This window comes from Herbiconiux moechotypicola, from assembly GCF_024979255.1.
Classification (GTDB): domain Bacteria; phylum Actinomycetota; class Actinomycetes; order Actinomycetales; family Microbacteriaceae; genus Herbiconiux; species Herbiconiux moechotypicola.
Map to the genome: position 1 here is coordinate 1 of NZ_JANLCN010000012.1, position 57,671 is coordinate 57,671.

46 protein-coding genes (1 of these 46 running past the window's edge) are annotated in these 57,671 nt (G+C 71.4%); 27 read left to right on the forward strand and 19 right to left on the reverse strand.

Annotated features, from left to right (window positions below):
• On the forward strand, positions 1–385 hold a 385-nt coding region (locus N1031_RS16700), incomplete at its 5' end, for an HNH endonuclease signature motif containing protein (RefSeq protein ID WP_259480897.1).
• A 220-nt stretch (positions 386–605) separates the two neighbouring features.
• Here N1031_RS16700 and N1031_RS16705 read toward each other — a convergent pair.
• A complete protein-coding gene (locus N1031_RS16705; RefSeq protein ID WP_259480898.1) occupies positions 606–2,222 on the reverse strand; it encodes an ATP-binding cassette domain-containing protein in 1,617 nt (538 codons plus the stop codon).
• Positions 2,223–2,472: 250 nt separating this feature from the next.
• Between N1031_RS16705 and N1031_RS16710 the strand changes: the two genes are divergently transcribed.
• Both N1031_RS16710 and N1031_RS16715 read left to right on the forward strand, forming a co-directional pair.
• Positions 2,473–4,707, forward strand: a complete 2,235-nt coding sequence (locus N1031_RS16710) for a S8 family serine peptidase (protein ID WP_259480899.1) — start codon at positions 2,473–2,475, stop codon at positions 4,705–4,707.
• A 42-nt stretch (positions 4,708–4,749) separates the two neighbouring features.
• On the forward strand, positions 4,750–5,916 hold the full coding sequence (locus N1031_RS16715; protein ID WP_259480901.1) for a glycerate kinase: 1,167 nt from the start codon (positions 4,750–4,752) through the stop codon (positions 5,914–5,916).
• Positions 5,917–5,961: 45 nt separating this feature from the next.
• On the opposite strand, the gene xylB is transcribed toward N1031_RS16715, so the two are convergent.
• Positions 5,962–7,416, reverse strand: coding sequence for a xylulokinase (xylB, locus tag N1031_RS16720; protein ID WP_259480902.1), 1,455 nt, complete (start codon positions 7,414–7,416; stop codon positions 5,962–5,964).
• A 366-nt stretch (positions 7,417–7,782) separates the two neighbouring features.
• Here xylB and N1031_RS16725 point away from each other — a divergent pair, with 366 nt between their 5' ends.
• The 7 genes from N1031_RS16725 (at position 7,783) to N1031_RS16755 (ending at position 16,528) form a co-directional block, all read left to right on the forward strand.
• The gene (locus N1031_RS16725; protein WP_259480903.1) at positions 7,783–8,355 is read left to right on the forward strand and encodes a hypothetical protein; all 573 of its coding nucleotides are present in this window, start codon (positions 7,783–7,785) and stop codon (positions 8,353–8,355) included.
• Positions 8,356–8,469: 114 nt separating this feature from the next.
• Positions 8,470–9,795, forward strand: a complete 1,326-nt coding sequence (locus tag N1031_RS16730; protein WP_259480904.1) for a LacI family DNA-binding transcriptional regulator — start codon at positions 8,470–8,472, stop codon at positions 9,793–9,795.
• 268 nt (positions 9,796–10,063) lie between these two features.
• Positions 10,064–10,843 carry an L-ribulose-5-phosphate 4-epimerase gene (locus N1031_RS16735; protein ID WP_259480905.1) on the forward strand — a complete coding sequence of 260 codons (780 nt, stop codon included), beginning with the start codon at positions 10,064–10,066 and terminating at the stop codon, positions 10,841–10,843.
• Positions 10,840–11,967 carry a multiple monosaccharide ABC transporter substrate-binding protein gene (gene chvE / locus N1031_RS16740; protein ID WP_259480906.1) on the forward strand — a complete coding sequence of 376 codons (1,128 nt, stop codon included), beginning with the start codon at positions 10,840–10,842 and terminating at the stop codon, positions 11,965–11,967. Before N1031_RS16735 ends, chvE begins: the two co-directional genes overlap by 4 nt.
• Positions 11,968–12,102: 135 nt before the next feature.
• Positions 12,103–13,641 (forward strand): multiple monosaccharide ABC transporter ATP-binding protein, encoded by a 1,539-nt coding sequence (gene mmsA, locus N1031_RS16745; RefSeq protein WP_259480907.1) that lies wholly within the window; start codon positions 12,103–12,105, stop codon positions 13,639–13,641.
• 31 nt (positions 13,642–13,672) lie between these two features.
• On the forward strand, positions 13,673–14,914 hold the full coding sequence (gene mmsB, locus N1031_RS16750; RefSeq protein WP_259480908.1) for a multiple monosaccharide ABC transporter permease: 1,242 nt from the start codon (positions 13,673–13,675) through the stop codon (positions 14,912–14,914).
• A gap of 108 nt (positions 14,915–15,022) precedes the next feature.
• A complete protein-coding gene (locus N1031_RS16755) occupies positions 15,023–16,528 on the forward strand; it encodes a sugar ABC transporter ATP-binding protein (protein WP_259480909.1) in 1,506 nt (501 codons plus the stop codon).
• A 143-nt stretch (positions 16,529–16,671) separates the two neighbouring features.
• On the opposite strand, the gene galK is transcribed toward N1031_RS16755, so the two are convergent.
• Both galK and galT read right to left on the reverse strand, forming a co-directional pair.
• Positions 16,672–17,877 carry a galactokinase gene (gene galK, locus N1031_RS16760; protein ID WP_259480910.1) on the reverse strand — a complete coding sequence of 402 codons (1,206 nt, stop codon included), beginning with the start codon at positions 17,875–17,877 and terminating at the stop codon, positions 16,672–16,674.
• Between the two features lie 103 nt (positions 17,878–17,980).
• Positions 17,981–19,111 (reverse strand): galactose-1-phosphate uridylyltransferase, encoded by a 1,131-nt coding sequence (galT, locus tag N1031_RS16765; protein ID WP_259480911.1) that lies wholly within the window; start codon positions 19,109–19,111, stop codon positions 17,981–17,983.
• A gap of 89 nt (positions 19,112–19,200) precedes the next feature.
• Here galT and N1031_RS16770 point away from each other — a divergent pair, with 89 nt between their 5' ends.
• The 5 genes from N1031_RS16770 (at position 19,201) to N1031_RS16790 (ending at position 23,964) form a co-directional block, all read left to right on the forward strand.
• Positions 19,201–20,004 carry a DeoR/GlpR family DNA-binding transcription regulator gene (locus N1031_RS16770; protein ID WP_259480912.1) on the forward strand — a complete coding sequence of 268 codons (804 nt, stop codon included), beginning with the start codon at positions 19,201–19,203 and terminating at the stop codon, positions 20,002–20,004.
• Positions 20,005–20,101: 97 nt separating this feature from the next.
• Positions 20,102–21,331: a multidrug effflux MFS transporter gene (locus N1031_RS16775; RefSeq protein WP_375163647.1), complete on the forward strand. Its 1,230-nt coding sequence runs from the start codon at positions 20,102–20,104 to the stop codon at positions 21,329–21,331.
• Between the two features lie 24 nt (positions 21,332–21,355).
• Positions 21,356–22,081: a phosphatase PAP2 family protein gene (locus tag N1031_RS16780; RefSeq protein ID WP_259480913.1), complete on the forward strand. Its 726-nt coding sequence runs from the start codon at positions 21,356–21,358 to the stop codon at positions 22,079–22,081.
• Positions 22,082–22,156: 75 nt separating this feature from the next.
• Entirely contained in the window at positions 22,157–23,281 is a 1,125-nt protein-coding gene (gene menC / locus N1031_RS16785) for an o-succinylbenzoate synthase (protein ID WP_259480914.1), read from the forward strand.
• Complete coding sequence (locus N1031_RS16790; protein WP_259480915.1) at positions 23,278–23,964, forward strand: GNAT family N-acetyltransferase; 687 nt, start codon at positions 23,278–23,280, stop codon at positions 23,962–23,964. Before menC ends, N1031_RS16790 begins: the two co-directional genes overlap by 4 nt.
• Here the strand turns inward: N1031_RS16790 and N1031_RS16795 are convergent.
• The 3 genes from N1031_RS16795 to N1031_RS16805 form a co-directional block, all read right to left on the reverse strand.
• The gene (locus N1031_RS16795) at positions 23,933–24,646 is read right to left on the reverse strand and encodes a hypothetical protein (protein ID WP_259480916.1); all 714 of its coding nucleotides are present in this window, start codon (positions 24,644–24,646) and stop codon (positions 23,933–23,935) included. The genes N1031_RS16790 and N1031_RS16795 overlap by 32 nt on opposite strands.
• Before the next feature lie 130 nt (positions 24,647–24,776).
• Positions 24,777–26,315, reverse strand: coding sequence for an FGGY-family carbohydrate kinase (locus N1031_RS16800; protein ID WP_259480918.1), 1,539 nt, complete (start codon positions 26,313–26,315; stop codon positions 24,777–24,779).
• Positions 26,316–26,374: 59 nt separating this feature from the next.
• Positions 26,375–28,093 carry a fucose isomerase gene (locus N1031_RS16805; RefSeq protein ID WP_259480919.1) on the reverse strand — a complete coding sequence of 573 codons (1,719 nt, stop codon included), beginning with the start codon at positions 28,091–28,093 and terminating at the stop codon, positions 26,375–26,377.
• Positions 28,094–28,156: 63 nt separating this feature from the next.
• Between N1031_RS16805 and N1031_RS16810 the strand changes: the two genes are divergently transcribed.
• The 7 genes from N1031_RS16810 (at position 28,157) to N1031_RS16840 (ending at position 35,684) form a co-directional block, all read left to right on the forward strand.
• Entirely contained in the window at positions 28,157–29,215 is a 1,059-nt protein-coding gene (locus N1031_RS16810; RefSeq protein WP_259480920.1) for a LacI family DNA-binding transcriptional regulator, read from the forward strand.
• A gap of 132 nt (positions 29,216–29,347) precedes the next feature.
• Entirely contained in the window at positions 29,348–30,088 is a 741-nt protein-coding gene (locus tag N1031_RS16815) for a GntR family transcriptional regulator (RefSeq protein WP_259480921.1), read from the forward strand.
• Positions 30,085–30,969: a dihydrodipicolinate synthase family protein gene (locus N1031_RS16820; RefSeq protein ID WP_259480922.1), complete on the forward strand. Its 885-nt coding sequence runs from the start codon at positions 30,085–30,087 to the stop codon at positions 30,967–30,969. The genes N1031_RS16815 and N1031_RS16820 overlap by 4 nt, the downstream gene beginning before the upstream one ends.
• Before the next feature lie 23 nt (positions 30,970–30,992).
• Positions 30,993–32,003 carry a carbohydrate ABC transporter permease gene (locus tag N1031_RS16825; RefSeq protein WP_259480923.1) on the forward strand — a complete coding sequence of 337 codons (1,011 nt, stop codon included), beginning with the start codon at positions 30,993–30,995 and terminating at the stop codon, positions 32,001–32,003.
• Entirely contained in the window at positions 31,996–32,832 is an 837-nt protein-coding gene (locus N1031_RS16830) for a carbohydrate ABC transporter permease (protein ID WP_259480924.1), read from the forward strand. The genes N1031_RS16825 and N1031_RS16830 overlap by 8 nt, the downstream gene beginning before the upstream one ends.
• 40 nt (positions 32,833–32,872) lie before the next feature.
• On the forward strand, positions 32,873–34,165 hold the full coding sequence (locus N1031_RS16835) for an ABC transporter substrate-binding protein (RefSeq protein ID WP_259480926.1): 1,293 nt from the start codon (positions 32,873–32,875) through the stop codon (positions 34,163–34,165).
• A gap of 16 nt (positions 34,166–34,181) precedes the next feature.
• The gene (locus N1031_RS16840; protein ID WP_259480928.1) at positions 34,182–35,684 is read left to right on the forward strand and encodes an FAD-dependent oxidoreductase; all 1,503 of its coding nucleotides are present in this window, start codon (positions 34,182–34,184) and stop codon (positions 35,682–35,684) included.
• Positions 35,685–35,837: 153 nt separating this feature from the next.
• Here N1031_RS16840 and mgrA read toward each other — a convergent pair whose 3' ends face one another.
• From mgrA to N1031_RS16870, 6 genes are all read right to left on the reverse strand, one after another.
• Positions 35,838–36,863 carry an L-glyceraldehyde 3-phosphate reductase gene (mgrA, locus tag N1031_RS16845; protein ID WP_259480929.1) on the reverse strand — a complete coding sequence of 342 codons (1,026 nt, stop codon included), beginning with the start codon at positions 36,861–36,863 and terminating at the stop codon, positions 35,838–35,840.
• A 53-nt stretch (positions 36,864–36,916) separates the two neighbouring features.
• Entirely contained in the window at positions 36,917–38,290 is a 1,374-nt protein-coding gene (locus tag N1031_RS16850) for an NtaA/DmoA family FMN-dependent monooxygenase (RefSeq protein WP_259480930.1), read from the reverse strand.
• Between the two features lie 69 nt (positions 38,291–38,359).
• A complete protein-coding gene (locus N1031_RS16855; protein ID WP_259480931.1) occupies positions 38,360–39,388 on the reverse strand; it encodes an adenosine deaminase family protein in 1,029 nt (342 codons plus the stop codon).
• Positions 39,385–40,917, reverse strand: a complete 1,533-nt coding sequence (locus N1031_RS16860) for an ABC transporter permease (protein WP_259480932.1) — start codon at positions 40,915–40,917, stop codon at positions 39,385–39,387. The genes N1031_RS16855 and N1031_RS16860 overlap by 4 nt, the downstream gene beginning before the upstream one ends.
• Complete coding sequence (locus tag N1031_RS16865; protein ID WP_259480933.1) at positions 40,914–41,726, reverse strand: ABC transporter ATP-binding protein; 813 nt, start codon at positions 41,724–41,726, stop codon at positions 40,914–40,916. Before N1031_RS16865 ends, N1031_RS16860 begins: the two co-directional genes overlap by 4 nt.
• A gap of 42 nt (positions 41,727–41,768) precedes the next feature.
• Entirely contained in the window at positions 41,769–42,824 is a 1,056-nt protein-coding gene (locus N1031_RS16870; protein ID WP_259480934.1) for an ABC transporter substrate-binding protein, read from the reverse strand.
• Positions 42,825–43,078: 254 nt separating this feature from the next.
• On the opposite strand from N1031_RS16870, the gene N1031_RS16875 reads away from it, so the two are divergent.
• Complete coding sequence (locus N1031_RS16875; protein WP_259480935.1) at positions 43,079–44,068, forward strand: LysR family transcriptional regulator; 990 nt, start codon at positions 43,079–43,081, stop codon at positions 44,066–44,068.
• Here the strand turns inward: N1031_RS16875 and N1031_RS16880 are convergent.
• The 5 genes from N1031_RS16880 to N1031_RS16900 form a co-directional block, all read right to left on the reverse strand.
• Complete coding sequence (locus N1031_RS16880) at positions 44,053–45,816, reverse strand: glycoside hydrolase family 35 protein (RefSeq protein ID WP_259480936.1); 1,764 nt, start codon at positions 45,814–45,816, stop codon at positions 44,053–44,055. The two genes, N1031_RS16875 and N1031_RS16880, sit on opposite strands and share 16 nt — an antisense overlap.
• Positions 45,809–47,353, reverse strand: coding sequence for an arabinosylfuranosidase ArfA (gene arfA / locus N1031_RS16885; protein ID WP_259480938.1), 1,545 nt, complete (start codon positions 47,351–47,353; stop codon positions 45,809–45,811). Before arfA ends, N1031_RS16880 begins: the two co-directional genes overlap by 8 nt.
• 106 nt (positions 47,354–47,459) lie before the next feature.
• Entirely contained in the window at positions 47,460–48,809 is a 1,350-nt protein-coding gene (locus N1031_RS16890; RefSeq protein ID WP_259480940.1) for an ABC transporter substrate-binding protein, read from the reverse strand.
• A 41-nt stretch (positions 48,810–48,850) separates the two neighbouring features.
• Entirely contained in the window at positions 48,851–49,660 is an 810-nt protein-coding gene (locus tag N1031_RS16895; RefSeq protein WP_259481018.1) for a carbohydrate ABC transporter permease, read from the reverse strand.
• Between the two features lie 100 nt (positions 49,661–49,760).
• Positions 49,761–50,687, reverse strand: a complete 927-nt coding sequence (locus N1031_RS16900; RefSeq protein ID WP_259480941.1) for a carbohydrate ABC transporter permease — start codon at positions 50,685–50,687, stop codon at positions 49,761–49,763.
• Positions 50,688–50,887: 200 nt separating this feature from the next.
• On the opposite strand from N1031_RS16900, the gene N1031_RS16905 reads away from it, so the two are divergent.
• Positions 50,888–51,871, forward strand: coding sequence for a LacI family DNA-binding transcriptional regulator (locus N1031_RS16905; RefSeq protein ID WP_259481020.1), 984 nt, complete (start codon positions 50,888–50,890; stop codon positions 51,869–51,871).
• On the opposite strand, the gene N1031_RS16910 is transcribed toward N1031_RS16905, so the two are convergent.
• On the reverse strand, positions 51,868–53,229 hold the full coding sequence (locus tag N1031_RS16910) for an ion channel protein (RefSeq protein ID WP_259480942.1): 1,362 nt from the start codon (positions 53,227–53,229) through the stop codon (positions 51,868–51,870). The genes N1031_RS16905 and N1031_RS16910 overlap by 4 nt on opposite strands.
• Positions 53,230–53,329: 100 nt before the next feature.
• On the opposite strand from N1031_RS16910, the gene N1031_RS16915 reads away from it, so the two are divergent.
• From N1031_RS16915 to N1031_RS16925, 3 genes are all read left to right on the forward strand, one after another.
• Positions 53,330–55,771, forward strand: coding sequence for a phosphoketolase family protein (locus tag N1031_RS16915; RefSeq protein ID WP_259480944.1), 2,442 nt, complete (start codon positions 53,330–53,332; stop codon positions 55,769–55,771).
• Between the two features lie 249 nt (positions 55,772–56,020).
• Entirely contained in the window at positions 56,021–56,467 is a 447-nt protein-coding gene (locus tag N1031_RS16920; protein ID WP_259480945.1) for a DUF3151 domain-containing protein, read from the forward strand.
• Between the two features lie 133 nt (positions 56,468–56,600).
• A protein-coding gene (locus N1031_RS16925) for a lamin tail domain-containing protein (protein ID WP_259480946.1) crosses the window boundary here: on the forward strand, positions 56,601–57,671 show its start. It continues 2,016 nt past the right edge of the window; 1,071 of the gene's 3,087 nt are visible here — the first part of the coding sequence; it begins with the start codon at positions 56,601–56,603; its stop codon lies off the right edge, out of view.

The window sequence follows — 57,671 nt, forward strand, 5'->3', positions numbered from 1 at the left end:
CTCACCCCACACCGCCACCCTCTTCGGCGACCGGGGCGAAGTGCTCTACCACGGCAAGACGAAGCGACTCTTCACCCCCGCCCAGAACCGTGCCCTCGCCGCCCGAGACGGCGGATGCGTCTGGCCCGACTGCGATCGACCACCGTCCTTCTGTGAAACTCATCATGCAGACGAATGGGTCTCCGCCGATCATCCACCAGGCCGCACCGACATCGACAACGGCGTACTTCTCTGCCACTTCCACCACAGCCACCTGCACCGCTCATCCTGGAAACTGATCATGCGCGCAGGGGTCCCCCACCTCATCCCACCCCGCTGGATCGACACCACTCAGACGCCCATCCCGACCACCCGCCGACGCACCACCCAACGCCCAGCCGCCTGATCCGCGGTGCCCGCCCGCGAAACCCGGCCCGCACCCAACGTCGGCAAGCGCGCAGCACGCGCCAGTCCTCCGTCGACCCGACCATCTCCCCAACCCGCCGGATGGGACTGCCGCGCGCTCCGCGCTTGCCTTCGATGGTGACGGCTGGATCATCGACAGAAGACCAGGCCGGTCGATGGGCTCGCCGCATCGATCGATGCGCGATTGCGGCAGCGACTTCTCACCCCGAGTGCACCGGAGTGAGGGCGCCGTCACGGCCGAGGTGGAGCTCGGTGGTGAGGGCGAGGCGGTCGAGGAAGGAGCGGTCGTGGCTGACCACGAGAAGGGCGCCGCGGTAGTTCGCGAGTGAGTCGACGAGCTGGGTGACGCTGGGGAGGTCGAGGTCGTTCGTGGGCTCGTCGAGCAGGAGCAGCTGCGCGGGCGGATCGGCCAGCAGGAGCTGGGCCAGGGCCGCGCGAAAGCGCTCGCCACCGGAGATGCTGCGCACCGGGCGGTCGACCATCGACCCCCGCACGAGCAGGCGGGCGAGCTGGTTGCGGAGCTCGCCCGCGGGCACTCGTGGAGCGACCCGTTGAACGTTCGCGAGCACGCTCGCGTCGTCGTCGAGCGAATCGAGCCGCTGCGAGAGGTACCCGATGCGGTCCACGGCGACATCGGCCCGCGCGATGCCGAGGCCGGATGCGCGCGGGCCGTCACCCAGCAGCTGCCGCAGGAGGGTGGTCTTGCCGGCTCCGTTCGGCCCGGTCAGGGCCACGCGCTCAGGCCCCTGCATCACGAACTCGCGACCGTCGGTGCCGACGATCCGCGCGATGCGGCGGCCGGCCGGCACTCCGGGGTCGGGGAGACGGATCGTGATGTGGTCGTCGTCGCGCACCCGGGTCTCGGCGGCCTCGACGGCGCGCCGGGCGGCGGCGACCTTGTCGTCCATCAGGGCGCGCCGCGAGCCCTGCGCCTTCTCGGCGGAGTTGCGGCGGTCGTCGACGACAGCGCCGATGTACTTGCGGTTGGCCGCATCCTTCCGTCCCTGCCGCTCGCTGTGGGCGATCCGCTCCTCCGCCTGCACCCGCTGCCGCTTCTCGGTCTTGAGGGACTGCTCGGCGGCGCGCAGCGCACCGAGCGCGGCCGCCTGCTCCGCCTCGACCCGGGCCCGGTAGGCGCTGTAGGGGCCGCCCACGATGCTCAGCCCGCCCTCGCGCAGCTCGGCGGTGTCGTCCATGAGCTCGAGCAGGGTCGTGTCGTGACTCACCACGATCAGCGCTCCCCGCCACGTGCGCACCATCTCGTGCACGCGCTCGCGCCCGTCGGCGTCGAGGTTGTTGGTGGGCTCGTCGAGGAGGGCGACATCGGCCCGGCGCACCCTCACGCCGACCAGCGCCGCGAGCATCGCCTCACCGCCCGAGAGCGCAGAGGCGCGATGATCGAGACCGCGACCCTCGAGATCGAGACCGGCGGCCCCGAGAGCTGCGAGCGAGCGCTCCTCGACGTCCCAGTCGTCGCCGATGCGGTCGAACAGCTCCTGGTCGACCTCGCCGCGCTCCACGGCGCGGATCGCGTCGACGACCCCGCCGACACCGAGCAGATCGGCGACCGTGGAGGCCCGCCGTCGCGTGAGGTCTTGCGGCAGGTGGTCGACGACGCCCGTGGTCGTGATGGTGCCGCCCGTGGGGGTCAGTTCGCCGGCGATCAGCCGCAGCAGGGTGCTCTTGCCGACCCCGTTGAGGCCCACGAGCCCGGTGCGGCCGCGCCCGAAGGCGGCCGAGACGTGAGTGAGGGCCGGGATGCCGTCCGGCCAGGTGTACGAGACGTCGTGCAGCACGACGGAGGGGACGAAGGACATGGGTGTCTCCAGAAGGTGTCAGGGATGGCCGCTGACACGGGAGACGCGAGGATGTGCGTGAGCCGGTCAGCGAGGGACGCTGGAGCCTTGACCCGTCACGAGATGTCCTTGTCGATTCGCTCCCTGTCACGCGCGGGCTCGGATGCCGCAGGAGCGCGGCCACCAGTATGCCATGCCCGCCGCCGGGCGTCACCCGGCGGGTCGCTGATAGGGTCGGAGCACCGATGCTGGTGACGTGATGGGGGAGTTCGTGAGTCGTTCGACACGCCGGGGTGTTCGTGCTGGTGCGATCGGGGCGGTGGTGACGCTCGGCGTCGGGCTGCTCACCGCAGGCCTCGGGGGCGCCGCTAGCGCGGCTCCTCTGGGTGGTGCCGGTGTGCCGGCGGTCACCTCGGGCACGGCCGACGACTCGCTCTCGCCGCGGCTGCGGGAGCTCAGCGCCGGCGGTGGCGACCTCTCGGTCGAGGCGCTCGCCGCGGTCGCCCCTGAGCTCGGCGTCCCGCTCACCGGAGCGGGCAGCCTGCAGGTCGACGACGGCCGTGTCGCGGTGTCGGTGTACCTCGCGTCGGGCCCGAGCGACGCCGACCTCGCCGCCCTCGGCGCACTCGGCGAGGTGACGGCGTCGTCGACGCTCTTCCACCGGGTCTCGGCGCTCGTCGCCCCGGCCGACCTCGCCGCGGTCTCGGCCCTGCCGAACGTCACGACCGTGGCCGAGGCGCTCGCCCCGGCCACGGGCGCGGATGCGTCGGTGACGACGGACGCGGTGAAGGGCGCGATCGCGACGGCGACGTCGGCGACCTCCACGGCGGCGACGGCAGCGGCCGACGCCGACGCCGACGACTCCTGCCGCACGGTCGACGCCAACCTCGTGCCGCCGCTCGGCGTCGACACCGCCTGGTCCGACTACGGCGTCACCGGCGCGGGCATCACGATCGGTGTCATCTCCGACTCCTTCGCGAGCGCCCCCGGTTCCGTCACCACCCCCGCCGAAGACGTCGCCGCCGGGCTCCTCCCCGGCCCCGGCAACCCCTGCGGCGACGAGACCCCCGTCGAGGTCGTCACCGAGGGTGCCGACTCCGGCACCGACGAGGGCCGCGCCATGGCACAGCTCGTGTACAGCATCGCGCCGGGTGCGCGCATCCTGTTCGCCGCCGCAGGCACCGACGAGCTCACCTTCCACGACGCCATCCTCGACCTGGCGGATGCGGGTGCCGACGTGATCGTCGACGACATCACCATGTTGAGCGACCCGTTCTACCAGGACGGCCCGATCGGCTGGGCCGTGGAGCAGGTGACCGCCCGCAACGTCGCCTACCTCGCGGCGGCGGGCAACTTCACCACCCTCGGCGAGGAAGGGTACCCGAGCGCCGGGTACCCGCTCACCTCCTACGAGGCGCTCGAGTACCAGCCCACCACCTGCCCCGACGGCGTGCTCGAGCAGGTGATCGACCCGACCACGGTCGACTGCCTCGACTTCGACCCGGGCGCGGGCGAAGATGCGACGAACACCCTCACTCTCAAGGGCGGCAGCCTCACCGTCGACCTGCAGTGGGCCGAGGCGGTCGGTGCCGCCGAGGGCGCATTCCGGTTCGCCATCGAGACCCCGGCGGGCATGTGGCTGATCAGCCCCGCCAACGCGGCGACGCTGCCGAACGTCATCGGGAGCATCACCACCACGCCGGGCGAGTACGACTTCGCGATCATCCGCGACACCTCGTCGGGGCCCGCGAGCGAGGTCACGCCCCGCATCAAGGTGCTCCTCGCCGACCGCGGCCAGACCGCCGCCGCCGAGTACTTCGAGAGCGGTGACGGCGTGGTGATCGGCCCGACCATCACCGGTCACGCCGGCAACCAGGACACCATGGCGGTCGCGGCGGCACCGTTCGACGACCCCCTCGAACCCGAGAGCTACACCTCGGGCGGTCCGGTCACGCACCTGTTCGACTACCAGCCCGAGATCTCGCCGATCGCCACGCCCTACCCCGAGCCCGTCGTGATCGACAACCCGGCGTTCATGAGCGTCGACGGCGGCTACACCAACTTCTTCGGCGACCCGGTGAGCGACGGCGTGTACGCCTTCTACGGCACCTCGGCCGCCTCGCCCGCGGCGGCCGCGGTGATGGCCCTCGGCATGCAGCTGCGCCCGGATGCGTCGGTCGCCCAGCTGCGCGAGGCGCTCACGAGCACTGCGCAGGCCGTCGACGTGTCGCGGCCGGGCATCGAGCCGTCGAACCTCACCGGCTCGGGACTCATCGACTCGGTGGCCTACCTCGCCGCGGTCGACGCGCTGCCGAAGCCCGCGCCGACTCCCACGCCGACCCCGACTCCCACTCCGACCACGGCTCCGGCCGGCGGCGATCAGCTCGCGGCCACGGGCACGACGCCCGAGTCGGTCGGGATGCTCGCCGGCCTCGGTGCGCTCGCGATCGCCCTCCTCGCCGCGGGTTCGGTGCTGCTGCGCGCGCGTCGAGCCCCGCGCCGGTGAACGGGCGCGGCGCATCCGTCGCCATCGTGATGTGATCGTCGCATGAGCGCACGCGTGGTGTTCGCCCCGGATTCGTTCAAGGGCACGATCTCGGCCGCCGAGGCCGCGGAGTGCCTGGCGGAGGGCTGGCGGAGCGTGCGCCCGCACGACGAGGTCGTGCTCGCGCCGATGGCCGACGGCGGCGAGGGCGTGCTCGATGCCGTCGAACGGTCGGTGCCCGGGAGCGAGCGCCGGCCTGTGACGGTGACGGCCCCCGACGATCGAGTGGTGGAGAGCTCGTGGCTGCTGCTTCCCGCTGCGGCGGGTGAAGAGGGCCCCACCGGCGTGATCGAGCTGGCCTCGACCAGTGGCATCACGATGCTGCCGCGCCTGCGGCCGCTCGAGGCGCACACGCTCGGTTTCGGGCAGGCCGTGCGGGCCGCCCTCGATGCGGGAGTGCATCGGCTCGTGCTGGCGATCGGCGGCAGCGCGTCGACCGACGGTGGGGCGGGCCTGCTCGCCGAGCTCGGCGCGCGTCTGCTGCGGGCGGACGGCACGCCCGCCGTGCCTGGGAACGCGGGGCTCGGCGAGATCGCGCGCGTCGACCTGTCCAGGATGCGGAGCCTCCCGGCCGGGGGCGCCGTCGTGCTCGGCGACGTCACGAATCCGCTGCTCGGCCGGGACGGCGCCGTCGCCGTGTTCGGTCCGCAGAAGGGTATCGGGGTGTCGATGGCCGCTCCGGCCGAGGCGCGGCTGGCGCACTTCGCCGGGGTGCTCCAGACAGCGTGCGGCACCGACCCGGAGGTGCCGGGGACGGGCGCGGCCGGTGGCACCGGCTTCGCGCTGCTGGCGTGGGGCGCCGGACTGCAGAGCGGTGCGGAGGCCGTGGCCGAAGTGATCGGTCTCGCGCGAGCGGTCCAGGGCGCGGATGCCGTGGTGACCGGCGAGGGCCGCTACGACGGGCAGTCGGAGTCGGGCAAGGTGCCGTCGCAGGTACGGAGCACGGCGAGGAGCGCGGGGGCGAGCGCCTTGCTGGTGGCCGGTGCCTTCGGTGCGGAACCGCAGGGGTTCGACGACGCGGTGTCGCTGGTGGAGCTCGCGACGAGCTCGGAGGGCGAGGACGCGGGCGGGGAGCTCCCCGAGGCGGGTGCCGCCGCGGCCATGGCGGACCCGCATCGGTGGCTGCGCACGGCGGGTGCGGTGCTCGCGGAGCGTTTCGCCGACCGGTGAACCCGCGGCGCGGCGACGCCGTGGGGGCTGTGCGCCGCGTGACGTTCAGTCGGCGGTGCGGCCCGCGTGCGCGGCGTACTGGCGGCGGATGACGGGCTGCGGATCGGGCCGGGAAGCCGCCACGACGGTGACCGGCCACGACGGCCGCTCCCCGCTCAGCACCCACGCGGCTTGGGTGGCGGCCCCGTCGGCCACGTACTCTCCCGGCGCCGGAACCGTCACGGGCACGTCGAACACCTGTGCCGCCACCGCCTGAACGGCCGGGTTGAGCGCCGCTCCGCCGATGAGCAGGATGCGCGCCGGCACCACCCCGACGGCCCGCACGGCGTCGAGGCCGTCGGCGAGCCCGCAGAGCAGTCCCTCGACGGCGGCGCGCGCCAGTCCCGCGCGGGTCGTGGTGGCCAGCGTGAGGCCGAACAGCGTGGCGGTGGCGTCGGGCAGGTTCGGTGTGCGCTCGCCCTCGAAGTAGGGCAGCAGCACGAGACCCCCGGCGCCCGGCTCGGCCTCGAGCGCGAGTCGGCCGAGCTCGTCGTGATCGACCCCGAGCAGCCCGGCGGCGGCATCCAGCACCCGCGCCGCGTTGAGGGTGGCCACGAGCGGGAGGTAGGCGCCGGAAGCATCGGCGAAGCCCGCGACCGCCCCTGTGGCGTCGGCGGAGGGCTGCGGCGTCACCGCGAACACCGTTCCGCTCGTGCCGATCGACACGACGACGTCTCCCTCGCGGGCTCCGAGTCCGAGGGCGGCGCCGGCGTTGTCGCCCGCCCCCGGCCCTACGGCGAGGCCGGCGGGCACGTTCACGACCGTGCCGGTCGACGAGCGCGCATCGAAGCCGGCCATCGTGCCCGCCGCCTCGGCGGGACCGAGCACGCGGGGGAGCACGACGTCGTGACCGAGGGAGGCGACGAGCAGCTCGCGGTCGTAGTCCTCGAGCCGGGGGTTCCAGTACGAGGTGCCGCTCGCGTCGGACCGGTCGGTGACGAGCTCGTCGAGCACCGGACCGAGCGGTGCGGCCCCGGCGGGCCCGAATCCGCGGAGGCGCCACGTGAGCCAGTCGTGCGGGAGGGCCACGGCGGCCACCCTGGCGGCGGCCTCCGGCTCGGCGTCGCGCAGCCAGCGGAGCTTGGTGGCCGTGAACGACGCCACGGGCACCGAGCCCGTGCGGTGGGCGAGGGAGGCCGCGCCGAACTCCTCGATGAGCTCACGGGCGGCACCTGCCGAGCGGGTGTCGTTCCAGAGCAGGGCCGGGCGGATCACCTCGCCCCCCGCATCCAGCACCACCATGCCGTGCTGCTGCCCCGCGATCGAGATCGCGGCCACGTCGTCGAGTCCGCCGGCGTCGAGCAGGGCCTCGACGAGGGCGTCCCACCAGGTGGCGGGGTCGACCTCGGTGCCGGCCGGATGCGCGGCGCGGCCCGAGCGCACGAGGGCCCCGCTGTCGAGGTCGCGCACGACGACCTTGCAGCTCTGCGTGGACGAGTCGATGCCGGCGACGAGCGTCATTGGTGTCTCCCGAAGAAAAAGTTCTGACTCACAACATATGGCAGCGGGGTGCGTGCGCACAATCCCGCGCCGATCGGCTCTTGTGCTGGGGCGACCACGACCGCTAATGTCGTAAACCGCGACACACGGTCGCCCAGAATCACGAGGGAGGTGAACACCATGATCAACACGAAAAACCTTACGGCCCCGAAGACACCGGGCCTGAGCTTCGGCACCATGGCGCTTCCCCCGTTCCTCCTCGCAGACTGACTCGGTTCGAGACGGTCGGGCTCTTCACCGAGCCTCGACTCGCATCTCGCTGACGTCGTCTGCCAGGTTCGCCGGACGCGTCCTCCCATCAGTCATCGTCGTCCAGAGGATTCCCCCGTGTTCACGTCATCTCATCGCGCGCTCGACAGCGCGCTCCTTCACCTCCACGGTCACGAACCCGTGTCGTGGATCGATCCCCAGGAGTTCGGTCGCGGTCTCGCGGCCGGCACCCTCCGTCGCGAGTGGACCTGGCTCGCCTTCGTCGACACCACCCCCGTCGCCCGCGGCGTGTGGTGGGGCCCCGTCGGCTCCGTGCATCCCGTGGCGCTGCGGTGCCTCGTCGTCGACGAGACCCTGCCGCACCCCGAGGTGTGGGCCGCGGCCCTCATCCGCTCGGCCCACCGGGCCTTCGCCGAGGCCGGTGCACTGCTCGTGCCCGATCTCGTGGTGGAGGCGAGCGCCGACCCGGCCGACGCCTCTGCTGTGGCGGCGGCGCTGGCCTGGCGGCGCCTAGCGGCCGCCGACGCCGGACTCCCGGCCGAACAGGTGCTCGAGTCGGTTGCGCCCTCGGCAGTGGCCGAGCGCGCAACCGACGCCGGTCCCGCGAGCGAGCGTGTGACGCGTCACACCTTCTCGTCGCGTTCCCTCACCGTTCCGCATCCGCGCGTTCTCGCGGGCGCGGGGCGGTGACCCCTCGCCTCTCGCCGTCTGCGGTGTGACAGTCACATCGCAGACGGCGAGATGGCATGATGGAGGGGCGTTCTCGTCGTGTGAACGTGCACATGGTTCCAGCGAAGGTGAGCGATGAGCGAGGCCCCGGGCGACGGCAGGCGCTCGCGTGCGCCCAGCATCCGCGACGTCGCGCGCCTCGCGGGAGTGTCTCACCAGACCGTCTCCCGCGTGCTCAACAACCACCCGAGCATCCGCGACGAGACCAAGGCGCGCGTGCTCGAGGTGATGGAGCAGCTGCAGTACCGGCCCAACCGCGCGGCACGGGCGCTCGTCACCAGCCGTTCGCGCACCATCGGGGTGCTCACCTCGTCGCGGTCGGAGTACGGTCCGTCGTCGAGCATCCAGGCCATCGAGGAGGCGGCGCTCGACGCGGGCTACCTCGTGATCACGGCCAACGCCGACGGCAACTCGAGCGCCTCGATCGCCCGGGCCATCACGCATCTGCTCAACCAGGCGGTCGAGGGGATGGTGGTGATCGCGCCCCAGGTGCGCGTGTTCGACACCATCGCCGAGATGCGGCTCGACCTGCCGTTCGTCACGCTGCAGTCGTCGGGGCGGCTCAACGACCACACGCTGTCGGTCGACCAGATCTCGGGGGCGCGACAGGCCACCAGGCACCTCATCGAACTCGGGCACCGGGGCATCTACCACCTGGCCGGGCCGCAGGACTGGATCGAGGCCGAGGCGCGCATGGAGGGGTTCCTGCGCGAGATGAGCGACAACGACGTTCCGACGACGGCGCCGATCCTGGGGGACTGGACGGCGGAGTTCGGCTACCACGCCGGGCGCGAACTGCTGCGGGTGCGCGACTTCACGGCGATCTTCTCGTCGAACGACCAGATGGCACTGGGGCTCGTGCATGCCATCCGCGACGCCGGGCTCGACGTGCCGCGCGACATCAGCGTGGTGGGGTTCGACGACATCCCCGAGGCGGCGCACTTCTGGCCGCCGCTCACGACCGTGCGGCAGGACTTCGCCGAGCTCGGCCGGCGTGCGATCGCGGTGCTGGTCGAGAGCGCAGAGCGCGCCGAGCGGGCGGAGGGCGCTGCCGAGGCCGATGAGCCCGACCGCGGTGAGATCGCCGAGGGGGTGCCGGATGCGCGGGGTGACGAGCTCGGCGAGGGCGACCGCGCGGCGGGGGATCCCGGTGCGGCGGGCCGGGATGCGGATGCCACCGGCGAGGCGGGCCAGCGGGCTCGAGGTCGCGCCGGCCGCGGAGTGTGGCGCCGTGTCGCCGGCGGCGCCGAGCCCGCCCTCGACGACGGGCGCGCGCACGCCGCGGACGGTGCTGCACCGCGCTCTGGTGGGCCGGGTGAACCGGACGAGTCGGCCGACGAGGTCTTCATCCCGACCACGCTCGTGGTGCGTTCGTCCACGGCGGCCCCGGCCTGGCGCTGACCTCGCGCATCCCGCGCGTCTCTGGGCCTCGACGGGTGGCCGCAGGCGGCGGCGAGGAACGCGCACGAGGGGTCCGACGAGGTCAGTTATCGAAACGAGACAATCGCGGGTTGACACATCGGGCGCACACGGGGCTAACATGATCGAGATGTGACCGTTCACATCACGCGACATGTGAACGGTCACACGAGACGAAGGAGTCCCACGACATGCTGTCAGCCGCACCGCACCCGCTCACCGAGCGGGCCCACCACCAGCAGGTGGCGGCATGAGCGGCTTCGGACCCGAGATCGAGGTCGGCATCGCGCGCCTCCGCGCCGAGATCGCCGCGCTGCACTCCGAACTCACCCGCTACGGGCTCGTCGTGTGGACCGGCGGCAACATCTCCGGCCGTGTCTCCGGCGCCGACCTCTTCGTCATCAAGCCCTCCGGCGTCTCGTACGACCAGCTCGCCCCCGAGAACATGATCCTCTGCGACCTCGACGGCGACGTCATCCCCGACACCCCGGGCGCCGCCCGCGCCCCCAGCGTCGACACCGCCGCGCACGCCCACATCTACCGCGAGCTGCCCGAGGTCGGCGGCATCGTGCACACCCACTCGCCCTACGCGGCCGCCTGGGCGGCGCTCGGCGAGCCCATCCCGTGCATCGCCTCCACCACGCTGCAGGAGTTCGGCGGCGACATCCCGGTCGGCCCCGACGCGCCCACGCGCGCCACCGCCGAGATCGGCCGCGGCGTCGTCGAGACGCTCCGTGGTCACGCCTCGCCCTCGGTGCTCATGCCCGGCCACGGGCCGTTCAGCCTGGGCCCGGATGCGCGCAGCGCCGTGAAGGCGGCCGTGCTTCTCGAAGACGCGGCCCGCGTCGCGCACCTCGCGCGCCAGCTCGGCGAGCCCCGCCGCTACGGCGCGCCCGCCGGCACCACCCGGGCCGGCGCCCCCAGAACCTCCCCTCGCACCACGTCCCGTTCCGAGAAACACCCTCCCGAACCACCGAAACCGAAACAGACGACGAAGTCCCTCACCACCACACGAAAGGAAACACAGTGAAGATCAAGACACTGCTCGCCGGAGTCGCCACGGGCGCACTCATGGTCAGCCTGGCCGCCTGCTCCTCCGGCGGCAGCGGCGGAAGCACCGACGGAGGCGGCGGAGGCGGCGGCCTCATCGGCGTCGCGATGCCGACGAAGTCGTCGGAGCGCTGGATCCAGGACGGCGACGCCGTCAAGGAGCAGCTGGAGGCCGCCGGCTACACCGTCGACCTGCAGTACGCCGAGGACGACATCCCCACCCAGGTCTCGCAGATCGAGAACATGATCACCAAGGGCGCCGAAGCCCTCATCATCGCCTCGATCGACGGCACCACGCTCACCAGCGTGCTGCAGGAGGCGGCCGACAGCGATATCCCGGTGATCGCCTACGACCGTCTCATCCGCGACACCGAGAACGTCGACTACTACGCCTCCTTCGACAACTACAAGGTGGGTGTGCAGCAGGCCAACTCGGTGCTGAACGGCCTGGGCCTCGTCGACCTCGAGGGCGCCCCGATCGACGGCGCCCCCGCGGGCCCGTTCAACATCGAACTGTTCGCCGGTTCGCCCGACGACAACAACGCCACGTTCTTCTGGAACGGCGCGATCGACACCCTCCAGCCCTACATCGACGAGGGCACCCTCGTCGTGAAGAGCGGCCAGGAGGACTTCGAGCAGGCCGCCACGCTCCGCTGGGACGGTGAGACCGCCCAGAAGCGCATGGAGAACATCCTCACCTCCACCTACTCCGACGGTTCCAAGGTGAACGGCGTGCTCTCGCCCTACGACGGCATCTCGCGCGGCATCATCTCGGCCCTCACCGACGCCGGCTACACGGTCGGTGCGGAGTGGCCCGTCATCTCGGGTCAGGATGCGGAGCTCGACTCGGTCAAGGCGATCGTGGCCGGCGAGCAGTACGCGACCATCTTCAAGGACACCCGCAACCTCGCGAAGGTGGCCGTGGACATGGCGACGGCGCTGCTCGAGGGCAACGAGCCCGAGACCAACAACACCACCGACTACGACAACGGCGTGAAGGTCGTGCCGAGCTACCTGCTCGAGTCGCAGATCGTGGTGAAGGACAACATCACCGAGGTCCTGGTCGACTCCGGCTACTGGACCGAAGAGGAGATCAACGGCTGATCCGAGGATCCGGCCGTCGATCCCTTCGACACCACGACCGAGGCCCCGGCCGCGTGACCAGCGCGGCCGGGGCACCGGTCGGTTCCCTCCCACCGCACCACCCCGTCGACCCGAGGCCAGGAAAGGCACACTTCCATGACGGATGATCGCACCAACATCCTGGAGATGCGCGGCATCACCAAGACCTTCCCGGGCGTGAAGGCGCTGCAAGACGTGACCATCCACGTCCGCCGCGGCGAAGTGCACGCCATCTGCGGCGAGAACGGCGCAGGCAAGTCCACCCTGATGAAGGTGCTCTCGGGGGTGTATCCGCACGGCACCTACGACGGCGACATCGTGTTCGAGGACGAGGTGGTCTCGTTCCGCGACATCCGCGACTCCGAGGCCAAGGGCATCGTCATCATCCACCAGGAGCTGGCGCTCAGCCCCTACCTCTCCATCGCCGAGAACATCTTCCTCAACAACGAGCTGAAGGGCCCGCTGGGGCTCATCGACTGGAACAAGACCAACCACGAGGCGGCGTCGCTGCTGGCGCGGGTGGGCCTGCGCGAGAACCCCACCACGAAGGTGCGCGACATCGGCGTGGGCAAGCAGCAGCTGGTGGAGATCGCGAAGGCGCTCTCCAAGCGGGTGAAGCTGCTCATCCTCGACGAGCCCACCGCGGCGCTCAACGACGAGGACTCCGACCACCTGCTGAACCTCATCCTGCACCTCAAGGAGCAGGGCATCACGTCGATCATCATCAGCCACAAGCTGAACGAGATCAAGAAGGTCGCCGACTCGGTCACGGTCATCCGCGACGGCAAGACGATCGAGACGATCGCGAAGACCGACGTGACCGAGGAGCGCATCATCAAGGACATGGTGGGGCGCGACCTCGAGCACCGCTATCCCGACCACACGCCGCACATCGGCGAGGAGATCTTCCGCGTCGAGGACTGGACCGCGCACCACCCGCAAGACCCGAGCCGGGTGATGGTGGATGCGGTCAACCTCGACGTGCGGGCCGGCGAGATCGTGGGCATCGCGGGCCTCATGGGTGCCGGGCGCACCGAGTTCGCGATGAGCGTGTTCGGCCGCAGTTACGGATCCCGCATCTCGGGTCGCGTGTTCGTGAAGGGCAAGGAGGTGAAGACCCGCACGGTCGCCGAGTCGATCGAGAACGGGCTCGCCTACGCCACGGAGGACCGCAAGACCTTCGGCCTCAACCTCATCGACGACATCAAGCGCAACATCTCGATGGCCGCCCTCGGCAAGCTGGAGCGCTTCGGCATCGTCGACGACGGCAAGGAGTTCCAGGTCGCCAACGAGTACCGCAAGAGCATGAACATCAAGGCTCCGAGCGTGCTCGCGAAGACCGGCAAGCTCTCCGGCGGCAACCAGCAGAAGGTGGTGCTGTCGAAGTGGATCTACTCCGATCCCGACGTGCTCATCCTCGACGAACCCACCCGCGGCATCGACGTGGGGGCGAAGTACGAGATCTACAGCATCATCAACAAGCTCGCCGCCCAGGGCAAGGGCATCATCGTGATCTCGTCGGAGCTGCCCGAGCTGCTGGGCATCTGCGACCGCATCTACGCCCTCTCGGAGGGCCGCATCACCGGTGAGCTGCCGATCGCCGAGGCGAGCCCTGAATCGCTGCTCAAACTCATGACCATGGAAAAGCCCCGCTAGCGCGCGCTTGCGGAGAGGAGAATCTACGACCATGTCCGACCTCGAGACGAAGCCGTCCGACACCACGGCCGCGGGCGCGCAAGTCAACCCCGTCGACAACAAGTTCACCGAGCGCATCAGCCACATCCTGGGCGACCTCGGCAAGAACGGCATCTTCATCGCCCTCATCCTGGTGGTGGTGCTGTTCAGCATCCTCACCAACGGCATCCTGCTGAGGCCCCAGAACATCTCCAACCTGATCGTGCAGAACGGGTACATCCTCGTGCTGGCGATCGGCATGGTGATGGTCATCATCGCCGGTCACATCGACCTCTCCGTGGGGTCGGTGGCCGCGTTCGTCGGCGCCGTGTCGGGCGTGTTCGCCGTGCAGTGGGGGCTGCCCTGGTGGCTGTCGATCATCCTGTCGCTGCTCGTCGGCGCCCTGGTGGGCGTGTGGCAGGGCTTCTGGATCGCCTTCGTGGGCATACCCGCGTTCATCGTGACGTTGGCGGGCATGCTCATCTTCCGCGGGCTCGCGCTCGTGGTGCTCGGCAACGCGAACATCGGCTCGTTCCCGGCGGAGTACCGCGCGCTCGGCAACGGCTTCCTCACCGACGTGTTCGGCGAGTTCGAGCTCGACCCGCTCACGCTCGGCATCGCGGCGCTCGCGATCGTGGCGCTCGTCGTGCAGCAGTTCCGCACCCGCCGTGGCCGTCAGAGCTACGGGCAGGAGGTGGAGCCCTTCGCCTGGTTCATCGCCAAGCTCGTGCTCGTGGCCGTGGCCATCGGGCTGTTCGCCTTCGCGCTCGCCTCGTACAAGGGCATCCCGGTCACGCTCATCGTGCTGGCCGTGCTGGTGCTCATCTACGGCGTCGTCATGAACCGGTCGACCTTCGGCCGCCACGTCTACGCCATCGGCGGCAACCTGCACGCGGCCGAGCTCTCGGGCATCAAGACCCGCAACGTCACCTTCTGGCTGTTCGTGAACATGGGCTTCCTCGCCGCCCTGGCGGGCCTCATCTTCACCGCGCGACTCAACCTCGCGGGCCCGAAGGCCGGTGACGGCTTCGAGCTCGAGGCCATCTCGGCGGCGTTCATCGGCGGCGCGGCGGTGCAGGGTGGTGTGGGCACCATCGGCGGCGCGATCATCGGTGGTCTCATCATCGGTGTGCTCAACAACGGCATGTCGATCATGGGCATCGGCATCGAGTGGCAGCAGGCCGTGAAGGGTCTCGTGCTGCTGCTGGCCGTGGCGTTCGACGTGTACAACAAGCGCCGCTCCGGAGGGCGCTGACGCGCATCCCGAGTACCGTTCCCGAGCCGCCGGGCTCCGCTCCGCCGCGTTGTGGCGAGGCGGAGGCCGGCGGCTCGACCGTGTGGGGGCGTGCGGCAGGATGGGAGTGTGAGCAGCATGGCCGAAGGTGACGTGTTCCGGTTCGGGCTGGCGGGCCGCGGCGAGCTCCTGGCGCGAGGCGGCGAGATCGCGGTGGCGCTCGGCGGGCCGTCCTCGGGGCTCGGGGGCGTGGCGGCCGAGGTGGTGCGGCGCATCGCGCGGGGTTCGCGGCGGCAGCCCGTGTACGGGTTCGTCGGGCGGCGCCGAGGGCTGGCGCCCGCGCTCGGGGTGGCCGAGAACGTGTTCATGGGCAACGAGCGGATGCGCGGCTCGGGTCTGCTGCAGTGGGGCGTCGACTGGGAGGCCACGCGGCGCGAGGCGGGGGAGCTGCTGCGGGAACTGGGGAGTTCGGCGGCTCCGACGTCGCCGGCCGCCGGGCTGGGGGAGTTCGACCGGCTGATCGTGGAGATCGCGCGGGCGCTGGTGCGCGAGGCCGTGCTGCTCGTGCTCGACGAGCCCTTCGCCGAGCTCGACCAGGGCGAGGCGGCGCGGCTGGTGGCGGCGCTGCGCGTGGTGGTGGAGCGCGGGGTCGCGGTTCTCGTGCTGAGCGAGCGGCCGCATGCGGCGCTCGGCTACGCCGACGCGGTGAGCGTGGTGCGCGACGGCGAGGTGGTGTCGATGCGGGTTCGCGGCGAGTGGGCGGCGGATGCGCGGGGTGCGGCGGATGCGGTGCTGCGGGACGTGCTCACCGAGATGGTCGCCGGGCGCGCGCTCGTGTCGGCGCTGGAGGGGCGCGCATCCGGAGCCGTCGGCGATGCGGAGGCCGCCGAGCTGCCCCTCCTCGAGGTATCGCACTGGACGGTGCGCGACACCGTTCAGCCCGAGAGGGTGCTCGTCGAGGACGTGGGCTTCGCGGTGGCGCCGGGCGAGATCGTGGGGCTCGCGGGCTTCAGCGGATCGGGCGCCGACGCGCTGCTGCTCAGCGTGTACGGTCAGTCGGAAGGCACGAAGGCTGGGGGTGTCGTCGCTGTGCTGGGCGCCGAGGTCGACACGGCGACCGTGGAGAAGGCGATCGCCGCCGGGCTGTACCTCGTGGCGGGCGATCCGCCGCGGTATCGGCTGCGTTTCATCGGTGGTCTCGCGGTGCCGGTGTCGGCGTCGTCGGTGCCGCGGCTCGCCGCGCTCGGGCTGATCGACCGCGACAGCGACACCGACCCGGGCGACGGTGTCGGGGGGCGCCTGCTCGGGGCCGTGCGCTCGTTCGGGCGCTCGGGCAGCGGCCCTGACCAGGTCGCGGGCCTCATCCGCGAGTTCCCCGCGTCGGAGCGCGCGGTGCTGCTGCTGAGCGACCCCACGAAGGGCCTCCCGGAGGCGCGCCGCCACGAGGTACGCGCCGGCATCCGCGCGGTCGCCGCCGCGGGCAAGGGCGTCGTGCTCGCCTCCCCCGACCTCGCCGAGCTTGCGCAGCTCTGCGACCGTGTCGTGGTGCTCGCCGACGGTCGCGTCACCGGCGAGTGGCGCCCCGCATCCCCGCCCCCGCTTCCCGGCCTCGCGGCCCTCCTCGCCCCGCGCTGAGGTACGTCAGCTCGAGCCGTCCCGTCCCGTCGAGTCCACCCTGTCCCATTCGAGTGGGCGAAATCGGTCGCTACACCCGCGGGACAGCGACTGATTGCGCCCACTCGAGGGGGACGCGAGGACGCGGGTCGCGCGGGCGCGGGTCAGAGGGGGAGGCGGGAGGCGCCGTCGGAGGGGGTGACTTCGAAGACGACGGGGGTGACGTAGCCGGCGGCGGCGAAGGCGGCGAGCTGGGCTTCGCGCAGCGACTCGACGCGGGAGCGGTGGATGAGGGCGATCGCCGATCCGCCGAAGCCGCCGCCGGTCATGCGGGCGCCGACGGCGCCGTGCACCCGGGCGACCTCCACCGCGAGGTCGAGCTCGGGCACCGAGATCTCGAAGTCGTCGCGCATGGAGGTGTGCGAGGCATCCAGCAGCTCGCCCACCGCGCCGGCGCCCGAGGCGCGGAGCGTCTTGACGAGCTCGAGCACCCGCTCGTTCTCGGTGATGACGTGGCGCACGCGGCGGAAGGTCTCGTCGTCGAGCAGCTGCTCGGCGCGGGCCAGATCGTCACGGGAGAGGTCGCGCAGCGTGGTGACCCCGAGCACAGCGGCGCCCTTCTCGCACGAGGCGCGCCGGGCGGCGTAGCCGCCGGTGGCGTGCTCGTGCTCCACGCGGGTGTCGGTGACGACGATCGTGAGCTCCTCGTCGTGCAGCCCCAGCGGCACCACCGAGGAGTCGAGCGAGCGGCAGTCGAGCAGCACGGCCGAGTCGGGCTTCGACAGCAGCACCGCCGACTGGTCCATGATGCCGGTGGGCGCGCCCACCACCTCGTTCTCGGAGCGCTGCCCGATCTTCGCGAGCGTCTGCCGGTCGAAACCGAGGCCCCACAGCTCGTTCACCGCCAGCGCCACGACGCTCTCGAGCGCCGCCGACGACGACAGGCCCGCCCCCACGGGGATGTCGGAGACGAGGTAGAGCTCGATGCCCTGCACCCGCTCGAGGTCGGCGCCGAACGCCCCGGCAGCCCAGATGGCGCCCAGTGGATAGGCGCTCCACCCCGAGATGGTGTCGGGAGCGAGCTGGTCGAGCGAGATCTCCACCTGCTCGTCGGTGAACGACGACGCGACCCTGAGCATCCGGTCGCCCCGCTCGCGCACCGCCATGACGGTGTGCTTGTCGATGGCGAAGGGCAGCACGAAGCCGTCGTTGTAGTCGGTGTGCTCGCCGATGAAGTTGACCCGCCCGGGGGCCGCCCAGAGCGAGGTGGGGGCCTGGCCGTAGCGCTCCTCGAATCCGGCGACGACCGCGGTGAGCAGCTCGTCGGAGGGGAGCGGGGAGCCGGAGGGGGTGGCGCTGGTGTCGGTCATGGTCTGCTCGCTAGTCGGTGGGGCGCCGGATGCGCGGGGTCGGGTTGGGGGAAGGGGGCGGATGCGGTGCCGCTCGGAAGGAGAGTCGGGCGCGCCGACCGGGTCAGGCGCGCTCGATGGCCTCGCGGATGAGCGCCGCGCTCGCCTCGGGTGGCACGTCGCCGATGAACGCGCCCATGGCGGCCTCGGAGCCGGCCAGGAACTTCATCTTGTCGACCGCGCGGCGCGGCGAGGTGATCTGCAGCATGAGCCGGATGTCGTCGCGGTGCGCGTGCACCGGCGCCTGGTGCCAGGCCGCAATGTAGGGCGTGGGCGTGTCGTAGATGGCGTCGACGCCGCGCAGGATGCGCTGGTAGAGCACCGCCAGCTCGTCGCGCTCGTCGCCCGAGAGGCCGGCGAAGTCGGGTACGTGCCGGTGCGGCAGCAGGTGGATCTCGAGGGGCCAGCGCGCCGCGAAGGGCACGAAGGCGGTGAAGTGCTCGCCCGCGAGCACGACGCGGTCGCCGGCCTGCTCGAAGGCCAGGATGTCGGCGAAGAGCCCAGGGCCGTACTTCTCGATCGACGAGATGAGCCGCTGCGTCTTCGGCGTGATGTAGGGGTAGGCGTAGATCTGGCCGTGCGGGTGGTGCAGGGTGACACCGATGGCCTCGCCGCGGTTCTCGAACGGGAAGACCTGCTCCACGCCGGGGAGCTCGGAGAGCGCGGCGGTGCGGTCGGCCCAGGCCTCCACCACGGTGCGTGCGCGGCCCGGGGGCAGCGTGGCGAACGATCCTTCGGTGGAGGGGCTGAAGCAGACCACTTCGCAGCGGCCGACCGAAGGACGGGTGCGGCCGAGTCCGACGCTGCCGAGTTCGGCGAGAGCGGCCTGGTCGTCGTAGCCGGCGCCGGTGACCTCGGCGAGGTCGGGGCCGAACGAGGGCGACTTGTTCTCGAACACGGCCACGTCGTAGAGGCTCGGCACCTCGGTGAGGTTCTCAGGTGTGGAGGGGGCCAGCGGGTCGAGGTGCTTCGGCGGCAGCATGACGCGGTTCTGGCGCGCGGCGGCGATGGAGATCCACTCGCCGGTGAGCGCATCCTGCCGCATGGTGGCGACGGGAGGGCGCGGGGTGACGGGCCGGAGGTCGGGGGCGCGGTCGGGGTCGAGGGTGCTGCCGGCGTCGTCGAAGTAGATGAGCTCGCGACCGTCGGAGAGGTGGTGCACGCGCTTCGTGATGCCGTGGGAGAGCTGAGTCACCACCACAGTTAGCCACTTTCGTTTGCACAAGTCAAGTCGAAAACTGCTTGAGCATTGACAAGCAAATGAAGTGAAACGAAACTAATGGGATGCCCCATGACGCCGAGCAGCTCCCCGCGGCCCTGCGGCGCGAACGCATCATCGCGCTCATCGCCGCGAGCGGCTTCGTGCGGGTCGCCGAGCTCAGCCGCGAGTTCGGGGTGTCGGAGGTCACGGTGCGCTCCGATCTCGACGCGATCGAGCGCGAGCATCCCATCGACCGCGTGCACGGCGGGGCGGTCATGCGGGGGTCGACGGTGCGCCGTGAGGAGCCGTTCGAGGCCGCGCTCGCGAGCGCTGCCGAGGAGAAGCGGCGCATCGGGGTGGCGGCCGCCGCCCTGGTGACGAGCGGGTCGAGCATCCTCCTCGACGTGGGCACCACCCCCGCCGCGGTGGCGGCCGCGCTGCTCGAGCGCGACGAGCTCGACGACGTGGTCGTCGTGACGAACAGCCTCACCACGGCGCTCGCGCTCGAGCCCGCCATCCCGCGCTTCACCGTGGTGGTCACGGGCGGTACCCTCCGGCCGCTCCAGCACTCCCTCGTGGCGCCCTACGCCTCGCAGCTGCTCGACGAGCTGCACGTCGACCTGGCGTTCCTCGGCGGCACCGGCGTGCATCCCGAGCGGGGCGTCACCAACGTCAACCTGGCCGAGACCGAGCTGAAGAGACGGATGCTGCTGGCCGCCGACCGCGCGGTGATCGTGGCCGACGCCTCGAAGCTGGGCGTGGTCGACCTGGGACGCATCGGGCGCATCGAGGAGTTCGACGTGCTCGTCACCTCGCCCGGCGGGCCGGACGGCCGGGACGGCCTCGACGGATTGGCCGAACGGGGCCTCGAGGTCGTCGTGGCCTGACTAGACTCGTTCGGACGCCGACGGAACGTGCCGCGAGCGCCCTCTTTCCATCGTCGGAATCGATCGCGGGCCGCGGCCCGCAGGATTGCACTGCCCTGTGACTACCGTCGTCCACCCCGGTGACTCGCTCGCCGGCCGCCAGCGTCTGCTCTACGTCCTCATCCTGGGTGCCCTCACGGCGCTCGGGCCGTTCACCATCGACCTCTACCTCCCCGCCTTCCCGGTGCTGGAGGCCGATTTCGACGTCTCGGCGGCGATGATCCAGCTCACCCTCACGGGTACGACCGTGGGGTTCGCGCTGGGGCAGCTGATCGTCGGCCCGTGGAGCGACCGGGTGGGGCGGCGGCTGCCGCTCATCCTGGCGACCGCCGTGCACGTGCTGGCCTGCATCGGTGCCGCGGTGGCGCCCGACATCTGGACGCTCGGGGTGTTCCGGGTGCTGCAGGGCGTGGGTGCGGCCGCCGGCGGTGTGGTGGCGATGGCCATGGTGCGCGACCTCTTCGGAGGGCGGCGCCTCGTGGTGATGCTCTCGCGGCTGGCGCTGGTCTCGGGGCTCGCGCCGATCGTGGCGCCCGTGCTGGGGTCGCAGCTGCTGCTCGTGATGGACTGGCGCGGCATCTTCTGGGTGCTCGCCGCGTACGGAGCGCTCGTGATCGTGGCGGTGACGCTCGGCATCCGCGAGACGCTGCCCGTGGAGCGGCGGCACGACGCCGGGCACACCACCGTCGGCCAGCGCTATCGGGCCGTGCTCACCGACCCGGTGTTTGTGGGGGTGGCGCTCATCGGAGGCATGACCTTCACCGGGCTGTTCTCCTATCTCTCGGCGAGCTCGTTCCTGTTCCAGCAGGTGTACGGCTTCGACGCGCAGCAGTACGGGGTGCTGTTCGCGGTGAACTCGCTCGGCGTGGTGGGCGGGGTGCAGCTGTCGTCGCGGCTCGCGCGCTGGATCGGGCCGCAGTGGCTGCTCGCCGGCTCGACCGTGCTGCTGCTGGTGTTCGCGGCGGCCATCATCGTCGCCGACCGGGCGGGGCTCGGGCTCTGGGGCACGCTCATCCCGCTCTGGCTCTTCATCTTCGCCTGCGGCCTCACCTTCCCGTGCGTGCAGGTGCTCGCGCTCAACGACCACGGGCACGAGGCCGGCACCGCGGCGTCGTTGCTGGGTGCGGTGAACTTCGGGATGGCCGGGGCGATCTCGCCGCTCGTGGGGGTGCTGGGCATCGGGAGCTCGACCCCGATGGCCTCGGTGATGGCGGGAACGGCGGCGGTGAGCATCCTGGCGCTGTGGCTCGTGGTGCGGCCGTGGCGGGTGCCGGCCCTCGCGAGGTGAGGGATGCGGCGGTAGTCTCACGGGATGCCGACCGAGCCGCCCGCTGAACCCACAGGACCTGCCGGCGTCGCCGAGCCCGGCGCGGCCGCCGTGCCGGCGCGGGTCGCGAGGCGGTGGCCCGTGGTGTCGGCCGCCGTGGCGCTGCTGCTCGTGGGGCTGCTCGCACTCGTGCTCGGGCTGCGGCACAACCCGCTGCCGTTCGCGATCGACACGGAGTGGATGGAAGAGATCGTCGAGCACCGCTCGCCGGTGTGGGACGTGCCGTCGCTCGTCATGAACTCGCTCGGCGGAGGGGTGATCGCCACGTTCGTGGTGCCGCTGGGGGTGATCGCGGCGCTGCTGGTGTTCCGCAGGCCCTGGGCGGCGCTCTATTTCGTGCTCGCCGTGGCGCTCTCGGCCGGGGTGGTGCAGGTGCTCAAGACGCTCGTGGGGCGGGCGCGGCCCGAGGACATGCTCGTGGTCTCCGACTTCGGGTCGTTCCCCTCGGGGCACTCGGCGAACGCGGCCACGCTCGCGGTGGCGTTGGGGATCGTGTTCGCGCGCGCCTGGGTGTGGGTGGCCGGTGCCGCCTACACGGTGCTCATGATGCTCAGCCGCACCTACCTGGGTGCGCACTGGCTGAGCGACACGGTGGGCGGGATGCTGCTGGGCGCGGGCGTCGCCGTGCTGCTCTGGGCGCCGTTCGCGCTGAAGTTGTACACAGAGCGGTCTGCTCTCCACAGGCCGATCTGGATTCGTACCGCTTCGTAGCCGCAGACGGTAGCGTCGTGCCATGAGAACAGAGTGGTCGTGCGCCGCCGCTGTCGCGGTCGGGCGGGTGTGAGCATGCTGCCGGTCGAGATCGGGGCGGTGGAGCTGCACCGCATCGGCATGCCGCTGGTGCGCCCGTTCGAGACGAGCTTCGGGCGGCAGACCGAGCGCGACGTGCTGCTGGTGCGGGTGCTCACGGCCGACGGCGGCGAGGGCTGGGGCGAGTGCGTCGCCATGGCCGACCCCGTCTATTCGAGCGAGTACGTGCAGGGTGCGGCCGAGGTGATCGAGCGCTATCTCGCGCCGGCGCTGCTGCGGGCGCGCACGGTGCGGGCTTCCGACGTGGCGTCGGTGCTCGACTTCGTCATCGGGCACCGCATGGCCAAGGCGGCCCTCGAGACGGCGGTGCTCGATGCCGAGACGAGGGCGGCGGGAATCAGCTTCGGCGAATACTTCGGGGCCGTGCGGCCCGAGGTCGACTGCGGGGTGTCGGTGGGTATCGCGCCGTCGATCGACGCGCTGCTCGACGAGGTGTCGGGTTACGTGGAGGCGGGGTACCGCCGCATCAAGCTCAAGATCAAGCCCGGGTGGGACATCGAGCCCGTCGCCGAGGTGCGCGCACTGCTCGGGCCCGGGGCGCTGCTGCAGGTCGACGCCAACACGGCCTACACCGCCGAGCACATCGACCACCTGCGGCAGCTCGACGACTACCGGCTGCTGCTCATCGAGCAGCCCTTCATCGAAGAAGACATCGCCACGCACGTGGCGCTCGCGCGGGCCATCGACACCCGGGTGTGCCTCGACGAGTCCATCACCTCGGTGGGTGTGGCCGTCGACGCGATCGCGCGCGACGCCACCTCGGTCATCAACATCAAGGCGGGCCGGGTGGGGGGCTACCTCGAGGCGGTGCGCATCCACGACGCCTGCCTCGACCGCGACGTGCCCGTCTGGTGCGGCGGCATGCTCGAGACCGGGGTGGGGCGAGCGGCCAACGTGGCGCTCGCCGGGCTGCCGGGGTTCACGCTGCCGGGCGACACCTCGGCTTCCGACCGCTACTTCGCCGAAGACCTCACCGAGTCGTTCGTGCTCGTCGAAGGGCGTCTCGCCGTGCCGACGGGGCCGGGCTCGGGGGTGACGGTGCGCACCGAGCTGCTCGCGGAGTGGCGCACGCGGCCGGTCGAGCTGCTCACACGGGCGTGACGGCGGGCCGCGTGGGCGGGGAGCCGGGCCGCGTGGGCGGGGAGCCGGGGCCGGTCGTGCTGGAGGCGGGCGGGCCGGGGGCGGTTCGCATCCGCACGGCCACCGGGGCGGATCGACGGGTGATCGATGAGATCTGCCGGCGCACCGGAGACGCGGGAGGGGATGCGCGCGGCTCGGGGATCGATCTCGACGAGTTGGTCGCCCGCTACGTCGACCCCTACCTCGAGCTCGAGCCGGCGCTCGCCGTGGTGGGCGAGACGGCGGCGGGTGAGGTGGTGGGTTACGCGCTCGGGACGGTCGACACCGCCACGTTCGCGCGACGGTGGCGGGGCGGCGCCCCGGCCGACAGTCACGCCGCCCACGTAGGGGGCGGCGCCGCGGCCGAACGGGAGCGTTGGGCGGAAGAGCTGATGGTGCCGGAGATCGCGGAGTATCCGTCGCACCTGCACATCGACTTGCTGCCCGAGGCGCAGGGGCGTGGACTCGGGCGGCGGCTGATCGAGGAGGTCGTGCGGCGGCTGACCGCGGCTGGATCGTCGGGGGTGCACCTCGGGGTCGACCCCCGCAACGCAGGAGCGCTGACGTTCTATCCGCGGGTCGGGTTCACCGAGGTGCGGCGAGACCCCGAGGTGGTGGTCTTCGTGCGCGGGCTCACGCCACCACGAGCACCGACGGTGACATGAGGGCGATGAGGATCAGGGCGAACGCCGCGATCGTGCCGGCGACGGCCGCGCGCCCGGCCCAGGGCCAGCGCTCGAACCAGTAGAGCAGCTCGGGCAATTCGGCGCGCAGCCGGTCGGCCGTGATCGGGGTGTCGAGCCGCTGCACGGGAACGGGGTAGGCGGTGGCCACCGCGTCGAGCGAGTCGTCCGACCAGAACTCGCCGCGCATCCGGAGCAGGAGCGCCCCGGAGCCGTCGAGCAGGAAGAGCTGCCGGGTGGTGTCGCTGCTCGCGCCGGCGTAGACGTCGACCAGCACGACCGAGGCGATCCGCTTGGCCGAGATGCGGTTGTCGTGCACGAAGAACCCGCGCTCGACGAGTCCGTCGCGGGCGAGCCGGATGCTCACGCCCCGCAGCAGAGCCGCCCCCACGAGATAGAGCACCGCGATGAACACGAACGCGATCACGACGCGCGGCCAGGTGCCGCGCGGGATCGCGAACCACAGCATCGCCGCGATCACCGGGAGCGTCAGCGCGGCCGCGACCAGGCGCGTCTGCGACACGATCTGCCGCCGCAGCCGCAACACACGCACCGAGTCGCGCCCCGAGCCCGGATCGCGGCTCGAGCGCCGCCCCCGCGCGGTCTCGGCATCGGCGCCTCGCTCCTCGTCGCGCACGACACCCTCCCGCACCCCTGCCCCCATGCCCTCGACCCTACGGAGCCAGAGCGCCCCTCGACAGCGGCCGTTCGGGGGACACCCCACAGCCGACGTCCAGACTCGGCCCCGCGAGCGGTCTCAGTGGGCGTGCCACCGGTGTCACGGAAATCTGCGGTCATTCGCCGCAGGTCGCCGCGCCGCGGGCGGTCGACGCCACGAGTGCATGGGTGAGCGCCGCCGTCGAGGTGAAGAGCTCGCGATAGAGCGCGTAGCGCGCGTCGTAGAACTCCGCCAGCGCCGGGTCGGGCCGCACGACTCCCGCCGGCGGGTTCCACTCGCCGATCGACACCGCCGACGCGGCCGACACCGCCGACGCCGCGAGGAACGCGGCGCCGAGGCTCGCGCCGATCGCGGCCGTCGGCAGCACCTGCTCCAGCCCGGTGATGTCGGACACGATCTGCGTCCACAGCCCGCCCTGCGTGCCGCCGCCCACCGCGACGATGCGCGACACCTCGCCGCCCTGCGCCCGAAACTCCTCCACGTTGTGCCGCACGCCGAACGCGGTGGCCTCGAGCGCAGCGCGGTAGAGGTCGCCGCGCGTGGTGTCGAGGGTGAGGCCCGCGATCGTGCCTCGCGCATCCGGGTCGGCGATCGGTGTGCGCTCGCCTGCGAAGTACGGCAGCATGAGCACCCCGCGCGCGCCCGGCCCCGACGCGGCCGCCTCGGCGAGCAGCGACGGGTAGTCCGGCGAGCCGGCGAGCCCGCGCAGCCACGAGGTGATGGCGCCCGAGGTCGCCATGCCGCCGGCGAGGTTGTAGGTGCCCGGGAAGGCGCCGACGGTTCCCCACAGCGTGTCCGAGGTGGCCCGCGACGAGAGCGTGTTCACGAGGAACATGGTGGTGCCGTACATGAGCATGAGGTCGCCCACCTCGTGCGCGCCCACGCTGACGGCCTCGCTCCAGGCGTCGATGGTGCCGGCGATCACCGGGATGCCCGCGGGCAGGCCTGTGGCGGCGGCCGCCGTGGGCGTCACGACCCCGGCCACGTCGCCCGGCCAGAGCAGGCGGGGCAGCGCGAACCCGGGCCCGAACCCCTCGAGCACGACCTCGGCCCAGGGGGCGAACCACTCCCGCGCCCCGGTGTCGTAGAGCGGGGTGGACTGGCTGGCCGAGTGGTGGTCGAGCACGTATTCGCCGGTGAGGCGGAACGCGAGGAACGAGCTCGGCATGAACAGGCGGGATGTGGTGGCGGCGACGGCGGGCTCGTGGCGCGCGATCCACGCGAGCTTGGGGCCGGCGGCCTGCGTGGAGAGCGCCGAGCCGCACCGTTCGACCACGGGCGTCTCGCCCCCGAGCCGCGTGGTCAGCTCGGCGATCTCGGCGACGGCGCGCGTGTCGACCCCGTACAGGATCGCGGGGCGCAACGGCACTCCGTCGGCATCCGCCACCAGCACGCACGGACCCATGCCGCTCACGCCGACCGACACCACGTCGATCGCGTCGACGTCGGGGCCGCTGCCGCTGTCGAGGGGTCCACCGATCAGCTCGCGCGCGATGCCGGCGAACTCCTCCCACCAGATCTCGGCGTCCATCTCGACGTGCCCGGCCGCGGGGCGCGACACCGAGTGCTCCCGCACCGCACTGGCAAGAATGCGGCCGTCGAGGGTGACCAGCACGCCCTTGGTGCTCGAGGTGCCCACGTCGACGCCGAGCACGACCGGGGTTCCGCCACCACACGGAACCCCGGAAGCCTGAGCCGAACCCGTTGCAGCCGTCACGCGCCCGCGCCGCTGGCGCCGGCCACGCCCGCGCCGACCCCCGGCACGGCCACGTCGCCGCACAGGTGCACCTGCACCCCGAGCGCGGCGAACACGGTCGCCTTCGCCAGCAGCGCCGCATCCGCCTCGGCCGCCGTGGGCGCGTACGCCACCTGCGCGTGGTTGGCCTTGTGCCGGGCCATGAACTGGTCGCGGCTGATGCCGTGCAGCACCACGTGCATGATGGGCCACTCGGGGTTGGTCGCCTGCCAGCGCCGCTCGGTCTCCTCGGCCGGCAGCGCCACCGCCGACGCGCGGCCGATGTCGAGGTGCAGCGCCCCGCCCTGCACGTAGAGCCGCGACCACACGATCTCGCCCGGCTTCGACACGCCCTTGATGGTGGAGCCGCCGGCCGGGAAGAACACCGGATCCTGCCGCCAGCCCACCGCGTCGGCGTAGCCGTTCTCGAAGTGCGACGGCGGCACCGAGCCCGAGATCTCGTACACCCACACGAAGCGGCCGTCGTAGTCCTCGCCCCAGCGCACGTCGTGCAGGGTGGTGGCGGGGTCGAGGCCCATCGCGGTCCAGACGCGGTTGGTGACGAGCGCATCGGCCGCCACGCCCTCGTCGGCCTCGTTGAAGTGGGGGAGCGCCTGGCCCTCCCAGAGCACGCGGGAGCCGTCGCGCGAGGTGACCGGGGGTCGCTCCACGTTGTTGAGCAGGCCCTCGGGCAGGTCGGAGGCGGGGGTGAGGTCTTTGAGGCCCTGCTGGTACTGGATGCCCACGGCGTCGAGCCCGAAGTCGTCGCTGATGCGAAGGGCGGCGATGTACATCTTGTGCTGCTCGATCAGCTGGCGCTCGGTGAGCTCGGTGGCCTCGTCGGTGCCGGTCACGAAGGTCATGCCGGCTTCGGCGAGCCAGCGGCCGACGGCCTCGGCCTCGGCGTCGTCGACCCGCTGCATCTCGGCGAACAGGGCGCTCTGCGAGAGGCGCTCCTTGTAGATGCCGAGGGTGTTGAGCAGCTCGTCGTCGATGATGGCGTTGTACATGCCCATGCAGCCCTCGTCGAACACGCCGATGATGGCCTTGTCGGTCTGCAGCTGGTGGGCGAGCGCGGTGCCGAGCTCGACGGCGGCGCCGGCCGCGGTGTCGCTCTCGCCCGAGGCCGCCAGCTCGTCGAGCGAGGGCAGCGGATGCACGTGCGAGTCGTCGTGCACGATGCGGCCGGTCTCCACCCACTCGCGCACCCGGTCGCGCGCCCAGTCGTCGGTGAAGTCGACGCTCCACACGGTGGAGTAGGGCGTGCCCATCTTGGTGAGGCCCGCGTTGAGGCCGAGGAGGCCGACGAGCCCGGGCCAGTCGCCGGCGAAGTTCGCCGCGGTGAGGATGGGACCCCGGTGGGTGCGGAGCCCGGCGAGCACGTGGTGGCTGTACTGCCACACGGCCTCAGCGACGATGAGCGGGGCGTCGGCCGGGATGGACTTGAAGACCTCGAGGCCCATGCGCTGGCTCGAGATGAAGCCGTGGCCGGTGGCCGGGTCGACGGGGTTGGCGCGCACGACGCTCCAGCCGAGCTCGGCGAGGGCGCCGGTGATGGCCGCTTCGAGGGCGACCTGGGTGGGCCAGCCGGCCGTGTTGGCCGACTCGCGGAGGTCGCCGCTGGCGAGCAGATAGGCGGTCTTCGGGGCGACCGTGCCGCGGTCGGCGACGGTGGGGAGCGTGTACGACGTTGTCATGGGGACACCCTCTCAGAAATCGTTTACCCGGTCAAGTAAACGTTCTCTCGCTAGGATTCGTGCATGGTGAAGATCGGCGACGTGGCGCGCGAGGCGGGGGTCTCGATCGCCACCGTGTCGCGCGCCCTCAACAACCACCCGACGGTGAACCCCGAGCTCGTCGACCGCGTGCGCGAGGCCGCCGACCGGCTCGGCTACCGCCCGAACGGCATCGCCCGCAATCTCCGGCGCCAGTCCACCGACGTGCTCGCGCTCGTCATCAGCGACGTGTCGAACCCGTTCTTCACGGCGGTGACCCGCGGCGTCGAAGACGTCGCCCAGCGCAACGGCTACTCGGTGCTGCTCTGCAACGCCGACGAACAGCCCGAGAAGGAGGCCACCTACCTGCGCGTCGCCGAGCAGGAGCAGGTGGCCGGCGTCATCATCTCGCCGCACAGCGCGGGAACCGACGTGTCGCGGCTGGTCGCCGCGGGCATCCCGCTCACGGTGATCGACCGCCCGCTCGGGCCGGTCGCGGGGCCGCGCGAGGGGGAAACGCGACCGGATGCGCGGGGCGCGTTTGACTCCGTGATGGTCGAGTCGGTGGGCGGAGCGCGCCTCGCCACCGAGCACCTGCTCGCCGCCGGCTGGGTGCGCCCCGGGTGCATCACCGGCCCCCTCGACGCAGCGACGGCCGAGCAGCGGCTCGCCGGGTATCTCGCGGCGCTCGGCGCGGCACCGCGCGAGGTCCAGCCGCTCGTGGCGCGCGGCCCCTTCCGCCAGGCGGGCGGTCGGGCGGCGGCGGCCGAGCTGCTCGACGCCGCAGAACCGGCCGACCGGCCCGATGCGCTGTTCGTCGCGAACGCGCCGATGGCGCTCGGCGTGCTCGAGGCCGTGCGCGAGCGCGGGCTGCGGGTGGGGATCGACCTCGGCATGGTGGTGTTCGACGACGCCCCGTGGGCGCCCTTCATCGAACCCGCGATGACCGTCATCGCCCAGCCCGCCTACCGCATCGGCGAACGCGCCGCCGAACTTCTCGTGGCGCGCATCCGTGCCGCCGCGGGGGCGGGGCCCGTGCCCCCGACCGCACAGGAGCTGCTCACCACCGACCTCGTCGTGCGCGCCAGCTCGCTCCGCGCCTGAACGTCTGACGCGGCCCCGTCGGCCGACGGGTGCAGTTCGAGATCGGCTCTTGACACGAGAAAACGTTTCCCGCATGATCGTCGTCAACGGTTAACCGTTATCGGTGAACGACGAACAACGATGGAGTTGAGGGTGGACGATTTCGACAGCCTGGCGGGCAGCATCATCGCCCCGCGTGCCAAGGTGCTCGGCGACCAGGTGCTCGAGCAGCTGCGCGTGCTCATCATCACCGGCAAGCTCCCGGTGGGCACGCACCTCGTGGAGTCGCAGCTCTCCACCACCTTCGACGTGAGCCGCGGCCCCATCCGCGACGCGCTCGCCCAGCTCGAGATCGAGGGCCTGGTCGAGAACCGCCGCCGCGGGGTGTTCGTGCGGGGACTCACAACACACGACATCGACGAGCTCTACACGGTGCGCGAGGCGATCGAGGTGGCGGCGCTGCGTCTCACCGCCACCGCGCCCCGTGAGAGCTGGGACCTCGCGCTCGCCCCGCTGGCCGCCATGCACGCCGCCGCCGCCGAGCGCGACCACCTCACCTTCGCCCACGCCGACATGGCCTTCCACGCCAGCTTCTACGCCATCGCCGACCACCGGCGGCTGCAGCGGGTGTGGCAGCAGTACGAGCCCACCTTCGCGGTGCTGCTCGAGCTCACCACGGCCGAGGACATCGACCTCGGGCCCTCCTACGAGTCGCACGTCGAGATCCACCGGCAGGCGCTCGACGGCGAGATCGACAAGGCCACCGTGAGCCTGCAGGAGCACCTGCTCGGCTCGCGCTCCCGCCTCGTGAGCGCCTTCGCGCGCAGCACCCTCGGCGACACCTTCCCCGAAGACTCGTCGCGTCCCTCCCCTCAGAAAGGCTCCCCCTCATGACCGACGCCGCCCTCATCACCGCGACGCCGACCGCGTTCGACCGCACCGGGGCGATCGACCTCGCCTCCACGGTGCGCATCTTCGAGCACGCCATCGGCGCCGGTGTCGACGCCATCTTCGTCAACGGCACCACCGCGGAGTTCGCCGCCCTCTCGGTCGACGAGCGCCGCACCACCCTCGCCGAGGCGGTGCGCGTGGCGGGCCCGCAGCGCGTGATCGCCCACGTCGGCGCTGCCTCCCCCTACGAGACCCGCCTGCTCACCGACGACGCGCTCGAGCTCGGCGTCGAGCGACTCTCGGTGCTCACCCCCTTCTACATGCCGTCGTCGATCGACGGCGTGCGCGAGCAGATCCAGGCCGCCACGAGCATCGCGGGTGACGCCGAGATCTTCCTCTATCTCTTTCCCGACCGCACCGGCATCCAGGTGAGCCCCACGGATGCCGCCGGCCTGATCGACGAGTACGACCTCGCCGGGGCAAAGATCTCGATCGCCGGCACCGACTACCTGGCCGGCCTGGTCGCGGCACTCACGTCGCCCCGCACCGTGCTCTCCGGCAACGACGGCCTGCTGCGCGAGGTGCTCGCGGCGGGCGGCGACGGCATCGTCTCGGGGGTCTCCTCGTCGTTCCCGGCGCCGTTCGTGGCCCTGGTCGAGGCGGTGCGCGCGGGCGACGCAGCCCGCGTCGACGAGCTCGCCGAGGTCGTGAACCGCATCGTGCCGGTGATCGGCCCGAGCATCGCCGGACTCAAGCTCTCGCTGCAACGCCAGGGCGTCATCGACGAGGCGCACTGCCGCATGGCGATCGACGCCCCCGACGCCGCGCTCACCGAGCGCATCGACGCCGTGCTGGCCCGAGAGGCCACCCCCACCTTCCACTGATCCCGACCAGTCTGGAGACACCGATGGCCACCGCAGTCCATCCCGAGGCGGACACCCGTGCCCGCCGCCCCGAGCCGGGCGGTCCCGGCCCGGGGCAGAACACGCCCGGCCGGCAGTCCCGGTCGACGCCCCCCGCACCGCCCACCAAGAAGCGCCGAGGCCGCGGCGGCGTCGGGGGCAACTCGCCCGCCGGCCTCTCCTGGGGCCTCATCATCCCGTCGATCGCCGTCGTCGCGATCGTGTCGATCTTCCCGATCGTCTACGCCATCAACCTCAGCCTGCACGAGACCAGCTACATGCAGGTGGGCGACTTCATCGGGCTCGACAACTTCCTCCCCATCTTCACCACCCCCGAGGGCCTGGCCCAGATCGGGCGCTCGCTCATCTACGTGGTGGGCTCGCTGCTCATCGCGGTGCCGCTCAGTCTCGGACTCGCCAACCTGCTCAACCAGCAGGTGCGCTTCCGGCGCGTGTTCCGCATCCTCATCCTGCTGCCCTGGGTGGTGTCGCAGACCGTCGCGGCGCTGCTGTGGAAGTGGCTGGTGAACCCCGACTACGGCGCACTCGGGCTCGGCGACGTGTTCGGCAACCGCATCGACTTCCTCGCCAACCCCGTGCTCGCGATGGTGCTGCTCATCGTGGTGAACGTGTGGATCAGCTACCCGCTGGCCACCATCCTCTGCCTGGCATCACTGCAGACCATTCCCGAAGAGCTGCGCGAAGCCGCCGAGGTCGACGGCGCGGGGCCCTTCCGCCGCTTCATGCAGGTGACGCTCCCGCTCATGAAGCCCACCCTGTTCGTCGTGGCGATCCAGCTCACGCTGCTCTACTTCAACATGGTCACCCTGGTCTACACGCTCACCGGCGGTGGCCCGCTCGACGGCACCAACGTGCTCTCGCTCTCGGCCTACAAGGAGAGCTTCGAGTTCTTCAACCTCGGGCTCGGCGCCGCCTACAGCGTGGTGCTGTTCGCCTTCAACGTGCTGTTCGGCGCCGCCTACATCCGTCTGCTGAGGAGTGAGAAGAATGACTAGACGCCGGGGGAAGAAGCGCACCAACCCGCTCATCTACGTGGCACTCGTGGCCGCGTCGCTGTTCGCGATCCTGCCGCTCCTGTGGGGCCTCAGCACCTCGTTCAAGTCCGAGAGCGCCACGCTCAGCGACCAGGGCTGGATCCCCGCGCAGTTCACCTTCGAGAACTACCGGCTGGTGCTGTTCGAGTCGAAGATCCCGCTCTACCTCGGCAACACGCTGCTGGTGGCGGGGCTCACCGTGATCGCGACCATCGTCATCGCCATCTTCGGCGCCTACGCCGCGGCCAGGTTCCGCTTCCGGGGCAAGACCACGAGCATGTTCCTCATCCTGATGACGAGCATGATCCCCGGCATCGCCATCCTGGTGCCGCTGTACTTCCTCGCGGTGAGCCTCGGGCTGTACGACACCTACGCCGTCATGGTCATCATCTACACGGCCTGGCAGATCCCGACGGTGATCTGGATGCTCAAGGGCTTCTTCGAATCCATCCCCGACTCCATCGAGGAGGCGGGCCGGGTCGACGGCGCGTCGCACTGGCGCGTGATGGTGCAGCTCATCTTCCCGCTCGCGGTGCCGGGCATCGCGGCGGCGGCGGTGATCTCGTTCATCTACGTGTGGAACGACTTCCTCATCGCCTCGACCATGATCTCCACCGACGACAAGCGTCTCGTGGCCGTCGGTCTCTACAACTACCTCTCGCAGTACGGCGTGGTCTGGGGTCAGCTGACCGCGGCCGTCGTCGTCACGATCATCCCGATCATTCTCGTCTTCGTTCTGATGGAACGCAGAATCGTCGCCGGACTGTCCGCCGGCGCGACCAAGGGCTGACACCCGTCCTCCCGCAACCACACACCGAAAGGCTCTCCCCATGAGAAGAGGCATCATCCGCAACGCCGCGGCTGGCATCCTCGCCGCGACCCTCGCCGTCACCGCCGCAGGCTGCGCCGGCGGCTCCTCCGACACCGGAGACGGCTCGACCGAACTGGAGTTCTGGACCTTCATCGACCCGGCCAGCGCCGACGACCCCCGCGGCGCCGCGCTCAAGCAGATCGTCGACGACTACAACGCCCAGAGCGACGGCGTGACCGTGACCGTGAGGTCGATCAACTACGCCAAGCTCGACGCCGAGGTCATCAAGGCCACCGCGTCCGGCTCGGGTCCCGACATCCTGAACGTCTACTCCAACCAGCTGCCCACCCACGTCGCGGCCAAGACCGTGCTGCCCATGACGGAGTACGCGCAGCCGGTGCTCGACGAGCTCGGCGACGACTTCCTCTTCCCGGTCGACGGCGTCACCTTCGACGGCGAGATCATGGCGATGCCGTGGGAGATCAGGGCCTGGCTGCTCTGGTACCGCGCCGATCTGCTCGAGCAGGCGGGCCTCAGCGTGCCCACCACGCTCGACGAGCTCGGCACCACCGCGGCGGCGCTGCAGAAGACCGGCGTGACCGGTCTCGGCATCGGATTCTCGAACGCGGGCCTCGGCGCCGACTTCATGGAGAAGTTCATCCCCTTCACCTGGGGCAACGGCGGCGAGATCCTCGACGACGGCGAGGCCGTGTTCGACAACGCCGCGGGCGTGGCCACCATGGACTACTTCACCCAGCTCAAAGACGAGGGCGCCTTCGGCGACGAGGTGCTCAGCATGGGCGCCGACGAGGTGGTGAACGGCGTGAAGGCCGGCACGATCGCGATGGCGATCGAGGGCTCCTACCGCGTGGCGGCCGCCCGATCGGGCGACGGCATCGGCGAGAACCTGCAGACCGTGCCGATGGTCTCCGACGACGCCTCGACCCCGCTCGACACCCCGGTGGCCGGGCAGACCCTCGCCATCGGCGCGAACGCGAGCGACCAGGCGGCGGCGTGGGACTTCATCCAGTACTACACCTCGGCCCAGTCGCAGGAGGCGTTCGCCGCGGCGGGCGTGCTGCCGGTGCTCTCGAGCGTGTACGAGTCGGCCGCGGTGCAGGAGCTGCCCAACGCGGCGGAGCTCGCCGGCTGGCGCGACTACATCCTCGAGCACGGCCGGCCCAACCCGGTGGCCGAGAACTTCAGCGAGCTCTCCGACTCGCTGGTGACGGGCGCTCAGCGCGTGGTGTTCGAGGGCGCCGACGCGTCGGAGACCCTCACGCAGGTCGCCACCGACTTCAACTCCAAGTAGAAAGGCACACCACCCCATGACCACGAACTACGACGTCATCGTCTGCGGAGGCGGACCGTCGGGCTTCATCGCGGCGATCTCCGCCGGCCGCGCGGGCGCCCGCACGCTGCTCATCGAGAAGTACGGCTTCGTCGGCGGCATGGCCACCTCGGCCTGGCTCGGGCCCATCTCGCCGATGCACTTCGGCGACGAGCGGGTGATCGCGGGCATCCCCGAGGAGTTCGTCGAGCGGATGCGCCAGGCCGGCGGCTCGACGGGTCACCTGCGCTGCACCAACCCGCACGGCAGCGGCGCCTACCTCGGCTTCTACGACCGCGAGCACTACAAGTGGACCGCCATCCAGATGCTGCAGGAGGCGGGGGTCGACATCCTGTTCCACTCCTTCATCTCCGACGTGGTCGTCGACGGCGACACCGTCACGGGCGTGGAGGTGGCCAACAAGTCGGGTAAGACCGTCTACAGCGCCTCGGTCGTGGTCGACGCCACGGGCGACGGCGACGTGGCCGCGATCGCCGGCGCCGAGCACACGGTCGGCAACGACCACGGCGTCTCGCAGCCGTCGACGCTCATGTTCGACATGGCCAACGTCGACACCGAGAAGCTCAAGGCCTACATGGACGACAACCTCGACAACTTCGAGTGGGCGTCGGAGATGGTGGCGCTGCAGCCGTTCTCGGAGAAGCTGCAGCAGCAGCACTTCGTGGGGCAGGGCTTCCTCGACCTGGTGGCGCAGGGTCTCGCGAGCGAGGAGCTCTACCTCGGGCGCGACTCGATCCTGTTCCTCACCACCACGCATCCGGGGCTGGTGCACTTCAACTCCACCCGTATCGCGGGCGTCGACGGCCGCTCGGCCGAGTCGCTCACGGCGGGCGAGATCGACGGGCGCCGGCAGGTGATGTCGCTGTCGGAGTTCATCGTGAAGCACATCCCGGGCTTCGAGAACGCCTACCTCGCGGGCACGGGCACGCAGATCGGCATCCGCGAGTCGCGCCACATCACCGGCGAGTACGTCATCACGGGCGAGGACGTGCTGCACGGCCGCAAGTTCGACGACGTGATCGCACGCGGGTACTTCCCGGTCGACATCCACAACCTCAAGGGCAAGGAGGGGTACCAGGGCGGTGGCGTCTGGGCCGATCCCGAGGACTCGTACGACATCCCGCTGCGCACGCTCATCCCCGTGCGGCTGAACGGGCTCGTCATGGCGGGCCGCGCCATCTCGGCGACGCACGAGGCGCACGGCTCGCTCCGCACGCAGGGCGGCGCGATGGGCATCGGGCACGCGGCCGGTGCGCTCGCGAGCCAGGCGGCGCTGCGGCACGAGCAGCCGCGCGAGGTGCCCTACGAGGCCGTGGAGGCGGTGCTGCTCGAGCAGAAGGCGTCGCTCCGCCGCGACCCCGAGAAGGTGCAGCGCGAGAAGGACGCGGCCGACGCGGCGAACGCGGCGGCGCTGGATGCGGGCCTCATCACGGGCCGGTACTTCCCGGGGGCCCTCGCCGGCACCGCACCGCGGCTGTAGCCAGGCCCCGGGCCGCATCGGCCGCCCGCACCGGCCGCCCGCACGCCCCCGGTGGCGCAATCGCCGCGCCACCGGGGGTTCGTGCTGTCGGCACCCTGTCCGGTGCCACCTCGATCGTAGGGCCTGCGACCGCTCGCGGGAGCGCTCCGAGGGTCAGACCGCGCTGGAGGGCGCCCAGAGGTTGATGTCGCGGTCGCCGGCGAGCTCGTCGATGCGCGCGAGCTCCTCGGCCGTGAACTCGAGGTTCTGCACCGCCGCGAGGTTGTCGTCGAGCTGCCCCACCGACGAGGCGCCGATGAGCACCGACGTCACCCGCTCGTCGCGCAGCGCCCACGACAGCGCGAGCTGCGCGAGCGACTGACCGCGCTCCTTCGCGATGGCGTCGAGCCCGCGCACGCGGTCGAGCGTCTCGGGCGTGAGCATCCGCTGCCCGAGCGAGCCGTTGCGGGCCGCCCGCGAGCCCTCGGGCACGCCGCCGAGGTAGCGGTCGGTGAGCAGCCCCTGCGCGAGCGGCGAGAAGGCGATGCAGCCGACGCCCAGCTCGCCGAGGGTGTCGAGGAGGCCGTCCTCGATCCAGCGGTTGAACATCGAGTACGAGGGCTGGTGGATGAGCAGCGGCGTGCCGAGGTCGGCCAGGATCGCCGCCGCCTCCCGTGTGCGCTCGGGGGAGTAGCTCGAGATGCCCGCGTAGAGCGCCCGGCCCGACTGCACCGCCGTGTGCAGCGCGCCCATGGTCTCCTCGAGCGGCGTGTCGGGGTCGGCTCGGTGCGAGTAGAACACGTCGACGTAGTCGACGCCGAGGCGCGCGAGCGACTGGTCGAGCGAGGCGAGCAGGTACTTGCGCGAACCCCACTCGCCGTAGGGGCCCGGCCACATGTCGTAGCCCGCCTTGGTGGAGAGCACGATCTCGTCGCGGTAGGGCGCGAAGTCCTCGGCGAAGATGCGGCCGAAGTTGGCCTCGGCGCTGCCGTAGGGCGGGCCGTAGTTGTTGGCCAGGTCGAAGTGCGTCACGCCCGAGTCGAACGCCCGGCGCAGGATGGCGCGCTGGGTGTCGATGGGGGAGTCGTCACCGAAGTTCTGCCACAGCCCGAGCGAGACGGCGGGCAGCTTGAGGCCGCTGCGCCCCGAGCGGCGATAGGGGAACGAGTCGTACCGGGTGGGGTCGGCGAGGTAGGTCATGGGGTGATTCTTCCAGGTCGGGGTGGCGAGGGTCCGGGATGCGCGGGTCGGGTTCAGGATGCGCGCGTCGGCACGCGCCGGGCCGCAGCGGCCGGGTGGTCGGCCGGCAGGCGGCGCTCGCCGAAGAGCCGCTCGCGGAAGGTGACGCCGCGCCGCGCATCCGTGCCGCCCGCATCCCCCAGCACCCCGCGCGCCCGCAGCTCGGGCACCACGTGCTCCACGAACTCCCGGTACGACCCCGGCGACACGAACGGCGTGTAGTTGAACCCGTCGACCCCGGTCTCCTCGGCCAGCCGCACCATCTGCTCCGCGATCTCGGCGCCCGTGCCCAACAGGATGAACTCGCGCATCCCGTGCCGTACGAAGTCGCTGAACGCCTCGGCCGCCGTCTTGCCGTTGTAGCGGGAGACCTGGGTGCGGCTCTGCTCGGTCGACAGCGACGACACCTCGGTCTCGGGGTCGAGCGCGGCGAGGTCGATGCCGGTCATCTGCGCGAAGTACACCCGCACGGCGTCTTCGTTCACGTAGGAGAGGTAGTCGTCGAGCTTGCGCTGCGCGTCGGCGCGGTCGGTGCCGACCACCGCCGAGAGTCCCACGACGGTCTTGATCGACCCGGCGGTGCGCCCCGCCTCCACGGCGCGCGCCCTGATGTCGGCCACCTGCCGCGTGAGCGACGCGGCGTCGGCGCCCTGCAGGAACACGACCTCGGCGTTGCGCGAGGCGAACGCCATGCCCGCGGGCGAGGCCCCGGCCTGGAAGATCACCGGGGTGCGCTGCGGCGACGGCTCGGAGTTGAAGTACCCCTCCACCGAGAAGTAGGTGCCGTGGTGCGAGACAGGCCTCACCTTCGCCGGGTCGGCGTAGAGCCTCGCCTGCTTGTCGGCGACCACGGCGTCGTCGTCCCACGAGCCCTCGAACAGCTGGTAGCTCAGCTGCAGGTACTCCTCGGCGATGGCGTAGCGCTCGTCGTGCGGCACGAACCGCTCGTGCCCGAACAGGTCGCGCACCACGGTGCTCGTGGTGGTGACCACGTTCCACGCGATGCGCCCGCGGGTGAGGTGGTCGAGCGTGGCGAAGCGGCGCGCGTTGGCGTAGGGCGCCTCGAAGGTGGTGGAGGTGGTGACCGCGAAGGAGAGCCGCTCGGTGGCCGCGGCGAGCGCCGGGATGAGCAGCATCGGGTCGTTCTTGGGGATCTCGGCGGCCTGCTCGAACGCCACGTCGGGCGTCGCCCCGTCGATGCTCGGGTAGCCGTAGGAGTCGGCGAAGAACAGCCAGTCGAAGCCGCCGCTCTCGAGCAGGCGGGCGAGGTCGATCCAGTAGTCGATGTCGGTGTAGCGGTGGGTCTGGGTCTCGGGATGGGCCCACAGGCCCTGGCTGGTGAGGTTGACGCCGTTGATCTCGAAGGCGCCGAGGTGGATGCGTGTCATGGTGGTCCTCTGGTCGTGACGGATGAAGGGGGTGACGGATGCGCGGGCGCGCGGCCCGCCTCCGTCACGTCATCCGGGCGCGGCGGTGAACCAGGCGGCGAGCGAGTCGCGGTACACGGAGCGGGTGCGCGGCGACATGCCGGGCAGCAGCATGCCGCCGGAGCTGACACCCGCGAGCCGGCGGTCGTCGAGCCCCCACACCTCGCGGGCGATCCGCCACTGGTCGAGCACCGAGTGCCCGAACCAGAGCGGGTCGTCGGCGTTGAGGGTGACGGGCACCCCCGCCGCGATGAGGAGGGGGCCGGGATGCGCGGCGAGGCTCTCGCTCACACCCAGCCGCACGTTCGAGACGGGGCAGATGTCGCACACGATGTGCTGCTCGGCGAGCCGGGCGACGAGCTCGTCGCTCTCGACGGCGCGCACGCCGTGCGAGAGCCGGGTGGCGCCCAGCACGTCGAGGGCCTCGAGGATGCTGTCGGGCCCGCCGGTCTGGCCGGCGTGGGAGACGATCTGCAACCCGGCGTCCTGGGCGATGCGGGCCACGGGCACGAAGCGGGCGAGACCCGCGGGCTCGACGAAGCCGGCCGTGCCGAGGGCGGTGACGCCGCGCCAGAAGCCGGTGCCCGTGCCACCCGACACGCCCGGCCCGGCCAGCGCCGCTGCCGTGCGGGCGAGCTCGAGGGCGATCGGCTCGTCCTGGTCGGTGTTGACGGTGAGGTTCGCGCCCACCTCGATGCCCGCCTCCTCGGCGCCCTGCGCGAGGGCGTCGACCATGGTGCGGGCGACGGTGTCGATGCCGCCCAGGCGGCGTGCGTAGAGCTGCGGCTCGATCGCGGGCTCGAGGTAGAGCACCCCGAGCGCCGCCTCGGCGTGCACCAGCGCGCGGCAGAGCCCGGCGAGGTCGTCGAGTGAGCGCACGAGCTCGGGCACGGTGCCGTAGGCCTCGAAGAAGTCCCACACATCGGGGAAGGAATCGGGCACCTCGAAGTCGGCGCCCTGACGCGCGGCGAGCGCCTGCACGGCCGCCAGCGGGTAGGAGCCGTCGAGGTGCACGTGCGCGTGCACCTTCGGCAGCGCCCGCAGCTCGCGCCCGCTCACGCGCCCCACCTCGCCAGCAGCTTCTTCTCCAGCAGCGCGGCGCCCGCGTAGGCGAGCACCGACAGCACGATCGCCACCGCCACGGCGGCCCACGAGCCGGCGGTGTCGAGCATCACCCGGCGTTCGCTGAACACCCGCCCGAGGCCGCCCTCGCCCATCAGCCACTCGGCCGAGAGCGCGATGAGAAAGCAGTTCGCGGCGGCGAGCCGGATCGCCACGAGCAGCGACGGCACCGAGGCCGGCAGCGCCAGCCGCACCAGCCGCTTCACCCGCCCGGCGCCGTACACGCTGAACAGGTCGTCGCTGCCGAGGGGCCGCGCCCGCAGCCCCGAGAGCGCGAGCACGTAGAGCGGGAAGAACGCCATCAGTACGCACGACGCGAACACGGTCTGCATGCCGTAGCCGAGCATCCCGCCGATCACCGGGATGAACACCACGATCGGCACCGTCGGGATGACGAGCGCGAGCGGCGACAGCATCGACGCCAGCCAGGGCACGAGGGTCACGACGACCGCGAGCGCGAGCCCCACGAGCGCGCCGCAGAGCAGACCGCCGAGGGCGGAGAGCGTGGTGAGCCCGGCCGCGGCGAGCAGGTCGAGCGCGCCGTCGCCGAGGGCGGCCACCACCTGCAGCGGCTGCGGTGCGACGATGAGCGGCACGCGCCCGAGCAGCACCCACAGCTGCCACGCCACGACGAGCGCGAGCGGGATGGCGATGCCGATGACCGTCGCGAGCCCCCGCGAGAGCGCGGGCACCGCCGAGGGCGTCTCGCCGGTGCGCCCGAACCGGCGGGTGGCGCTCTTCTCGAGCAACGTGGCCAGGGCGTAGAACACCACCGACACGAGCACGGTGATGAGCGCGGCGGCCCAGAGCTGCCCGTACTGCACGTTGCGCATCGAGGAGACCATCACCACGCCGAGCCCGCGTTCGGCCCCGAACCACTCGCCGAGGATGGCGCCCAGGATGGCGGCGGGCACGGCCAGCCGCAGCGCGTCGGCGGCCATCGGCAGCGCGGAGGGCGCTTCGAGCCGCACGAACCGCTGCAGCCGGGTCGCCCCGAACACCCGGAACACGTCACGCCCGGCCCGGCTCACGGTGCGGAACCCGTCGCTCGTGGCGAGCGTGGTGCTGAACAGCACCGAGAGCGCCGCGAAGATCTCGGGGATGAAGGGCCTGGCCGCCCCGGTCATGAGCACGGGACCGATCGCCACGATGGGGATGGCGTTGATGAGCACCGTCGTGCGCACGAGCGGAGTGGTCGAGCGTGGGAACCACGCGGTGATCGAGGCCAGCACGAGCCCGATCGCGTACCCGATGAGACCACCGACGAGGGCGCGCTGGCTGGTGGCGAGTGTCGCCCGCCAGAGCACGTCACCGCGTTCGGCCAGGGCCGCGAGCACCTCGGTGGGCGGCGGCACCGAGCGGCCGAGTAGCTGCGTGGTGCCGGCGAGCTGCCAGAAGGCGATCAGCACCACGACCCCGGCGATCGGCAGCACGATGCGCGAGAGTGCGCCCGACGGCGACCTCACGCGGCGGTCCCGGCCGACGAGGTGCCCGGGCCGGCGCCGGAGCCGGTCTCGCTGTCGTCGGCGTCGAGCGCCGCCGTGAGTTCGCCCACGAGCGAGAGGAACGCCGGGTCTTGCAGCACGCTCTTGGAGCGGCCCCGCCCGAACGGCACGGCCACGTCGAGCTTCACCCGGCCCGGCCGGCCGGTCATCACCACGACGCGGTCGGCGAGGAAGACGGCCTCCTCCACCGAGTGGGTCACGAGCAGGCTCGTCGACCGCTCCTCGTCGAGGATGCGCCCGAGCTCCACGTTGAGGCGGTGCCGGGTGACGGCGTCGAGGGCCCCGAACGGCTCGTCGAGCAGCAGCACCCGCGGCGAGAGCACGAGCGAGCGGGCGATGGAGACGCGCTGGCGCATGCCGCCCGAGAGCTGCGCGGGCTTGGCGCCGCCGAAGTCGGCCAGGCCGACGAGCGCGATGAGGGAGTCCACCCGGGCGCGGTCGACGGGACGCCCGGCGAGCTTGTAGGGCAGCTCCACGTTGGCGCGCACGCTCAGCCAGGGCAGCAGCGCGTTGTCCTGGAAGGCCACGCCGAGCCCGCCCGAGGCCACGAGGCGCTCGGGGCTGTCGCCCGCCACCGTCACGGTGCCCGAGTCGGCCGTGTCGAGCCCGGCCGCGATCCGCAGCGCGGTCGACTTGCCGCATCCCGACGGCCCGAGCACGGCCACGAACTCCCCGTCCTCCACCGCGAGGGTGAAGTCGTCGAGGGCGTGCACCACACCGGAGCGGGTGGTGAAGCGCTTGCTGACGCCGGAGAGTTCGAGGCCGTGCATGGTGGATCCTGTCGGGTGGGTGACTCGGGTTCGGCTACTCGGCTACTCGGCGGCCGGCGCGGGCACGAGCGTCGTGTCGAACGCGGTGGCCGGGTCGGGCAGCTCGGTGACCCCGGATGCGGTGAGCGCGTCGTACATCGGGCCCGAGATGGCCTCGGGGTCGAGGGCCAGCAGCCCGTGCTCCGCGGTGTAGTCGCTCTGCACGAGTCCAGCGATGGCGGTGAGGGAGGCCACCTCCGACTCCTCGTCGAGGCCGAGGTCGGTGCCGTAGCTGCCGAGGGTGAGGGCCACGGCGGCCTCGGGGTCGGCGACCGCGTCGTCCCAGCCCTTCTGGCTGGCGCTCACGAAGCCCGCCACCGCATCCGGGTTCGCGTCGAGGAACTCGCGAGTGGTCACGATGAGGCCCGCGTACGACTCGAAGCCGAGGTCGGCGAAGGTGATGGTGTTCACGTCGATGCCCTGCAGGAGGTAGGGGATCGGCTGGTTGGTGACGTAGGCGTAGTAGGCGTCGATCTGGCCGTCGAAGAGGGGAGCGGCGTCGTAGCCGACGCGCACGTCTTCGTAGTCGGGCTCGAGTCCGTTCACGCGGAAGAGGGTGTTGAGGTCGGCGGTGCCCGACTCGTCGGTGCCGATGCGGAGGCCGACCAGGTCGTCGATGGAGCTGATCGGGCGGTCGGGGAGGGTCATGATGCCGGCCGGCGACTCCTGGTAGACCGCGCCGACGGCCACGAGGTCGGCGCCGGTGTTGATGGCGTCGACGAGCCGCGACATGTTCGACACGACGCCGATCTGGGCGCCACCGCCCGCGATGACCGCGGCGGTCGAGGCGACGTCGCCGCCGTCGAGGAAGGTCACGTCGACGCCGGCGTCGGCGTAATAGCCCTTGTCGTCGGCGGTGAAGTAGCCCGAGAACTGGCTGTCCTTCACCCAGTCGAGCTGGAAGCTGATGGGCGTGGAGCCGTCGCCGTCTCCCGTGCCGGCGTCGCTCGACGCGGAACAGGCGGAGAGGGCCAGGGCGGCGGCGGCCAGCGTGGCGAGCGCCACGGCCGGGCGCACGGTGCGGCGGGCGGCGCCGCGGGCGGAGGAGGGACGGATCACGGAGGGCTCCAGCGGTTCGGGATGCGGGACGGATGGGAGTGATGCGTGGTGCTGCGTGGTGCTGTGTCGATGCGACTGTAGGCGGGCGCCTCGGGAGGTCTCCAATTCGATTGCCCACTGACGTCATAAGATGGATCAATGACCGCGGTCTGACGGGCATCCGGGGCCCTCTGGAGCGTGCCGGACCGCGTGAGATTTAACACCGGGGAAACACCGGAGACAGGGCGCCGACGCGGGCGTGGAAGGGGGAGGTCGTGGACCTCAGGCAGCTGCGGCAGTTCACCGCCGTCGCCGACGCCCGCAGCTTCACCGCGGCGGCCGCCGAGCTCGGCATGTCGCAGCCCGCGCTCAGTCAGGCCATCGCCCGGCTCGAGCGCGAGCTCGACTGCGTGCTGGTGCTGCGCAACAAGCAGAACCCCGGCGCCGGCCTGCTGCTCACGCCGGCGGGGGAGTCGCTCTACGCCGACGCGGCGGCGCTGCTCGTGGCCGCGCACCGCGCCGAGGAGCGGGCCAGGCGCGCGGGTCGCGGGCTCACGGTGCCGCCGGTCGCCGTGGGCTTCAGCTCGAGCACGCCGCAGGCGCTGGTGGCCGCCGCGGTAGGCCTGTCGGGCGGCGGAGGCGGAGGCGGCGGCGCGGCCGGCGGTGCGGGAGGCGACGTCATCCCCGTGCAGCTCGACTGGGCGCACGAGCACGAGTCCGTGGTGAGCGGGCTGGTCGACCTCGCGTTCCTGCAGTACCCGGCCGGCACGGGGTTCGCGGGGCACGAGGTGGTGACCCTCGACCGGGTGCCGCGGGTGGCGATCGTGGCGGCCGCGCATCCGCTGGCCTCGCGCGCCGAGGTGACACTGGCGGAGCTCGGCGGCGAACCGGTGCTCGACCCCGGTCTCGGGGAGGGCCCGTCGAGTTTCCGCGAGTTCTGGCTCGCCGGCCCGCGCCCCGCCGAGGCGCCGCTCGGCCCGATCGTGGGCCCGCCGGCGCGCACGGTGGAGGAGATGTGCACCTTCGTCTCGGCCGGCCGCGGCATGGCCATCGCCTCGGGGGTGCTCGCCGGGCAGTACCACCGGCCCGACCTCGCGTTCGTGCCGATCGCGGGGATCGAGCCGATCGAGGTGGGGGTGGCGAAGCTCAGCGAAGACCACCGGCCCCAGGTGCTCGCCGTGTGGGAGGCGCTCACCGGGGGCGCCGGCGGGCTCGGCGACGCGCGCCTCGCCCCGGGCGGGGCGGGGCCTCAGAACTCGGTGTGACCCAGGTCGGGCGTCGCCACGAAACGCACCCCGGTCGACGCCGCGTGCAGCTCGAGCAGCAGCACCTCGTTCACCCCGGCGTGCACCACGGGTGCCGGCACGTAGAGCGTGTGCTGTGGCCCGCGCGACCAGTAGCGGCCGAGGTTCACGCCGTTCACCCAGAGCACGCCCTTGCCCCAGTCGCGCGTGTGCACGAACAGATCGGTGGGCGCCTCGAGCGTGAACTCGCCGCGCACGAACGCGGGGCCGGCGACCACGGTCGACTCCAGCGGGGCCAGGAGCGCCCGCACCCCGTCGAGCGCCGCCGCGTCGTCGAGGCCGAGCGGCAGCGCCTCCCAGCGCAGCAGCGGCTCGCCGTTCAGGCGCGCGGTGCCGATGAGGCCCTTCGGTTCGCCGATGCGCTCGCCGTAGTCCACCCGCCCCTGGTCCTCGACCAGCAGGTCGAGCGTGCCCCGCGCATCCGCCGGCAGCGTGAGCCTGCGGTCGTGGTGGTCGCGCGCCAGCACGCCCACGGGGGCGCCGTTCAGCAGCACCACCGCGCGGTCGCGCACCTCGTCGATCTCGAACACGGCCTCGCCCTGCACGTCGATCTCGGCGCGGTAGAGCACGAAGCCGTCGTACTGCTGCAGCGAGTCCATGGTGGGCACGCCGTCGTGCGGCGCGAACGCGCCGAGCGGGCCGAGCGCGCCGAGCAGGGGCACGGATGCGGTGAGCCGCGCCTCGAAGGCGGGCGCGGGCTCCGACACGACGGGCGCGTCGGTGGGCACCGAACCGTACTTCGCGAGCACCTCGCGGAACGCCCAGTACTTCTCGGTGGGGTCGCCGCGCTCGTCGAGCGGGGCGTCGTAGTCGTAGCTCGTGACGATGGGCTTGTAGACGCCCTTGTCGTTGGCGCCGTTGGTGAACCCGGCGTTGGTGCCGCCGTGGAACATGTAGATGTTCACCGAGGCGCCGGCGGCGAGCAGCTCGTCGAGGTCGTGCGCCGACTGCTCGGTGGAGGTGGTGTGGTGGTGCTCGCCCCAGTCGTCGAACCAGCCGTCCCAGAACTCCGAGCACATGAGCGGCCCAGTGGGCTGGAACCGGCGGAGGGTCGCGAGCCGTTCGGTGGAGCGCGAGCCGAACGACGCGGTCTTGTGGAGCGTGGGCAGGCTGCCGTCGACGAGCATCTCGGGGGTGGGCTGGTCGACCGTGGTGAACGGCACGGTGAGGCCGATGGCCCGGTTCATCGCCACGAGCTTCTCGAGGTAGACCGGGTCGGAGCCGTAGGCGCCGTACTCGTTCTCGATCTGGATGAGGATGATCGGCCCGCCCTGATCGATCTGGCGCGGCACGAGCACCGGCGCGAGGTTCGCGAACAGCTCCTCCACGGCGGCGAGGTACTGCGGCTCGTCGCGGCGCACGCCCACGGTGCCCGACTCGAACAGCCAGGCCGGCAGGCCGCCGTTGTGCCACTCGGCGCAGATGTAGGGGCCGGGGCGCACGATCGCGTGCATCCCCTCGGCCGCCACGTCGTCGAGAAAACGGCCGAGGTCGAGGGCGCCGGTGAGGTCGAACTCGCCGCGGCGTTTGGCGTGGGCGTTCCAGGCCACGTAGGTCTCGATGGTGTTGAGGCCCATCTGCTTGGCCTTGCGGATGCGGTCGCGCCACAGGTCGGGGTGCACGCGGAAGTAGTGCAGCGCCCCGGAGAGGATGCGGAACGGCTCCCCGTCGAGCTCGAAGTGCTCGTCGCCGATACGGAACTCAGACATGGGGCGCCTCCTCGGCGGTGGTGGATAGCACGACGACGCTCCACGAGAGCGCCGGCAGCGTGGCCTCGAGCACGCCGGCGGTGAGCTGCACGCCGTCGAGGGCGCGCATCCCGACCGGCTGGGCGGTCTCGTCGTTGACGGTGTGACGGTCGCCGCCCTCGGGCACGGTGAGCACCTCGGCGCTCACCACGGCGAGGCCGGGCTGGTCGAAGCGGATGCGCACCGCGGCCGCGTCGTCGAGCGACCGGTTGGTGACGAAGAGGGCCACGCGCCCCGCGCCGGCGTCGACCGTGGCGACGGCGTCGACCAGCGGTGCGGTGCCGTGGACGGCGGTGTCGATCGAGTCGACCTCGACGGCGGGAACCACGACGGAGCCGGTGGCGAGGGCGGCGGTGCGCTGGAAGGGGAAGAAGGTGGTCTGCCGCCAAGCGGGACCGCCCGGCTCGCAGCGGATGGGGGCGATCACGTTCACGAGCTGCGCCAGGTTGGCCATGGTGACGCGGTCGGCGTGGCGCAGCAGCGAGCCCAGCAGCGAGCCGACGACCACCGCATCCGTCACCGAGTAGCTGTCCTCGATGAGGCGCGGGGCCACGGGCCACTCGCCGGTGAGCACGCGGGGCTTGTCGATCTCGTTCCAGCGGCGCTGGTACCACACGTTCCACTCGTCGACGCTGATGCCGACGGGGCGCTCGGAACCGGGGCCCGCACCGGCGTCGTCGATGACGGCGGCCACGGCCTCGATGTAGCGGTCGAGCGCGGTGCCCGAGGCGAGGAAGCTCACGGCGTCGCCGTCGGACTCCTCGTAGTAGGCGTGCAGCGAGATGTGGTCGACGAGGCCGGCGGTGTGCTTCAGCACGGTGCGCTCCCAGTCGCCGAAGGTGGGCATCTCGGCGTTCGACGAGCCGGCGGCCACCAGCTCGACCCGGGAGTCGATGAAGGTCATGAGGCGGGCGGTCTCGGCGGCGAGACGCCCGTATTCGTCTGCCGTCTTGTGGCCGATCTGCCAGGGGCCGTCGACCTCGTTGCCGAGGCACCAGAGGCGGATGCCGAACGGCTCCTCCGCACCGTTCTCACGGCGGAGGTCGGAGAGGGCGGTGCCCGAGGGGATGTTGGCGTACTCGAGCACATCGGCCGCCTCCTGCATGCCGCGGGTGCCGAGGTTGACGGCGTACATGAGTTCGAGGCCGGCCTCGGCGGCCCAGCCGGCGAACTCGTGCAGGCCCACCTCGTTGGTCTCGATGCTGTGCCAGGCAGCGTCGAGGCGCACCGGGCGCGCATCCTTCGGGCCCACCCCGTCCTCCCAGCGGTAGCCTGAGACGAAGTTGCCGCCCGGGTAGCGCACCGTGGTGGCGCCGAGCTCCTGCACGAGGGCGAGCACGTCGGCGCGGAATCCGTCGGGACGGGCCGTGGGGTGGCCCGGCTCGTAGACGCCCTCGTACACGCTCCGGCCCATGTGCTCGACGAAGGTGCCGAAGATGCGCCGGGGAACGTCGCAGAGCGGTGCCGCGGTGGCGACGTCGATCTGTGCGCTGAACATGCTGCTGTGCCCTTTCATGGAACGAGTTGCGTCACCCGGTCGCCGCCGCGCGCGAGGGCACGGGCGGCGCCGGATGACGCAACTCGGGGATGAGTCGCGGTGGCGACTACTTGTTGACGGTGAAGCCCTGCTGGTTGCCGTACTCCACCAGCTGGTCCTGCCAGTCCTGCAGGCCGGCGTTCAGGTCGCTGTTCGACTCGTACGACTGGCCGACGGTGTCGGGCACGATGCTGTTGGCGTAGACCTGGTAGGGGAGGTAGTGCCAGCCGGTGGGCACGTTCTTCGACGCGTCGACGAGCACCTCGTTGATGGCCTGGCCGCCGAAGTACTCGGGGGTCTGGGCGAGGAAGTCGGGCGACTCGAGGTCGGCCGTGGTGGCGGGGAAGCCACCCGACTCGAGGAACACCGAGATCGAGGCCGGGTCGGAGTTGAGCCACTTCACGAAGCCGGCCGCCAGGGCCTGGTTCTCGCTCTGCTTGAGCACGACCTGGCCGCCGCCGCCGTTCTCGGCGGTCACCGGGGTGCCGTCGTAGGTGGGCATGGGGGCCACGCGCCAGTCGCCGGAGCCGTCGGGCACGCTCGACTCGAGCACGCCGGGCATCCAGGCGCCGGTGAGCAGCGTCGCGATGCTGCCGTCGCCGAGGCCGCGGTACCACTCGTCGCTCCAGCTGGGGGTGGAGGAGAGCAGGTCGCCCTCGACCAGGCGGTTCCAGCTGTCGGCCCAGGTCTTCGAGCCCTCGTCCTGCAGGTCGATGGTGATGTTCGTGCCGTCGGTGGTGAACGGCTGGCCGCCCGCCTGCCAGATCATGCTCGTGGTGAAGCCGGCGTCGCCGTTCTCGGCGGTGATGTAGGCGTTCGGGTTGGCGGCGTGCAGCTGCTCGGCCGCGGCCACGTACTCGTCGTAGGTGGTGGGCACGGCGATGCCGTACTGGTCGAACACGGTCTTGTTGTAGAACATGGCCATGGGGCCCGAGTCCTGCGGCAGGCCGTAGATCTTGCCGTCGAAGGCCACGGAGCTCCAGGGGCCGGCGCTGTACTGGTCTTCGAGGTCGCCGAAGCCGTAGGAGCTCAAGTCGACCAGCGAGTCGGAGAGCGCGAACTGCGGGATGGCGTAGTACTCCACCTGGGCCACGTCGGGGGCGCCGGAGCCTGCGGTGATGGCGTTCTGCAGCTTGGTGTACTCCTCGGTGTTCGTGCCCGCGTTCACGAGCTCGACGTCGACGTTGGGGTAGGCCTCTTCGAAGGCGGCGACCTGGGCCTCGCCCGAGGGGGTCCAGCTCCAGTAGGTGAGGGTGCCGCCGGCCTCGAGGGCCGCCTCGATGTCGGCCTCGGAGCCGCTGTCGCTCGAGCCCGAGCTGCCGGAGGAGCACGCGGCGAGCGCGAAGCCCAGCGTGAGGGTGGTGGCGGTGGCGAGCGCCACCCGGCGCACGGAGCGCCTCGGTGCTGTGGAAAACATCGTTGTTCCTTTCGGTGGGTTGATGGTGCTGTGCGCCGGGACTACTGCTTGACGCTTCCGGCGCTCAGGCCCGACTGCCAGTAGCGCTGGAGGATGAGGAAGGCGATGACGATCGGCACGATCGTGAGGAGCGCGCCCGTGATCACCAGGTTGAAGATCGGCTGGGCGCCGACACCGGTGGCCTGCGCGCTCCACTGGCTGAGACCCACGGTGAGCGGGTACCAGGTGGGCTCGGAGAGCATGATGAGGGGGAGGAAGTAGTTGTTCCAGGTGGCGACCACCGCGAACAGCAGCACGGTCACGATGCCCGGCGCCAGCAGGCGGAGCGAGATGGTGAAGAAGGTGCGGAACTCGCTCGCCCCGTCCATCCGGGCCGCTTCGAGGATCTCGGTGGGCACCGCATCCGTCGCGTAGGTCCAGATGAGGTAGAGGCCGAAGGGGCTGATGAGCGAGGGCAGGATGACCGCCCACGGGGTGTTGGTGAGGCCGAGCTGGCTGAACATGAGGAACGTCGGCACCGCGAGGGCCGTGCCCGGGATGGCGACGGCGCCGAGCACCACCGCGAACACCGCGCGGCGGCCGGGGAAGTTGTACTTCGCCAGTCCGTACCCCGCGATGGTGGCCAGCAGGGTGGCGCCGCCGGCGCCCACCACCACGTAGAGGAGGGTGTTGCCGAACCACTGCACGAAGATGCCGTCACGGTAGGTGAGGGTCTCGTAGATGTTCTGGAAGAGGTTGAAGTCCTTGCCGAACCAGAGGCCGAAGCTCGAGAACAGGTCGGCCTGGTCTTTGGAGGCGTTGACGATGAGCCAGACGAGCGGCACGACCGAGTAGATGACGAAGATCGCCATCACGATCGTGAGCACGATCGACTTGCGCTGACGGGCCTTGTGAGTGGGCTTCGTGCCCCGGGCGAAGGCGGGGCGCTTGGGGCTGGTGACGGCGCTCAACTCAGCGCACCTCCTGACGGGAACCGCGCAGCTGCACGATGTAGGCGATCACGGCGGTGATGATGCCCATCACGATCGCGACGGTGGCGGAGTAGTTGAACTGCTGGCCGGCGAACGAGAGGTTGTAGGCGTACATGTTCGGGGTGAAGTAGGTGGAGATGACGTTGGGGGCGAGGTTCTTCAGCAGGTTCGGCTCGTTGAAGAGCTGGAAGCTGCCGATGATGGAGAAGATCGTGGCGATCACGATCGCGCCGCGGAGGGCGGGGATCTTGATGCTCGTCACGATGCGGAACTGGCCCGCACCGTCGAGCTCGGCCGCCTCGTAGAGCTCGCCCGGGATGATCTTGAGCGCCGCGTAGAAGATGAGCATGTTGTAGCCCATGAACTCCCAGGTGACGATGTTGCCGATCGAGGCGAGTACCCACTCCGACGAGAACGGGGCGAGCAGCTGGAAGCCGACCAGGTCGTTGATGGACCCGGTGAGACCGAACTGGTTGCCGTAGATGAAGCCCCAGATGAGCGCGGCCACCACGCCGGGCACGGCGTAGGGGAGGAAGATCGCGATGCGGAAGAAGCTCGTGCCGTGCAGCCGGGCGCTGTCGATGGCGAGTGCCGCGACGAGCGAGAGCCCGAGCATGATGGGCACCTGGATGAGCAGGAACAGCGTGACGCGGAACAGTGACTCCCAGAACCGCGGGTCTTGGAACAGCTGGAGGTAGTTGTCGAGCCCCACGAAGGCCGAGCCGCCCACGAGCTGGGTGCGGAAGAGCGTGAGCACGATCGCGTAGATGACCGGGGCCACCAGCACGGCGAGGAACACGATCATGAACGGGGCCACGAAGCCCCAGCCGCGCCAGTCGCGCTTGTGCTTGCGGGCCCGCGGGGCGGGTGCTGCCGCGCGCGCTCCGACTGCTGTCGCCGACGTCATTGTCCTTGTCCCGTCTCTGTGGTGATCTGCGGTTCGGTTCGCCATGTTTACGTCAACATGACCGAGGTGAGCATAACATGTTCACGTAACCATGCAAGCGGCCGAAGGAGATCCGGCGTGATTCAGGGGGAAGTGTGACCGAGACCGTCAACACCGGGGCCGGTGCCGTGCCGGGCGGCGGGCGCCGTCGGGCGCCGTCGATGGGCGACGTGGCCCGGCACGCCGGGGTGTCGTCGCAGACGGTCTCGCGCGTCTCCAACGGACTCACCAACGTCGACGACTCCACCCGGCAGCGGGTGCTGGAGTCGATGCAGGCACTCGGCTACCGCCCCAACGGCGCCGCGCGGGCGCTCAAGAGCGGGCGTTTCAATAACATCGGCGTCATCATGTTCACCCTCGCCACCCTGGGCAACATGAAGACCCTCGACGCCATCGCCGTCGAGGCCGCCGCCGCCGACTACTCCGTCACCCTGATCGCCGTGCCCGACCAGACCCTGGGCGCCGTGTCCGGCGCGTACCGCCGCCTGAGCGACCAGGCCGTCGACGGGGTGCTCATCCTGTTCGAGGCCCGCCTGCTCGACCAGGGCGAGATCCACCTCCCGCCGGGACTGCCGGTGGTCGTCATCGACTCCGACTCGGGGTCGGGCTATCCCGTGGTCGACGCCGACCAGGCCGAGGGAGCCCGGCTCGCCACCCAGCACCTCCTCGACCTCGGGCACCGGCAGGTGGAGCACGTGGCGGGCCCCGCATCCTCGTTCTCGGGTGCGCACCGTGCCGCCTCGTGGCGCGCCACCCTCGAGGCGGCGGGCATCGCGCCGCGGGCGGTGCACCACGGCGACTGGTCGACCGAGTCGGGCTATCGCATCGGCCTCGAGCTCGGCCGGCGCGATGACGTCACCGCGATCTTCGCCGCCAACGACCAGATGGCGCTCGGCGTGATGCGGGCGCTGCACGAGCTCGGCCGCGACATCCCGGGCGAGATCAGCGTGGTGGGCTTCGACGACATCGAGGAGGCGCACTCGTTCTGGCCGCCGCTCACCACGGTGCGGCAGAACTTCCACGAGGTCGGGCGCCTCGCCATGGAGCGGCTGCTCGCCGAGATCGCCGGCACGGGGGCCCACTCGGGCACCACCTTGGTGCCCACCGAGCTCGTCGTGAGGGCCAGCACCGCCCCGCCGGCCTAGGCCGGAGGCCGCCGCCACGGCCAGCTCGGCCGCGCCCGGTCGGGCACCACCGCCACCACCATCTCCGGCGCGCGCGACACGATGAGCCACGCCGGCAGGATCGCCAGGCACAGCAGCGGCAGCACCACCACGCTCCCGGTCACCAGCGTGGCCACGAACAGCGCGATCCACCCGTCGCGCGAGATGGCCAGCACCAGCCCCAGCACCCCGGCCCCCACGGCCAGCGTCAGCGGCACGGACGGCACCAGCACGTTCGCGTACATGCCGAACGCCACCCCGAGGAACACGGCGGGGAAGATGTGCCCGCCCCTGAAGCCCGACGCCCCCGCCACCGCGAGCGCCAGCAGCTTGATGCCGAAGATCGACAGCAGCTGCCACCCCGAGTAGGAGCCCGCGTTCGTGATGAGCTCGCCCATCTGCGCCAGCCCCTTGAACAGCGTGATCTCGCCGCCCAGCGCCCCCAGCAACCCGAGCGTCACCCCGCCCAGCCCGATGTAGAGCAGCGGGTTGCCGAACCCGTGGTAGAACCGGTGCAGCACCCGGAACAGCGCCACGCAGAGCACGCCGAACACCGCTCCCGCGGACGCGATCACGGCTCCGCTCAGCAGGTCGATGGGTGCCACAGTGTCGTAGGCGGGCAGCGGCAGCTCGAAGGTCGGATGCGCGAGCAACGCCATCGTGACCGACCCGGCGCCCGCCGAGGCCAGCGGCAAAAAGAGGCGGTCCCACAGCGCGCCCCCGCGCGGGAACGCCGCCACGATCCCGGTGAGCACGAGCGCCGCCGCCACAGGGGTGCCGAAGAGCGCACCCACCGTGCCCGCGGCCGCCATCATGACCGTCAGCTGCGTCGGCACCCGCTTGAACAGCCTTCCGATCACCGCCGCGAGCAGCCCCGCGTTGATCGCGATGATCGGGTTCTCGGGCCCGAGGCTCACGCCGCCGGCGAGCGCCAGCACGGCCACGAGCGCGAGCGTCGGCAGCGACTTCAGCGGCAGCGGCGGAGCGATGAGCTCCGTCGTCGCGGAATCCCGCCCGCCGTGCCCCGGCAGCAGCCACACCACGAGCCCGACCGCGACCCCCGTGAGGGTGAGCACGGTGAAGATGAAGAACCCGTTCGACGGGTCGAGCCCGGTCGCCGCCGGCAGCTGGTGCCAGATGACGCCCTCGAGCAGCTCGGCGACCTCGTCGAGCGCGAACAGCACCAGCGCCGACACGACCCCCACGACCACGGCGGGGATCGCGAGCATCAGCTGCTGCCGCACCGCGGGCGCGCTGTCGGCCCCGGGTGCGCTGTCGGCCCCGGCTGCGCCGGCGCTCGCGCCGGCCGTGCGGGCGGGTTCTCCGGATGCGGCGGTCACGGCCCGACACTAATGCACCACCGCGAGCGCCCCCAAGCTTCACCGGCTGTCCCCGGCGCAACCCCTGTGCATCCGGGGCGGGCACTCCTACGCTGTGCCCATGACCCCGCAGAGCGAGACCGAGACCGGCACCGTCCCCCTCGACACCGTCGACGCCTGGTGGCGCGCCGCCAACTACCTCTCCGTCGGCCAGATCTACCTGCTCGGCGACGATCCGCTGCTCGAGCATCCGCTCACCCCGGCGTCGATCAAGCCCCGCCTCCTCGGCCACTGGGGCACCACGCCCGCGCTCAACCTGGTGTGGGCCCACCTCAACAAGGCCATCGTGGAGCGCGACTGCGACGTCATCTACCTCGCCGGCCCCGGACACGGCGGCCCGGGCGTGGTGGCCAACGCCTGGCTCGACGGCACGTACTCCGAGCTCTTCCCGCGCATCCCACTCGACCGGGAGGGCATGGGGCGCCTGTTCCGCCAGTTCTCGTTCCCCGGCGGCATCCCGTCGCACGCAGCGCCCGAGACGCCCGGCTCCATCAACGAGGGCGGCGAGCTCGGCTACTCGCTCGTGCACGCCTACGGCGCTGCGCTCGACAACCCCGCGCTCGTCGCCGCCTGCGTGATCGGCGACGGCGAGGCCGAGACCGCCACGCTCGCCACGAGCTGGCACCTGAACAAGTTCCTCGACCCGGTCTCCGACGGGGCGGTGCTGCCGATCCTCAACCTCAACGGCTACAAGATCGCCAACCCCACCCTGCTCGCCCGTATCCCCGACGCCGAGCTGCTCGCGCTGTTCACGGGCTACGGCTACTCTCCCCGCATCGTGGCAGGCGGCTTCGACGGCGAAGACCCCCTGCTCGTGCACGAGCGCTTCGCGGCGGCGCTGGGCGAGGCGCTCGACGACATCGCGGCGATCCAGGATGCGGCCAGGTCGCGTGGCGAGACCGCCCGTCCCGCGTGGCCGATGCTCATCCTCAAGACGCCGAAGGGATGGACGGGGCCGCGCGTCGTGGACGGCCTCCCGGTGGAGAACACCTGGCGCGCCCACCAGGTGCCGCTCTCGGGTGTGCGCGACAACCCCGAGCATCTCGCCCAGCTCGAGGAGTGGCTGCGCAGCTACCGCCCCTCCGAGCTCTTCGACGGCGGAGGCCGCCCGGTCGCCGCCCTCGACGCGGCACGGCCCGAGGGTGATCGCCGCATGAGCGCCAATCCGCACGCGAACGGCGGGCTGCTGCGGCGCGACCCGGTGCTGCCGCCGCTCGAGCCGCACGCGGTCGACCTCGCGGCGGGTCGCGGCGCGGTTGTCGAACCCACCCGGATGCTCGGCCGCTGGCTCCGCGACGTGATGGCCGCGAACCCCGACAGCTTCCGCCTGTTCGGCCCCGACGAGGTGGCCTCCAATCGTCTCGACGACGTGTACGAGGTCACCGCGAAGCAGTGGCAGGGCGAGGTGCTCCCCACCGACGAGCACCTCGCCACCGACGGGCGCGTGATCGAGGTGCTGAGCGAGAACCTCGCCCAGGGCCTGCTCGAGGGCTACCTCCTCACCGGCCGGCACGGACTGTTCACCTCGTACGAGGCGTTCATCCACATCGTCGACTCCATGTTCAACCAGTACGCGAAGTGGCTCGAGTCGAGCGCCGAGGTGGAGTGGCGCCGCCCGGTCTCCTCGTTCACCTACCTCCTCTCCTCCCACGTGTGGCGGCAGGACCACAACGGGTTCTCACACCAAGACCCGGGCTTTCTCGACCACGTCGTCAACAAGAAGGCGAGCGTGGTGCGGGTGTACCTGCCGCCGGATGCGAACACCCTCCTTGTCACCGCCGAGCACTGCTTCGCCACCCGCGACTACGTGAACGTGATCGTGGCCGGCAAGCAGCCCACCGCTTCACTGCTCACCCTCGAAGAGGCCCGCACCCACGGCGCCCGCGGCGTGAGCGTGTGGGACTGGGCCGGCACCGAGCGGGTGGGAGAAGAACCGGATGTGGTGGTCGCGGCGGCGGGCGACATCCCCACGGTCGAGGCGATGGCGGCCGTGCAGATCCTCCGCGAGCGCATCCCCGATCTCGCGGTGCGCTTCGTGAACGTCGTCGACCTCATGCGCCTGCAAGACTCCACCGAGCATCCGCACGGCCTCGACCACGAGTCGTTCGACGCGGTCTTCACGGTCGGCAAGCCGGTGGTCTTCGCGTTCCACGGTTATCCCTCGCTCATCCACCGGCTCACCTACCGGCGGGCGAACCACGCCAACATCCACGTGCGCGGCTTCAAGGAGATGGGCACGACGACCACGCCGTTCGACATGCTCATGCTCAACGACCTCGACCGCTTCCGGCTCGTGATGGACGTCATCCGGCGGGTACCGCGACTCACGACCGCCTACGCGGCACTGTCGCAGGAGATGGACGACGCTCGCGCCGCCCACCGCGCCTACACGCGCGAGCACGGGGAGGACATGCCCGATGTGGTGGGCTCGGCGGGGCTGCCGTTCGCGCACGCGGACGGTCGCGCCGGCGATGCGGCCGACACCGGGGGAGACAACGGCTGACCGTTCGCCGCAGGCGCACGAGTGGGTCTTTACATCGGATGCGCGGAGGCGTTGAATGGGCATCCCACGTCGAAAGGAGTCGAATATGACAGAGCGCAGAGCATCGGGCTCGATTCAGAAGGTGCAGGAGGCGCTGGTCTTCTAGGCCGCCCGCATTTCCAGTTCGATTCCCGAAAGGCCCCCGCTCCGGCGGGGGCCTTTCCCGTGCGTGCGGGCGTGCGCGCGGGTGTTTCCACGTAGCATCGAGGCATGAGCGAGAACCTGCTGTCCGTGCCCCTGGGCGCACCCGAGACCCTGCTGGACGACGAGCCCGAGGTGCGCGAGGCGCTCGCCGGAGCGATCGGCTTCGAGGTCGACGAGGTGCTCGAGCAGACCGTCGGCCGCTTCCCCGCCTCGTCGCTGGCGTGGGCCACCCTCGCCGACCGGGCGCTCGCCCGGCGCGAGCCCATCCAGGCCTACGCCTACGCGCGGGTCGGCTACCACCGAGGCCTCGACGCCCTGCGCAAGGCGGGCTGGCGCGGCCAGGGCCCGGTGCCGTGGTCGCACGAGGGCAACCGCGGCGTGCTGCTCGCGCTCTACACGCTGCGCCGGGCGGCCGAGGGCATCGGCGAGTCGGCCGAGGTGGTGCGCCTCACCGAGTTCCTCGACGGCGCCGACCCCTCGGCGGCCGCCGCCATCGAGGCCGGCGAGCGCTAGCCGCCCGCTCCCCGAGCGTCTTCCGACACACACCGCTCGCCGCCCGTTCACCTGAGCGGCGACGGGAGTTCGCCCGCCCTCCCGAGACTCGTCCGCGGTGCGCACCACGGGGTGCGCCCGGAGGAGAGTCATCGTGCGCGCATCCCGAGTGCCCATCGCCGCCCTGGCAGCCCTGGCTGTCGTCGTGGCCCCGTTCACGGCCCTCGTGCCGGCGGTCACCGCGAGCGCGGTGCCCGACTACGGCGTCACGATCAACGAGGTCGAGTCCAACGGCGGCAGCCCGGGCGACTGGGTGGAGCTCGCCAACACGAGCGCGACGGCGCAGGACGTCTCGGGCTGGAAGATCAAGGACAACGACGACACCCACGTCTTCACCGTCCCGGCGAACACCAGCATCGCCGCCGGCGGCTTCCTCGCCCTCGACGTGGAGACGGCGTACGGCCTCGGCGCGGCCGACTCCGCCCGCGTCTACCTCGCCGACGGCACCACGCTGGTCGACAGCTACAGCTGGACCAGCCACGCGAGCACCACCTACGGCCGCTGCCCCGACGGCACCGGCGCCTTCACCACGACCCTCTCGAGCACCAAGGGCGGGGCGAACGCCTGCGTGGTCGACCCGGCCACCGTGGTGCGCATCAACGAGGTCGAGTCCAACGGCGGCACCCCCGGTGACTGGGTCGAGCTGAAGAACAACGGCACCGCGAGCGTGAACGTCGGCGGCCTGATCGTGAAGGACAACGACGACACCCATGTGTTCATGATCCCCGCGAACACCACCATCGCGGCCGGCGGCTTCCTCGCCCTCGACGTCGAGACCGCCTACGGCCTCGGCTCGGCCGACTCGGCCCGCCTGTTCGCCGCCAACGGCACCACCCTCATCGACTCGTACAGCTGGACCAGCCACGCGAGCACCACCTACGGCCGCTGCCCCGACGGCACCGGCGCCTTCACGACGACGACATCGAGCACGAAGGGCGCCGCGAACGCCTGCGGCTCCACGACGCCGACCACCCCGGTCACCGCCGTGAAGCTCAACGAGGTCGAGTCCACCGGCGGCACCCCCGGCGACTGGGTCGAACTCGTGAACACCGGCACCGGGCCGGTCGACGTCTCGGGTCTCGTCGTGAAGGACAACGACGACACCCACGTCTTCACCATCCCCGCGAACACCACCATCGCGGCCCGCGGCTTCCTTGCGCTCGAC

Coding starts and splice junctions, on each gene's coding strand:
- galK (WP_259480910.1), bottom strand. CDS start 17,877: ATGACCGACACCAGCGCCACCCCCTCCGGCTCCCCGCTCCCCTCCGAC.
- N1031_RS16850 (WP_259480930.1), bottom strand. CDS start 38,290: ATGACACGCATCCACCTCGGCGCCTTCGAGATCAACGGCGTCAACCTC.
- N1031_RS16835 (WP_259480926.1), top strand. CDS start 32,873: ATGAGAAGAGGCATCATCCGCAACGCCGCGGCTGGCATCCTCGCCGCG.
- N1031_RS16770 (WP_259480912.1), top strand. CDS start 19,201: ATGCCCCATGACGCCGAGCAGCTCCCCGCGGCCCTGCGGCGCGAACGC.
- N1031_RS16865 (WP_259480933.1), bottom strand. CDS start 41,726: ATGCACGGCCTCGAACTCTCCGGCGTCAGCAAGCGCTTCACCACCCGC.
- mgrA (WP_259480929.1), bottom strand. CDS start 36,863: ATGACCTACCTCGCCGACCCCACCCGGTACGACTCGTTCCCCTATCGC.
- N1031_RS16900 (WP_259480941.1), bottom strand. CDS start 50,687: ATGACGTCGGCGACAGCAGTCGGAGCGCGCGCGGCAGCACCCGCCCCG.
- N1031_RS16805 (WP_259480919.1), bottom strand. CDS start 28,093: ATGACAACGTCGTACACGCTCCCCACCGTCGCCGACCGCGGCACGGTC.
- N1031_RS16880 (WP_259480936.1), bottom strand. CDS start 45,816: ATGTCTGAGTTCCGTATCGGCGACGAGCACTTCGAGCTCGACGGGGAG.
- N1031_RS16715 (WP_259480901.1), top strand. CDS start 4,750: ATGAGCGCACGCGTGGTGTTCGCCCCGGATTCGTTCAAGGGCACGATC.
- N1031_RS16730 (WP_259480904.1), top strand. CDS start 8,470: ATGAGCGAGGCCCCGGGCGACGGCAGGCGCTCGCGTGCGCCCAGCATC.
- arfA (WP_259480938.1), bottom strand. CDS start 47,353: ATGTTCAGCGCACAGATCGACGTCGCCACCGCGGCACCGCTCTGCGAC.
- N1031_RS16920 (WP_259480945.1), top strand. CDS start 56,021: ATGAGCGAGAACCTGCTGTCCGTGCCCCTGGGCGCACCCGAGACCCTG.
- N1031_RS16825 (WP_259480923.1), top strand. CDS start 30,993: ATGGCCACCGCAGTCCATCCCGAGGCGGACACCCGTGCCCGCCGCCCC.
- N1031_RS16905 (WP_259481020.1), top strand. CDS start 50,888: ATGGGCGACGTGGCCCGGCACGCCGGGGTGTCGTCGCAGACGGTCTCG.
- N1031_RS16830 (WP_259480924.1), top strand. CDS start 31,996: ATGACTAGACGCCGGGGGAAGAAGCGCACCAACCCGCTCATCTACGTG.
- N1031_RS16795 (WP_259480916.1), bottom strand. CDS start 24,646: ATGGGGGCAGGGGTGCGGGAGGGTGTCGTGCGCGACGAGGAGCGAGGC.
- N1031_RS16780 (WP_259480913.1), top strand. CDS start 21,356: ATGCCGACCGAGCCGCCCGCTGAACCCACAGGACCTGCCGGCGTCGCC.
- N1031_RS16820 (WP_259480922.1), top strand. CDS start 30,085: ATGACCGACGCCGCCCTCATCACCGCGACGCCGACCGCGTTCGACCGC.
- menC (WP_259480914.1), top strand. CDS start 22,157: ATGCTGCCGGTCGAGATCGGGGCGGTGGAGCTGCACCGCATCGGCATG.
- N1031_RS16895 (WP_259481018.1), bottom strand. CDS start 49,660: ATGGCGATCTTCGTCATCTACTCGGTCGTGCCGCTCGTCTGGCTCATC.
- mmsB (WP_259480908.1), top strand. CDS start 13,673: ATGTCCGACCTCGAGACGAAGCCGTCCGACACCACGGCCGCGGGCGCG.
- N1031_RS16705 (WP_259480898.1), bottom strand. CDS start 2,222: ATGTCCTTCGTCCCCTCCGTCGTGCTGCACGACGTCTCGTACACCTGG.
- xylB (WP_259480902.1), bottom strand. CDS start 7,416: ATGACGCTCGTCGCCGGCATCGACTCGTCCACGCAGAGCTGCAAGGTC.
- N1031_RS16840 (WP_259480928.1), top strand. CDS start 34,182: ATGACCACGAACTACGACGTCATCGTCTGCGGAGGCGGACCGTCGGGC.
- N1031_RS16810 (WP_259480920.1), top strand. CDS start 28,157: ATGGTGAAGATCGGCGACGTGGCGCGCGAGGCGGGGGTCTCGATCGCC.
- N1031_RS16915 (WP_259480944.1), top strand. CDS start 53,330: ATGACCCCGCAGAGCGAGACCGAGACCGGCACCGTCCCCCTCGACACC.
- N1031_RS16890 (WP_259480940.1), bottom strand. CDS start 48,809: ATGTTTTCCACAGCACCGAGGCGCTCCGTGCGCCGGGTGGCGCTCGCC.
- mmsA (WP_259480907.1), top strand. CDS start 12,103: ATGACGGATGATCGCACCAACATCCTGGAGATGCGCGGCATCACCAAG.
- N1031_RS16735 (WP_259480905.1), top strand. CDS start 10,064: ATGAGCGGCTTCGGACCCGAGATCGAGGTCGGCATCGCGCGCCTCCGC.